At 37.8% G+C, this 41964-nt stretch carries 33 protein-coding genes and 2 pseudogenes; 26 read left to right on the forward strand and 9 right to left on the reverse strand.

Annotation, left to right across the window (positions count from 1 at the left end; all coding sequences use genetic code 11):
- Positions 1 to 260: 260 nt before the first annotated feature.
- The 4 genes from JCM9157_RS17150 (at position 261) to JCM9157_RS17165 (ending at position 4106) form a co-directional block, all read left to right on the forward strand.
- A complete protein-coding gene (locus JCM9157_RS17150; protein ID WP_035666649.1) occupies positions 261 to 797 on the forward strand; it encodes a DoxX family protein in 537 nt (178 codons plus the stop codon).
- A gap of 42 nt (positions 798 to 839) precedes the next feature.
- The gene (locus tag JCM9157_RS17155; RefSeq protein WP_035666651.1) at positions 840 to 1370 is read left to right on the forward strand and encodes a DoxX family protein; all 531 of its coding nucleotides are present in this window, start codon (positions 840 to 842) and stop codon (positions 1368 to 1370) included.
- Positions 1371 to 1516: 146 nt separating this feature from the next.
- A complete protein-coding gene (locus JCM9157_RS17160) occupies positions 1517 to 2929 on the forward strand; it encodes an MDR family MFS transporter (RefSeq protein ID WP_235715042.1) in 1413 nt (470 codons plus the stop codon).
- A 463-nt stretch (positions 2930 to 3392) separates the two neighbouring features.
- The gene (locus tag JCM9157_RS17165) at positions 3393 to 4106 is read left to right on the forward strand and encodes a hypothetical protein (protein ID WP_035666653.1); all 714 of its coding nucleotides are present in this window, start codon (positions 3393 to 3395) and stop codon (positions 4104 to 4106) included.
- A gap of 124 nt (positions 4107 to 4230) precedes the next feature.
- Here the strand turns inward: JCM9157_RS17165 and JCM9157_RS17170 are convergent, their stop codons facing one another.
- Positions 4231 to 5127: an alpha/beta hydrolase family protein gene (locus JCM9157_RS17170; protein ID WP_035666654.1), complete on the reverse strand. Its 897-nt coding sequence runs from the start codon at positions 5125 to 5127 to the stop codon at positions 4231 to 4233.
- Positions 5128 to 5479: 352 nt separating this feature from the next.
- Here JCM9157_RS17170 and amyS point away from each other — a divergent pair, with 352 nt between their 5' ends.
- Positions 5480 to 7030, forward strand: a complete 1551-nt coding sequence (amyS, locus tag JCM9157_RS17175; RefSeq protein ID WP_081734227.1) for an alpha-amylase — start codon at positions 5480 to 5482, stop codon at positions 7028 to 7030.
- A gap of 47 nt (positions 7031 to 7077) precedes the next feature.
- Complete coding sequence (locus JCM9157_RS17180) at positions 7078 to 7701, forward strand: hypothetical protein (protein WP_035666655.1); 624 nt, start codon at positions 7078 to 7080, stop codon at positions 7699 to 7701.
- Positions 7702 to 7741: 40 nt separating this feature from the next.
- Here JCM9157_RS17180 and JCM9157_RS17185 read toward each other — a convergent pair whose 3' ends face one another.
- Together JCM9157_RS17185 and JCM9157_RS17190 are read right to left on the reverse strand one after the other, a co-directional pair.
- A complete protein-coding gene (locus JCM9157_RS17185; RefSeq protein ID WP_035666656.1) occupies positions 7742 to 7966 on the reverse strand; it encodes a YdiK family protein in 225 nt (74 codons plus the stop codon).
- On the reverse strand, positions 7963 to 8688 hold the full coding sequence (locus tag JCM9157_RS17190) for a CPBP family intramembrane glutamic endopeptidase (protein WP_035666657.1): 726 nt from the start codon (positions 8686 to 8688) through the stop codon (positions 7963 to 7965). Before JCM9157_RS17190 ends, JCM9157_RS17185 begins: the two co-directional genes overlap by 4 nt.
- Before the next feature lie 394 nt (positions 8689 to 9082).
- Between JCM9157_RS17190 and groES the strand changes: the two genes are divergently transcribed.
- The 8 genes and pseudogenes from groES to betA all read left to right on the forward strand — a co-directional run bounded on the left by groES (position 9083) and on the right by betA (position 20659).
- The gene (gene groES / locus JCM9157_RS17195; protein ID WP_035666658.1) at positions 9083 to 9367 is read left to right on the forward strand and encodes a co-chaperone GroES; all 285 of its coding nucleotides are present in this window, start codon (positions 9083 to 9085) and stop codon (positions 9365 to 9367) included.
- Positions 9368 to 9423: 56 nt separating this feature from the next.
- Positions 9424 to 11061 carry a chaperonin GroEL gene (gene groL / locus JCM9157_RS17200; protein WP_035666659.1) on the forward strand — a complete coding sequence of 546 codons (1638 nt, stop codon included), beginning with the start codon at positions 9424 to 9426 and terminating at the stop codon, positions 11059 to 11061.
- A gap of 440 nt (positions 11062 to 11501) precedes the next feature.
- Positions 11502 to 12500 carry a sugar-binding protein gene (locus JCM9157_RS17210; RefSeq protein ID WP_035666661.1) on the forward strand — a complete coding sequence of 333 codons (999 nt, stop codon included), beginning with the start codon at positions 11502 to 11504 and terminating at the stop codon, positions 12498 to 12500.
- Entirely contained in the window at positions 12497 to 13918 is a 1422-nt protein-coding gene (locus tag JCM9157_RS17215; RefSeq protein WP_035666663.1) for a sensor histidine kinase, read from the forward strand. The genes JCM9157_RS17210 and JCM9157_RS17215 overlap by 4 nt, the downstream gene beginning before the upstream one ends.
- An 11-nt stretch (positions 13919 to 13929) precedes the next feature.
- Positions 13930 to 15498, forward strand: a complete 1569-nt coding sequence (locus tag JCM9157_RS17220; RefSeq protein WP_035666665.1) for a response regulator — start codon at positions 13930 to 13932, stop codon at positions 15496 to 15498.
- Positions 15499 to 15810: 312 nt separating this feature from the next.
- Positions 15811 to 17204 (forward strand): annotated as a pseudogene (gene xylE, locus JCM9157_RS17225) (D-xylose transporter XylE).
- Between the two features lie 253 nt (positions 17205 to 17457).
- On the forward strand, positions 17458 to 18438 hold the full coding sequence (locus tag JCM9157_RS17230; protein ID WP_035666668.1) for an alpha/beta fold hydrolase: 981 nt from the start codon (positions 17458 to 17460) through the stop codon (positions 18436 to 18438).
- Between the two features lie 523 nt (positions 18439 to 18961).
- Positions 18962 to 20659: a choline dehydrogenase gene (gene betA, locus JCM9157_RS17235; RefSeq protein WP_035666670.1), complete on the forward strand. Its 1698-nt coding sequence runs from the start codon at positions 18962 to 18964 to the stop codon at positions 20657 to 20659.
- Between the two features lie 183 nt (positions 20660 to 20842).
- Here the strand turns inward: betA and JCM9157_RS17240 are convergent, their stop codons facing one another.
- Together JCM9157_RS17240 and cudC are read right to left on the reverse strand one after the other, a co-directional pair.
- Complete coding sequence (locus tag JCM9157_RS17240) at positions 20843 to 21739, reverse strand: glycine betaine ABC transporter substrate-binding protein (RefSeq protein ID WP_035666672.1); 897 nt, start codon at positions 21737 to 21739, stop codon at positions 20843 to 20845.
- Between the two features lie 163 nt (positions 21740 to 21902).
- Positions 21903 to 22457, reverse strand: a complete 555-nt coding sequence (gene cudC / locus JCM9157_RS17245; protein ID WP_035666674.1) for a choline uptake/conversion transcriptional regulator CudC — start codon at positions 22455 to 22457, stop codon at positions 21903 to 21905.
- Between the two features lie 279 nt (positions 22458 to 22736).
- Between cudC and JCM9157_RS17250 the strand changes: the two genes are divergently transcribed.
- The 3 genes from JCM9157_RS17250 to JCM9157_RS17260 all read left to right on the forward strand — a co-directional run bounded on the left by JCM9157_RS17250 (position 22737) and on the right by JCM9157_RS17260 (position 27599).
- Complete coding sequence (locus JCM9157_RS17250; protein ID WP_035666675.1) at positions 22737 to 23825, forward strand: D-alanine--D-alanine ligase; 1089 nt, start codon at positions 22737 to 22739, stop codon at positions 23823 to 23825.
- A gap of 132 nt (positions 23826 to 23957) precedes the next feature.
- On the forward strand, positions 23958 to 25328 hold the full coding sequence (locus JCM9157_RS17255; protein ID WP_035666677.1) for a UDP-N-acetylmuramoyl-tripeptide--D-alanyl-D-alanine ligase: 1371 nt from the start codon (positions 23958 to 23960) through the stop codon (positions 25326 to 25328).
- Positions 25329 to 25784: 456 nt separating this feature from the next.
- Positions 25785 to 27599, forward strand: a complete 1815-nt coding sequence (locus JCM9157_RS17260; RefSeq protein WP_035666679.1) for a methyl-accepting chemotaxis protein — start codon at positions 25785 to 25787, stop codon at positions 27597 to 27599.
- A gap of 86 nt (positions 27600 to 27685) precedes the next feature.
- Here the strand turns inward: JCM9157_RS17260 and JCM9157_RS17265 are convergent, their stop codons facing one another.
- A complete protein-coding gene (locus JCM9157_RS17265) occupies positions 27686 to 28807 on the reverse strand; it encodes a S8 family peptidase (protein WP_035666680.1) in 1122 nt (373 codons plus the stop codon).
- A gap of 225 nt (positions 28808 to 29032) precedes the next feature.
- Entirely contained in the window at positions 29033 to 29914 is an 882-nt protein-coding gene (locus JCM9157_RS17270) for a helix-turn-helix domain-containing protein (protein WP_052013219.1), read from the reverse strand.
- Between the two features lie 505 nt (positions 29915 to 30419).
- On the opposite strand from JCM9157_RS17270, the gene JCM9157_RS17275 reads away from it, so the two are divergent.
- Positions 30420 to 31388: a nuclease-related domain-containing protein gene (locus JCM9157_RS17275; protein ID WP_035666681.1), complete on the forward strand. Its 969-nt coding sequence runs from the start codon at positions 30420 to 30422 to the stop codon at positions 31386 to 31388.
- Positions 31389 to 31648: 260 nt separating this feature from the next.
- Positions 31649 to 32995, forward strand: a complete 1347-nt coding sequence (locus tag JCM9157_RS17280; protein ID WP_035666683.1) for a bifunctional folylpolyglutamate synthase/dihydrofolate synthase — start codon at positions 31649 to 31651, stop codon at positions 32993 to 32995.
- 32 nt (positions 32996 to 33027) lie between these two features.
- Here JCM9157_RS17280 and JCM9157_RS17285 read toward each other — a convergent pair whose 3' ends face one another.
- Both JCM9157_RS17285 and JCM9157_RS17290 read right to left on the reverse strand, forming a co-directional pair.
- Positions 33028 to 33816, reverse strand: coding sequence for an ATP-grasp domain-containing protein (locus JCM9157_RS17285; RefSeq protein WP_148296905.1), 789 nt, complete (start codon positions 33814 to 33816; stop codon positions 33028 to 33030).
- Positions 33817 to 33832: 16 nt separating this feature from the next.
- On the reverse strand, positions 33833 to 34219 hold the full coding sequence (locus JCM9157_RS17290) for a (deoxy)nucleoside triphosphate pyrophosphohydrolase (protein ID WP_035666686.1): 387 nt from the start codon (positions 34217 to 34219) through the stop codon (positions 33833 to 33835).
- A gap of 112 nt (positions 34220 to 34331) precedes the next feature.
- Here JCM9157_RS17290 and JCM9157_RS17295 point away from each other — a divergent pair.
- The 7 genes and pseudogenes from JCM9157_RS17295 (at position 34332) to JCM9157_RS17320 (ending at position 41931) form a co-directional block, all read left to right on the forward strand.
- Positions 34332 to 36040 (forward strand): annotated as a pseudogene (locus tag JCM9157_RS17295) (ABC transporter ATP-binding protein).
- Between the two features lie 95 nt (positions 36041 to 36135).
- Positions 36136 to 36285 (forward strand): hypothetical protein, encoded by a 150-nt coding sequence (locus JCM9157_RS24710; RefSeq protein ID WP_156321503.1) that lies wholly within the window; start codon positions 36136 to 36138, stop codon positions 36283 to 36285.
- Between the two features lie 119 nt (positions 36286 to 36404).
- Positions 36405 to 38057 (forward strand): ATP-binding protein, encoded by a 1653-nt coding sequence (locus JCM9157_RS17300; protein ID WP_035666688.1) that lies wholly within the window; start codon positions 36405 to 36407, stop codon positions 38055 to 38057.
- Between the two features lies 1 nt (position 38058).
- Positions 38059 to 38763: a response regulator gene (locus tag JCM9157_RS17305; protein ID WP_035666690.1), complete on the forward strand. Its 705-nt coding sequence runs from the start codon at positions 38059 to 38061 to the stop codon at positions 38761 to 38763.
- A 209-nt stretch (positions 38764 to 38972) separates the two neighbouring features.
- Positions 38973 to 40295 carry a CitMHS family transporter gene (locus tag JCM9157_RS17310; RefSeq protein ID WP_035666692.1) on the forward strand — a complete coding sequence of 441 codons (1323 nt, stop codon included), beginning with the start codon at positions 38973 to 38975 and terminating at the stop codon, positions 40293 to 40295.
- A gap of 145 nt (positions 40296 to 40440) precedes the next feature.
- Positions 40441 to 41100 (forward strand): futalosine hydrolase, encoded by a 660-nt coding sequence (locus JCM9157_RS17315; RefSeq protein ID WP_035666695.1) that lies wholly within the window; start codon positions 40441 to 40443, stop codon positions 41098 to 41100.
- A 3-nt stretch (positions 41101 to 41103) separates the two neighbouring features.
- On the forward strand, positions 41104 to 41931 hold the full coding sequence (locus JCM9157_RS17320) for a 1,4-dihydroxy-6-naphtoate synthase (protein WP_035666697.1): 828 nt from the start codon (positions 41104 to 41106) through the stop codon (positions 41929 to 41931).
- Positions 41932 to 41964: the final 33 nt, after the last annotated feature.

The following is a 41964-nucleotide window of genomic DNA, read 5'->3' on the forward strand; positions in this document are numbered from 1 at the left end:
AGGAAACGAGAGTGATGAAAAAACGTGCATATAAGTAACCAACCTGTAATCTAAAACGGAAGAACGTAGCGGAAAACTATGATAAATATCACACTTCTATATATAAATCTTCAATGTTGAACAAAGAATGACAACACCTGAAATACAGTAGCCAACCTTAATGTTGTCGCTTATACTATGAGTATAGAAAGGTTGTGAAAACATTCACAATTAAATGTGAAATGTTGAGCAATCATTCGATCAAAAAGGAGGAATTCAAAATGATAGGTCAATTTTTCAGAGAAAATAAATATGCAGCAGCCGTTTGGATGTTCTTACGAGTGTATCTTGGATGGACTTGGTTAACCATTGGGTGGGGTAAAGTGACTGGAGATTTTCATGCAGGAGGGTATTTACAAGGATCAGTGGCTAACCCAGTGTTGAGAGGGGAAGAGTTAGTATATCCAAATTATGTAGCTTTCCTAGAGAGTTTTGCGATACCAAATGCAGATTTGTTTAGTGTTCTAGTAGCGTGGGGAGAAGTGCTAGTTGGTTTAGGGTTAATCTTAGGAGTATTCACTTCAGCGGCATCTTTTTTCGGAGTTGTAATGAACATGTCATTCTTGTTTGCCGGAACTGTTTCTACTAATCCATGGATGATCATGATCTCAATGTTTATCTTAGTCGCAGGTGCAAATGCAGGTAGATATGGTGGAGACAGATGGGTTTTGCCATATGTGAAAAACTTATTATTCAAAGCAAAACACAAAACATTTTCGAATGAGCCAAATAAAGGTGGATTAAGACGAGTATCTTAAAATCGTATGTGAAATAGTGAGCATAAAAAGGAGGAATTCAAAATGATAGGTCAATTTTTCAGAGAAAATAAATTTGCAGCAGCGGTTTGGATGTTCTTAAGAGTGTACCTTGGATGGACTTGGTTAACCATTGGATGGGGTAAAGTGACTGGTGATTTTCATGCAGGAGGGTATTTGCAAGGATCTGTTGCTAACCCAGTTATGAGAGGGGAAGAGTTAGTATATCCAAACTATGTAGCGTTTCTTGAGAGCTTCGCCATTCCAAATGCAGATTTGTTTAGTGTGGTAGTAGCCTGGGGAGAAGTACTAGTTGGCTTAGGATTAATCTTAGGAGTATTCACTTCAGCAGCGGCGTTTTTCGGAGTGGTAATGAACATGTCATTCTTGTTTGCCGGGACTGTTTCTACTAACCCGTGGATGATTATGATCTCAATGTTTATCTTAGTAGCAGGAGCTAATGCAGGTAGATATGGTGGAGACAGATGGGTGTTGCCTTATGTGAAAAATAGCTTTAAGAGACTTGTGAATAAAGATAAGATACAAGTAAATGGTAAACTGAAAGAAGCAATTTAACTAAAAAAGTATATGTAGAGGTTGACTCAAGGAGAGGGACGGGTTGGCCTCTATTTGCTGTTTTGTTTCGTTTGTTGATCTAGACTATTTCGTGCTATGATAGATTCATAATTTATTTCGGATGGCGAAATGGTGAAGGTGAGAAAATGAACGTTTCAAAAAAGTGGATGGTTGTAGTAGCGGTCCTACTGGGATCATTTACGATGATTTTAAATAACAGTATGTTAAACCCTGCGGTTCCTCAACTAATGACTGTGTTTTCTGCGGATGCAGTTGCGACCGGTTGGGTGATTACAATTTTCATGGTAACGATGGGGATGACAGTACCTGTAACGGGTTATCTTGGTGACCGGTTTGGGAAAAAGAAATTATATGTAATTGGCTTAGCAATTTTTATCATTGGTTCCATTCTAGGAACATTATCTTGGAATTTAAGTTCATTAATTGTATTTAGAGGGTTACAAGGAATTGGTGGAGGAATTATGATGCCTCTTTCGATGGCGCTTATTTTTGAAGCTTTTCCGAGAAAAGAACGAGGACTCGCAACAGGCGTTTGGGGAATCTCAGCGATGATGGCTCCGACCATTGGCCCGACTTTTGGTGGTTTTATCCTTGAAACGATGAACTGGAAATATTTATTTTTAGTCAATGTGCCGTTTGGTTTAATCGGACTTTGGTTTGCGCTTCGCTATTTACCTAAAACAGGGTCAAATACAAAAGTGACCTTTGACCGCTATGGTTTTGTGACGATTACGTTAGGAGTAGGGGCTGTGTTATACGCATTAGGACGCATGTCTGAATTGTCGCATCTAACTGAGCCACTAAATCTGCTTCTTGTCGCGTTAGGAATTGGACTAATTTATGTGTTTGTACAAATAGAACGAAAAGTAGAGCAGCCACTTCTAGATCTAACTTTGTTCCGTGTACCAGCGTATACATACAGTATGATCATTGCGAGTGTCTCGTCGATTGGTCTGTTTGCAGGAATTTTTCTTATCCCGCTTTTAATTCAGCAAGTATATAATCTTGGTCCGATTATGACAGGGCTTGTGTTTTTACCATCGGCATTGCTAACAGGAATTTTTATGAGTATAGGTGGGCGAATTCTTGATCGTAAAGGTGCAACAGGTGTGATATCAAGTGGACTTATTATCGTGACAATAGGGACTTTACCACTCGGTTTTCTAACGATTGATACGTCACTTATTTTAATCTTTATATGGATGGCTGTAAGAGGAATTGGAATGGGCTTAAGTAGTATGCCTTCGACCACAACAGGAATGAACGCAATTCCGGGTCATCTGATTTCGCGCGGATCAGCAATGAATAATGTTATAAGACAAATGAGTTCCGCTTTAGGAATTGTCTTTGTTTCTATTTATTATGAGGTTAGAAGAGGACAACTAGCGGTCACGATGAATTCATTAGAGGAAGCAAGTATTCAAGCAATAAATGAAGGGTTCCTTGTTATCACAATTTTAACTGCTTTAACGGTCCCTGCTGCATTTTATCTTGAAAAAGCATCACGTAAAGATGATAAACTAGCAGCCCAAGTGTAGAGGTGTTTTTCCTAAGTTTTAAAAAGACTGGTTAGTATTCTCTCTAAGTGAAATGGAGCGGAAGTCACTCGACTCCTGCGGGATACAGAGGTAGGGGCGTGACACCACAGGCTCAGCCGAGGAGGCTCGGCACCTCACCACGGAAAGCGAGTGACTGGAGCGCAATGGAACGAACATGTGAGTGCGGGGAAACGTAAGTCCCAAACACAACAAAAACGGTCTTTACAAGTGAACTTACTTCCAAGGTTATCTCAAAAAGTCAATTAGACTTTATGAGGTAACCTTTTTTCTTTTTATGAGACGTATCGTCAAACAAAAAGATTCATATGATGTAGGAAGAAAATGTTAGAAAAGGGGAGTTGATTGAATGACATATAAGTTACAATTATATGGAACCGTTCTTTCCGTATTTTTTCTTTTGTCGTTTGTAAGGGTGGTGTTAGTTTAAAAGGAGGATGGTAGAGTGCAACAATACCAAACAGGACTATCGCTTTTATTTTGGGGATTAATTCTTACGTTTTTCAATTTTAACCTTAATGAGATGTCAATCTTACCTAATTTCGTTGGATTCATCATCATTATTTTTGCCATTAAAAAAATGGTACCTTTGAGTCAACAGATTCAGAAACTATTACCTTGGACATATATAATGGTTGTCCTTTCGTTTTTTAACTGGTTTAGTCCACTTTTTGATTATTCAATAACTAGTCATAACAGTGAACTTTCGGGTTTCAATATTGAAACTCCTGAACTGAATTTCTTTTCATTGATTGATACTTTAGAAATTGTAATTGGTCTAATATTTACTTATTTTTTGATGAACTTTTATATTAGTTTAGCAAGAGCTTCTGTAGAAGAACGATGGAGTGAGCTATATCAACGTAGAAAAAGGTTTTATATGTGGACGCATGGGTTGATGGCCTTTTTAATCCCGTTAGCGATGTTAATGCCACAGCTTTTTGTTTTACCCATGTTAGTTATAATGATCTTAGTATTCATCGCGACGATTCGAGTGTTAATGACTTCTTATCGAATCATGAAGCTTGCTGAGGAAGATAAGATGGTTTTTGAAGACATGACTGAGATGGAACAGTTTGATTTCGAGAAGAACAAGGGCCGGGTCCTTACGGTTATTCTTTTGTATCTGTTTGTCTGGCTGTTAGTGTTTTTAGTTTAATGTTCCAACAAAAGCTGTCTGCATTGTATTTAGGATGTTAGAGCTTGAGACTATTGTACTGGACTTAAGCTTTTTATATTTGTCATTATTAGTTGAAATTGTGGTTTTCTATTCAGTCACCAAACTACAATTCTGCTCTAGTCCAATCCAAAAAATCTTTGACCATCTTGGTGAATTCTGGACTTGCTTTTGACTCAATTTCTTCCCAAGTCTGATATTTTTTCGACTTCGCAAAACTGTGATTGACCCCTGGGGCTACAATGATTTTGTAGGGAACCGTAACTTTTACTAGTAATTTACGTGCTAGTGGTTCATTTTGCTCCAACGGCACAAGGTTATCATTTTCAGCAAAAACAAAGCAAGTTGGAACTTTTATGAATGGAATGGTATTTCGCGCATCGTAATCTAGTATGTAGCTTAAGTATCCAAGTTTAATTTTTTTGGAAAGTAATTGATAGGAAGTAAAGGTAAATCTGAAAATGGGAAGCAACCATTTTATTGAATGATAATATCCTCTGATAATCATACTTGTTTTAATATTATCAATTATTTGTTCTTGAACGCTGTATGCTGGACCGGCGATACTTAAAGCAGATTTTAACAAATCAGAATAATGAGAGGCAAGTAGTTGAACGACCCATCCTCCTTGACTATGACCAATAATACTTATATGCTTTTCCAATATTTCGTGACGTTTTCCGATAGATAAAATAACATCATAGATATCCTCTGCTCTGTCATAGAAAGTCTGCGTTTTCCAATTTCCTTCCGAACGTCCGACCCCGCGCTTATTTACTAACAAAAAAGCAAATCCTTCTGATATAGAGATATTGACAAGTGTTCGGCAAAAATAGAACGATTCCTCTTGCCAATCCATCTCGTATGATAATCCACCCGAACCTGTTATGAAAATAATTATTGGATACTTGGTAAGTCCGTTTGGTTTGAATAAATGTCCACTCAATGTGATACCGTCTCTCAGTTTAAAATTTATTTGTTCGGCGTGTTCAAGTTTAACCACTATCTAAACCTCCTTTCGAATTGAAAAAGCTGGAATGTTAAATTGCTCAAACGTATCTCTAACTTAGAATACCAGCCTTTTAAATAATGGAAACAGGAGCAAAGGGCTAAAATGCATATTACTTTTATGCTAAATGAATGAAAGTATCTGTGGTTAGATTATCCTATTTTATTTTCAGAAAATAAAAAACGTTTGCACAAATATTTTTTATCATGATACGATAACGTTGTCAATTGTATGTAATATCTTTATGCAAACAATTGCGCAATAAACTGTGCAAAGGGGCGTGATAAATTTTCCACAAGATTTTTTAAGGTTCTTTTAGTAAGCGCTTACAAAAAGGAGGATAACGATGAGGAATTGGAAAAATGGATTTATGAGTTTTTTATTGGCGTTTTTATTGGTCATTACCTCAATACCTTTTAATTCAGTAAACGTAGAAGCACACCATAATGGTACGAACGGCACAATGATGCAGTACTTTGAATGGTATCTACCAAATGACGGAAACCATTGGAATAGATTAAGGTCTGATGCAAGTAACCTAAAAGATAAAGGGATCTCAGCCGTTTGGATTCCTCCTGCATGGAAGGGTGCCTCTCAAAATGATGTAGGGTATGGTGCTTATGATCTGTATGATTTAGGAGAATTCAATCAAAAAGGAACCATTCGTACAAAATATGGAACGCGCAATCAGTTACAAGCTGCAGTTAACGCCTTGAAAAGTAATGGAATTCAAGTGTACGGCGATGTTGTAATGAATCATAAAGGGGGAGCAGACGCTACCGAAATGGTTAGGGCAGTTGAAGTAAACCCGAATAATAGAAATCAAGAAGTGTCCGGTGAATATACAATTGAGGCTTGGACAAAGTTTGACTTTCCAGGACGAGGTAATACTCATTCAAACTTCAAATGGAGATGGTATCACTTTGATGGAGTAGATTGGGATCAGTCACGTAAGCTGAACAATCGAATTTATAAATTTAGAGGTGATGGAAAAGGGTGGGATTGGGAAGTCGATACAGAAAACGGTAACTATGATTACCTAATGTATGCAGATATTGACATGGATCACCCAGAGGTAGTGAATGAGCTAAGAAATTGGGGTGTTTGGTATACGAATACATTAGGCCTTGATGGTTTTAGAATAGATGCAGTAAAACATATAAAATACAGCTTTACTCGTGATTGGATCAATCATGTTAGAAGTGCAACTGGCAAAAATATGTTTGCGGTTGCGGAATTTTGGAAAAATGATTTAGGTGCTATTGAAAACTATTTAAACAAAACAAACTGGAACCATTCAGTCTTTGATGTTCCGCTGCACTATAACCTCTATAATGCTTCAAAAAGCGGAGGGAATTATGATATGAGGCAAATATTTAATGGTACAGTCGTGCAAAGACATCCAATGCATGCTGTTACATTTGTTGATAATCATGATTCGCAACCTGAAGAAGCTTTAGAGTCTTTTGTTGAAGAATGGTTCAAACCATTAGCGTATGCTTTGACATTAACACGTGAACAAGGCTACCCATCTGTATTTTATGGAGATTATTATGGCATTCCAACGCATGGTGTACCAGCGATGAAATCGAAAATTGACCCGATTCTAGAAGCGCGTCAAAAGTATGCATATGGAAGACAAAATGACTACTTAGACCATCATAATATCATCGGTTGGACACGTGAAGGGAATACAGCACACCCCAACTCCGGTTTAGCTACTATCATGTCCGATGGGGCAGGAGGAAATAAGTGGATGTTTGTTGGGCGTAATAAAGCTGGTCAAGTTTGGACCGATATCACTGGAAATCGTGCAGGTACTGTTACGATTAATGCTGATGGATGGGGTAATTTTTCTGTAAATGGAGGATCAGTTTCTATTTGGGTAAACAAATAAGAGGAAGAGACCTAAAGAGTCATTTCTTTCTCCTTAAGGAGAATTCTATGGCTACAGCAAATATTCAATTACTACATGCTGAACTACTAGACCATTCTTATCAAAAATTAGAGTTGAGTGGGAGAGTGAAGTCATCAAACTCTACATTCTCCGCAGAGGCAATGCTATTAAAGTCTGCGGCGTTCGGTCAAAGGGTTGCAGAACTGATTTTACAAAAAGATCATTTTGCAGTATGGGAATTCAAGGTGCAAATGAAAAAACACTCTGGTCTTCTTAAGGATGGTGTAGTGTTTGCTTTTGAACAAGGAGAAATACAAACATCTGAATACAAGATAGGAGGAGAGTTTGGAACGGTTATCTTAGGTGAGTCGCTTATTTTACCTTACTATCTATACAAGCAGAATATGATTTATACAGGGGCAGCAATCTGTCAGCCTGATAAAAAAATTAGTGGTGTGGAAATCGTCATCCTAGATAAACAACATAATCCCGTTTTCAGACAGAAAGCGCATTTTAAAGAAACTATGCCTTATAATAGCTTAGAAATCTGGGAGTATTCGTTTGAGTCTTTTGGGGAAACAGGTTGTTTGTTTTACTTAAAATGCTACCAATCAGGGAGTTGTTTAGTGGAGAATAATTTAGGTGAGTATTACAAGCTAAATATTAATTAATAAAACAATAAAGGCTACCGTAAACGGTAGCCTTTAATCATTAATCTTTCTTCTTTTTATTCTGATTCTGATTCTGTAACTGCTTGATCACTCGGCGTAGACGATAAAAGCGGTATGCGATCATAAAGTCAATTGCAGCAAATGAAACAATTAAATAGCTCCAAAAATTCCATCCTGAGGTACTCACATTTTGAATGGCGAAAAAGACGAGTAGTACGCCTATGGAAAAATAAAGGAGCGCCATTGTAATGGGAGATGCTCTCATAATAATCCTCCAATGATGATAATTGATGTTTGTTGAAGTTGTTCAAGTTGCTCTACCCAATCTTCAATTCTGTCGGCTAACAGGACATTGACAATTGCAACAAAAAGATTAATGGCAACATGGGCGATAATTGGAACGAGAATACGTCCTGTCTTTACATATAGGAAAGCAAATACTAATCCCATTGCGGTATAAACAAGTAAATGGGTAAAGTCCATATGAACGGCAGCAAATATAAGCGAACTTCCGATTCCGGCGATCCAAAATCCAAATCGTTTATAGAGTGCTCCAAAAATAACTAAGCGAAATACGATCTCTTCAAGAATCGGACCAATAACAGAAACAACAATGATAAAAGCAGGAAAGGCTTTAGCAAATTCAACGATTGTTTCCGTATTCTCAGAACCTGGTTCAATTCCTAGAACAAACATTTCAATTAATGCCGCTGCATACTGTGCGGCAAATACAAGAAAAACACCAATAATAGACCAGCGAACTGCTTCTCCTCTTGATGAACGATTTGCTCGAGTATGTCGGTGAACAATATCTGGTTTTAATAAGAAGAGGATGATAATTAATCCAAGCGTGAAACTAAACATGCTCCATACGCCGGGAATACGTTCGATATCAACCCCAAGAGTTAAAAGTAAAGGCATTCCTGCAATTGCAGAGAGTTGCATTAAAGCGTATGTAATTAGAATCCACCAATAACGTTTATTCAATGTACAAGCTCCTTTATAAAAGGTATTGTAAAAATTTCATCAACATATTTTAACATAACTATTAAAGAAAAGCAGAAGGAAAGGCTCAGTCTTACCACGAAGTAATGCATAGATGAAATTGTTTTGGATATGCTAAAGAAGGTTTGAGCACTTAGGACATGTTCTTACTACCTTATGTAACATGAGTAGGCTTTATGTGATTTTTTTCTTGGCAGAAGACCGTGAACGGTTCGCTTCATTTTGCTAAGTATATGTTGATTAAAGTCGAAAATTTTTTTTTGCAAAACACTTGCAAAACTATCCAGTTATTATTATTATAATAATTGTGTTAGCACTCGTTAGAGTCGAGTGCTAATAATAAAAAATGTAAAGATTCTGAAGGAGGGTGTTTTCCTTGTTAAAGCCATTAGGTGATCGTGTAGTCATTGAGTTAGTTGAATCAGAGGAAAAAACAGCAAGCGGTATTGTATTACCAGATTCTGCAAAGGAAAAGCCTCAAGAAGGTAAAGTCGTTGCCGTTGGTTCTGGTCGTGTAACAGAAAATGGTGAGCGAGTTGCTCTTGAAGTTAGCGAAGGAAATACAATTATCTTCTCGAAGTATGCAGGTACTGAAGTGAAGTTTGAAGGTAAAGAGTATTTAATTCTACGTGAAAGTGATATTCTTGCTGTAATTGGCTAAAACATTTATGAGTTTAGACTCTACATATACTGATAAAATTCTAGGAGGTAGAAATCATGGCTAAAGATATTAAATTTAGTGAAGACGCGCGCCGCTCTATGCTTCGTGGTGTAGATGCACTTGCAAACGCTGTGAAAGTAACACTTGGACCAAAAGGACGTAATGTTGTTCTAGAAAAGAAATTTGGTTCTCCATTAATTACAAATGACGGTGTTACAATTGCTAAGGAAATTGAACTAGAAGATGCATTCGAAAACATGGGTGCAAAGCTTGTTGCTGAAGTAGCAAGTAAAACAAACGACATCGCTGGTGACGGTACAACAACTGCAACGGTTCTAGCTCAAGCTATGATCCGTGAAGGTCTTAAAAACGTTACTTCTGGTGCGAACCCAATGGTTATTCGTAAAGGGATCGAAAAAGCAACAGCTGCTGCTGTTGAAGAATTAAGAAAAATTTCTAAGCCGATCGAAGGAAAAGCTTCTATCGCACAAGTTGCAGCTATTTCTTCTGCTGACAATGAAGTTGGTGAGATTATTGCAGAAGCAATGGATCGTGTTGGTAACGATGGTGTTATCACAATTGAAGAATCTAAAGGTTTCTCTACAGAGCTAGAAGTAGTAGAAGGTATGCAATTCGACCGCGGATATGCATCTCCTTATATGGTAACTGACTCTGATAAGATGGAAGCTGTTCTTGACAATCCTTATGTTCTAATCACAGACAAAAAGATTGCAAGCATTCAAGAAGTTCTTCCTGTTCTTGAGCAAGTAGTTCAACAAGGTCGTCCGATCCTAATCATCGCTGAAGATGTTGAAGGTGAAGCTCTTGCAACACTAGTTGTAAATAAATTACGTGGTACGTTCAATGCTGTTGCTGTTAAAGCTCCAGGATTTGGTGACCGTCGTAAAGTAATGCTTGAAGATATCGCAACACTTACAGGTGGTGAAGTGATCACTGAAGACCTAGGTCTTGACCTTAAGTCTGCTAACATCACTCAACTTGGCCGCGCTGGAAAAGTTGTTGTTACAAAAGAAAACACAACAATCGTTGAAGGTGCTGGAGACACAGCTCAAATCGCAGCTCGTGTTAACCAAATCAAAGCTCAACTTGAAGAAACAACTTCAGAATTTGACAAGGAAAAGCTTCAAGAGCGCCTTGCTAAATTAGCTGGTGGTGTTGCTGTTCTTAAAGTTGGTGCTGCAACTGAAACAGAATTAAAAGAGCGCAAACTACGCATTGAAGATGCTCTTAACTCAACTCGTGCTGCTGTTGAAGAAGGTATCGTAGCTGGTGGTGGTACTGCACTTGTTAACGTAATTCAAGCGGTTCAAGCTGTTCAAGCTGAAGGCGACGAAGCTACTGGTGTAAACATCGTTCTTCGTGCACTTGAAGAGCCAGTTCGTCAAATTGCTCACAACGCTGGTCTTGAAGGATCTGTTATCGTTGAGCGTCTTAAAGGCGAAGCAGTTGGCCTAGGATTCAACGCTGCAACTGGTGAGTGGGTAAACATGGTTGAAGCTGGTATCGTTGACCCAACTAAAGTTACACGTTCAGCGCTTCAACACGCTGCATCTGTATCTGCAATGTTCCTAACTACTGAAGCTGTAATCGCTGATAAGCCTGAAGAAGGCGGCGGCGGCATGCCTGATATGGGCGGCATGGGCGGTATGGGTGGAATGGGCGGCATGATGTAATCGTCCCTTAAACCCTTGGTATGACTGGGTTTATTAATAAGGCGAGAGTGAAATGCTAACATTTTGCTAACATTGAGGTTAATTAACGGAGGCTTCTCATGAGTTCACTGAACATGGGGGAAGCTTCTTTTTCATTTTTGACCTTTGTCCAGCGTAGGATTTGCAAGGTTTTCTCGATGTGTAAAAATATAAAAGAGATTGTTGAGACTGTTCTCGCAATCTCTTTTTTCTTGTTAACAGTTCCAGATACTGTTGCCTTTTCATAAATCAAAAATCAGTCCAACTCTAGAAATGGCATCTTCGCTTTCAATTATAGTTAAAGAGAATGACATTGGAGCAGGCATCTACATAATGTGAATGCAGACATTCACATTTGTTATGTTAAAATCCAATATGATAGGATCTGCTTATAGCATTACTGTTTTAGTTAGGGGGACAATATGAGACGGACGATTTTATATATGTTATTAATTTTTGCTTTTATGACGGCTTTTGGGTTCTCGCTTTATTTTTATCAACAGTCACAGATAGACGATGAAAAAATTATGGCAGCGATGACTTCTGAAGATGACGTTCCGAACTATCATTTTGCTTTAATTGGAGAAGAAATGAATCATGAATATTGGCGTTTAGTTGGACAAGGTGCGAAGACAGCAGAGGCAAACCATGATGTTTATGTTGAATATGGAGGGCCTGAGCGTTCTAATCCTGATGAGCAACTTAAGCTATTAGATATGGCGATTAAATCAAAAGTAGATGGGATTATCGTGCAAGCGCTTAACGAACAATTTACGCCGCTTATTAATCAGGCAGTGAAAAAAGGTATTCCCGTTATTACGATTGATACAGATGCTTCAGAAAGTATGCGTGATGTCTATATTGGGACGGACAATTATTTGGCAGGACAGTTAGCAGGGAAAGCATTAGCTGAGGATACAAAAGGGGAAGCGACGGTTGGAATCATTTCCGGCAGTTTTGATAATGCCCTGCATCAGCTTCGTGTAAAAGGATTTACTGACATTGTAGAGCAGTTTGAGGGAATTAATATTGTTGCTATAGAAGAATCGGATATCTCTAGAGTAGATGCAGAGGAGAAAGCATATAGAATGTTAAACGAGCATACTAACATTACAGCTTTTTATGGGACAAGTTCTTATAACGGGGTTGGGATTGTAGCCGCAGCAAAATCCCTAAAAAAAGAGAATGAGATGTATGTGATTACCTTTGATGCGATTGATGAGAATATTCTACTGTTGGAAAACGGTGACATCAACGCTATTGTTGAACAACAGCCTTTTGAGATGGGATATCGAGGCGTTGAGAAGATGTTAACAATTATTGAAAATAAGCCGTTCCAGGATTTATATCATACAGACTTATCGATTATTCGAAAATCTGACTTGCCCAATAGAAATCGTCAAGAGGGTGGGGCCTCGTGATTAAAATACGTACAAAGTTACTTATTTATTTTGCTAGTATACTTCTATTGCTAATTCTGTTGTTTCTTATTCGGGAACAGAGTAACGATCAAGTTATGGAGCTTTATAATGAGCATGTTGACTACTTTTTTCTCTTAAATGAAATGACGAAAACGACGGGTCAGACCTTTCAGTCGTTGCAAATTTATGTTCATGAACCTTTATCTGAAAACCTAGATCACTTTCAAGAAGATAAAGAGCAGTTGCTTCAGTTACATCAAATATTTAAGGAAACAGAAAAGGACGGAATCTCTAAGAAAAACGTTCTAAATATGATAACAAGTTTTATTGAAGAAACAGATCTGGTAGTAGAAGGCATAGCTAACCAAGATATACAAGAGTATTCCATTTATTTAAATGAAGCAGAGAGAACAGCTAGTTATATTCATGAGAAAACGCTTGATATCATTAATGTGGAGCTTGCAAACTATCATGAGTTATCAGTCCTTATAGATGAAAAGGTTATCAATACAAAGAAAATGGGGACTGCGATTATTATTGCAATCATTTTCCTCAGTATTTTATTCGCTATCTGGTTTTCTAATGGAATTACGAGAACAATAAGAAGGTTGACAAAGGCGGCGCAAGAAATATCATCAGGTCGTTATACTGGGAAGGATGTTACGGTTTCGCGGAAGGATGAGCTGTGGTTTTTGACGAAGACATTTAATGAAATGAAAAGGAATATCCTCGAGTCAGTTAGCGAGTTAGAAGAAAAGGCAAGGTTAGCCCAACTGTTAAAAGAGATGGAATTAAAAAGTTTGCAAAATCAGATCAATCCGCATTTTCTGTTTAACACATTAAACACGATTTCAAAAACCTCTTATATCGAAGGCGCGGAACGAACGAGTGACTTGATTTCCTCTGTTTCCACCTTACTTCGTTATAATATCGGTAATCTAGATCGGCAAACGACGCTGAAAGATGAAGTAGAAATAATAAAGGAGTATTTTTATATCCAAAAAGCTCGTTTCCGTGATCGAGTAGAGTTTATTGAAAATGTAGATCCTAGTTGTTTATCAACTCCACTTCCATGCCTAACGCTTCAGCCTATTGTTGAGAACGCTTTTATACACGGAATTGAAAGCATGGCTGGAGGAGCAAAAATTGAAGTTCATATTTACCAACAGGATGAGATGGTGTGTATAGATGTTAAAGACAATGGGGTCGGGATGGATCAAAAAACAATGAATCGTTTGTTAGGCAAAGAGGAAGAATCTGATTTTATTTCATCTCAGAACGGATCAGGACATTCCACTGGAATCGGCATGAAAAATGTGAGGGACCGGCTTTTATTATTTGATAAAGAAAGTACATTTACGATCTCTTCAAGCATTGGAGTAGGTACGAAGGTTAGCATTCGCTTAAACCGAGGATAGGGGGACATGATTTGATAAAAGTAATGTTGGTCGACGATGAACCGATTGAGCGAGAAGGTATTAGCTTAATGCTTCGTAAAAATCGATCTAATTTTGAAGTTGTTGCGGAGGCCCAGAATGGAAAGGAAGCTATGGAACGTGCCTTACTCTATAAGCCAGATTTAATCTTTATGGATATAAAAATGCCTGAATTCGATGGCATTGAGGCAATAAGGAAAATTGTGCCTGACCTTCCGAATACAAAATTTATTATGGTATCGGCATTTGATACGTTTGATTATGCGCGTGAGGCAATGAAGTTTGGGATAAAAGAGTATTTATTAAAGCCAAGTAAAGTTAGCGAGGTAGTAGAAGCCTTCGATCGCATGGTAGTAGACATCGAGAGTGAAGAACAAAGAGTGATAGAAAGAAAACAGGTCAATCGTCGTCTTGAAAGAGTCCATTCCTTAATAGAGAGAGATTTTATTGTTTCTCTTATTATGGATCACGTCCATGAGTTTGATCAGGGCGAGTGGGATGAATGGTTAGGCCTGGAACTCGAACAGAAGAAAGGGTTTGCAACCGTTTTTTCGTTTGAATCGGACAGGCTGCTTCCAGATCGTGAGGAAAAAAGCCGTTGGTATCGATTACTAAAACAGGTATTACACGAGCAAAGCCTCTCTTGTTTTATTGGTCCGTTAACCGGGTTTCAGGTTCCTGTATTAGTGTTATTTGCTGATCATGAAAAAAGTGAAATAAGACATGAGTTTGTAAGGGCGGTTCTTCATCAAGTTCAAAAGAAATTAGAGCAATGTCGTCTGTATGCTGGAGTTGGAATGGTCGTCTCAAATGTGAATCACTTTTCTAACTCTTATAAGGAAGCCATATATGCGTTGGAGTTCGTTCATAGTCATCAAAGTGCTTCTTATTTGGTTTATAACGAGCAGTTGAAGCAAAGAAGAAAAGATCTGATTCCTTTTGAAGTAGAAAAAGAGTTAGTAGAGGCTGTTAAAAAAGGTGACTTGCAAAAAGGGCTACAAATGTTTGAATCTTATTTTCAGTCGATTCAGCAATCTACTGACTTTCAGGTAAAACCCGTTCAAAAAGCGATGGAGGATTTCTTTATTGTGTTAACTCGCTCGATGAAAGAGCTTGGGTTTGACGAAGATATTCAGGTAGGATTAGGAAAATTAGAAACGACAATGCAAATCAAAGAAGTTGCTAAATCACATCTCATAACTATTAGCGAGCGTATGGGGAAATGGCGAGCAAACGGAATGCACGCTTTGCTTTTACAAGCTAAGGAATATATTGATAGCAACTATCAAAAATCAATATCTCTTGAAGAGGTTGCTGAAGAGATTGGGATTAGCTCTTATTATTTAAGTAAGTTATTTAAAGATAGGTTTCAAGTTACCTTTATGGAGTATTTGAAGAATACTCGAATCCAAAAAGCTACCGAACTACTATTGGATGGAAATAAGCCATTAAAGGAAATAGCATTCGATGTAGGCTATAAAGATCCGAATTATTTTAGTACAGCTTTTAAGAAGGAAATTGGGATGAGCCCACGTGAATATCGAAATAAGTATCATCAGTGAAACAGCAATCATGTGTTGCTGTTTTTTGCTTTTTATCAAAGGTTTTTTTGAAAAAGATAAGCTTTGACAAGAATTTAGAGGTATTTACAAGAAAGTAAAGGAGAAAGCGCTTTTTAGAATGCGTTTTCATGATAATTTTAATGTATTGAAAGTGTTTTTGCAGGTTCTATTATTAAATAATGAAAACGAAATCATTCCTATAGGAGGGAGATTTGGTTCACACTAAATTACTTTATGTAAGGGTTTTAACAAAGAGTTACTTGTTTAAGAGAGGGGAGGAAGAAAGAGAAATTCATTTCTCTTTTGCCACATATGAAGAAGAAAAATAGTACGTTATACATTGTGTTAATTACACTCGTTGCAACACTTGGTGGACTTTTATTTGGATATGACACAGCAGTTATTTCAGGCGCTGAAGGGTCACTTCAAACGTATTTTGCAGATAGTTTAGGTCTAAGTTCCCTTGTACATGGGGTTACCGTTTCAAGTGCATTAATTGGTTGTATTATCGGAGGGCTTATTTCAGGATTTTTTGCCACTCGATTTGGAAGAAAAAATACGCTAATCCTCGCTGCCTTTTTATTTTTATTGTCAGCCCTAGGATCTGCGTTTCCTGAAGTTTTATTTTTTACAAAAGGTGAGCCTTCCGTTGCGCTGTTAATTACCTTTAATATTTACCGCATCATTGGGGGAATTGGTGTTGGGTTAGCATCGGCAGTCTCACCAATGTATATTGGGGAAATTGCACCAGCTCGTATAAGAGGGACACTCGTTTCTTTAAACCAGTTTGCTATTATTTTTGGGATGTTAGTCGTTTATTTTGTTAACTGGGGAATCGGACGAGGACAAACAATGGAATGGATTAATGATGTTGGTTGGCGCTATATGTTTTTATCAGAGGCAATCCCAGCTTTGCTTTTCTTACTCCTATTGTTTACAGTGCCAGAAACACCACGATATTTAGTTTCTAAAAATCAGGATGAGAAAGCAATGGCGGTTCTGTCTCGAATTTACGATGAAACAATGGCAAAAGCAACAATGTTTGAGATTAAGAAGTCGTTTGATGTAAACAAAGCAAGGCTATTTTCTTACGGGAAAACGATTATTGTCATCGGAATTTTACTATCTGTATTCCAGCAATTTGTCGGGATAAATGTTGCGCTTTATTATGCGCCAAGAATATTTGAAAGCATGGGAGCGGCACGAGATGCATCCATGTTCCAAACGATCGTTATGGGCTTAGTTAATGTGTTATTCACGTTAATCGCTATTTTCACAGTAGATAAGTTTGGTAGAAAGCCGCTATTAATTATTGGTTCAATAGGAATGACAATTGGTATGTTTGGAGTGGCCGGTATGGCATTCTCAAACACAATCGGAATCTGGACATTAATTTTTATTATTATCTACACAGCATCATTTATGATGTCATGGGGTCCGGTGGTCTGGGTACTTATTTCTGAGATCTTCCCTAATAAAATCAGAGGGCAAGCTGTAGCCATTGCTGTAGCGGCACAATGGACAGCTAACTATTTTATTTCATCGACGTACCCAGCAATGATGGAGTTTAGCGGAGGATTAACGTATTCATTCTACGGATTGATGAGTTACTTTCAGTGATCTTCATTTGGAAGTTTATCCCTGAAACGAAAGGTAGATCATTGGAAGAGTTAGAGACTATTTTGGTTAATAAAAAGAGTGCGTAGCTGGTAATTGATTTTGCTAACAGGAGAGCTACCCATGAGTTTAACATAACTCATGGGTAGCTTTTTTCATTCATTTTATTTTCTGTTGTTCCTTTTCCTCGTTGCTAATTTTTCTAATCATTCCAGCAAAATAAGAAGCACCTATCATTGTGTAAGAGAAAGAGCAATAAAAATAATAAATTTACGAAAAAATCAAATAATTTAGTGCGCTTGCATAGTATACTGTTCACATAATATGTAAGGTGGTGCGTCCGTGCAAAATCAAGTTAATTGGAGTGTTAAAAGGAATAAGACTTTTTTTAAAAGGGGAGTTTCGGTTTTAAAATGGGGAGGAATTACTTTAAGTTTATTTATATTAATAGGTTTTGCATGTCAGCAAATTTTGACGAAGTTAACTGCGGATGATTTTCCTCCTATTGGTGAAAGGGTAGATATTGGAGATTATAAATTGCATGTATACGCCCAAGGAGAAGCGAATGATCATCCTACGATCATTCTCGAATCAGGTTTAGGTACTCCTTCTTCGTATACGGACTGGAAGCATATACAATCTGAACTATCAAGGTTTACTAGAGTTATATCCTATGACAGAGCTGGTTACGGTTGGAGTGATGTTGCTACGAACGAGAGAACGGCAGAACATATAGCCGATGATTTATATTCTCTCCTAAATCAATCCGGTGAAAAAGGTCCATATATTTTAGTTGGACACTCCTTTGGAGGATTTACATCACAGGTTTTTGCGCGAAAGCATGTAGAGGAGGTTGTTGGGCTTGTTCTTATCGATTCCTCTCATGTAGATCAGAAGGGTGGTTATTCTGCGGTTGAAAGCTATGGGATTAGAGTTCTAAAAGAAATAGGCACTGGAAGGGTGCTTGAGTGGTTGAATATGCTACCTATGTATGATTATTTCATAAATGACGATTTGTCTATCCATTTTTTTCATCAACACTTCTACAACCGAAGCCAAATAAGTGAGCTTAAATGGATGATGTCTAAATCTATAGATCAAGTTCGTACTGCACAGGCACAAGGATTTGGTGAGATTCCTATAACCGTTTTATCAGCAGAGCATGAAGAAATCCCTGAATGGTCAGATCTTCAACAACAGACTTCAACTTTGTCGGTTAACGGTAAACATATTGTAGTTAATGGTGCTAGTCATTATATTCACTTAGATCAACCAGAAGTCGTACTGAGTTCAATTTTAGAGATATTAGATTACCATCATTAATTTGGCAAATTTTAATTAATAGTGAGTTTTATAGGGGCTTCTCAAAGGTTCATAAATCTTTGAGCAAGTCTTTTTTATGTTCGCTTTGCTTCTTTCCTGCCCAGTCATTGCCCTTACTCAATGCTAAAAGGGATCGAAAATAAAGATAAGAAAATAGAGAGTCTAGATCCGTTTACAAAAAAATCACACTGTGCTATATTTATATTATTAAGAATGTTAAATAAAAATTTAACGAAATTAACGAAAGGGAGTGAATGTTCATCAATCGGAAATGAATTGAGTGCCGTTTTCGAAAAAAGTGAGGAACATTATCCATATTGTACGAAGGTCTTGGGAGAGATTGACATAAAGTGGTCGTAAGCTAGGTGAATCTCAAACGCTTAAAGCCCAAGCCAAAATTAGTTACTCAAGAGGTCAAATATAAAACTAGTAAACAATTAGCGATTTACGATTTTGAAAGCAAATTAATTATTATTTGATTTATTTATGAATCCAAATTTTCAACATCCTAGGAGGTCAAAATATGAAAGAAACATATGATATTGTAGTAGTAGGTGGAGGTAGTGCAGGTTCTGTACTAGGTGATCGTTTAAGTGCAGACGGGACTCGGAATGTTCTTGTATTAGAGGCTGGACGGAAGGATTTTTCATGGGATTTATTAATTCAAATGCCAGCAGCTTTACCATTTCCTTCAGGGAATCCGTTATATGATTGGAGATATGAATCAGACCCTGAACCTTTTATGAATGGAAGACGTATCAAACACGCTAGAGGAAAGGTGCTCGGAGGCTCAGGTTCTATCAACGGGATGATTTATCAACGAGGCAATCCAATGGATTATGAACGTTGGGGAGCAGACCCGGGTATGGAAACGTGGGATTTTGCACATTGTCTTCCGTATTTCAAGCGCTTGGAAAATGCTTTAGCTGCGGATCCAGATGATGAGTATCGTGGCCATGATGGTCCACTTAAATTGGAACGTGGACCGGCGACAGGTCCTTTATTCCAAGCCTTTTTTGAAGCGGCGGTCGAGGCTGGCTACGCGCGAATTCCTGATGTGAACGGTTTTAGACAAGAAGGATTTGCGCCGTTTGATAAGCATGTGTACAAAGGACAACGGTTTTCCCCTTCACGAGCCTATTTGCATCCAGCTATGGGGCGTGAAAACCTTACTGTAAAAACTCGTGCTTTTGTGACAAGTATTGATTTCGAGGGTACCCGTGCGAAGGGTTTAACTTATCAAAAAGACGGGAAGACTCATCAAGTTATTGCAGGTGAAGTAGTACTTGCAGGTGGTGCAATCAATACACCACAATTGCTTCAATTGTCAGGTGTAGGTAATGCTGAATACTTGCGCTCACTTGGAATTGAACCGGTTGTCGATCTTCCGGGTGTAGGTGAAAACCTTCAGGATCATCTGGAAACATACATCCAATACTCTTGTCCGCAACCTGTTTCTGAGCAACCTAACTTAAATAAAATGAAAATGCCGTGGATCGGTTTACAATGGTTGGTCGGACGTAAAGGTCCAGCTGCAACGAACCATTTCGAAGGTGGAGGTTTCGTTCGTTCAAACGAAGACGTTGAATATCCAAATTTAATGTTCCATTTCCTACCGGTAGCAGTTCGTTATGACGGACAAAAAGCCGACACGGCACACGGCTTCCAGGTACACGTAGGACCAATGTATTCTGATGCGAGAGGATCATTAAAGATTCGTTCGAAAAACCCGAAAGAGCATCCGAGTATGGTCTATAATTATCTTTCAACTGAACAGGACCGTCGTGAGTGGATTGAAGCGGTAAGAATTTCACGAGAAATCTTAAATCAGCCAGCCATGAAACCTTATAATTCAGGTGAAATTTCGCCAGGTCCTTCTGTTAGTACAGATGAGGAGATTTTAGAATGGGTGAAGAACGATGCTGAGACGGCGCTTCATCCGAGTTGTACGGCGAAGATGGGTCCAGCTTCAGATCCTATGGCTGTCGTAGATCCGCTAACGATGAAGGTTCATGGACTGGAAAATGTTCGAGTCGTTGATGCATCTGCTATGCCTTATGTCACGAATGGTAACATCCATGCACCAGTGTTGATGTTGGCCGAAAAGGCTGCTGACTTAATCCTAGGCCGTGAGCCTCTGGAACCCCTGCATCTTGATTTCTACCGTCATGGAGTGCACCACCCAGACGCAGGAACCATTAAAACACCAGTTAAATCATAAGTTATTATAAGAAGGCATCTTTCAAAATGTATTTGCTAGTTAAAAGCATACGTTTTTGAAAGAGAGCCTTCTTTTTTTGGTCAATTTTTAGATTGGTAGTTAATAAGGTCAAAAAAAGAAGTTAGTCTTTCCAACTGAAAGACTAAACTTCTTTTATTCTAGTTTAACTAGTAAGATATTCTTTTAATTTACCCATTGATCAATTAAATCTTGATTCTCTTCAATCCATTGTTTAGCTCCATCAAAAGGATTTTCTGCACTTTCAACATAGTGGATCAGTTCGCCAATTTCTTGATCATCCATCTTCCAATTTTGAAGCCATTTGCTTATTTCTGGATAATCTTCTTCAAATCCGAGTCTTGTAGCATGATGAATTTTTTCTACTCCACCGAATGTGTTTTGTGGATCTTCTAAGAATTTTAAGTCATAGTTGGAGAAAACCGAGTGTGGGCTCCAAAGTGGTGCTACGATTGCTTCTTCATTTCCTACTGCCGTTCCAATTTCAGCTAACATAGCAGGCTCAGAACTTGATAGAAGTTCAAACTCAAGGTTGTAGTCTTCAATTAGTTGTTGTGCAACTTCCATTGTTCCTGCACCAGGATCAAATCCGACAATTACTTCATTAAATAGTTCTTTATGTTGATTTAAGTCTTCTACACTATTAACATCTTCTAGATAAGTTGGAACAACAAGTCCTACTTTAGCGTTATCAAACCAAGTAGATTCTGAGAAATTAATCGTATCTTGATATGTATCTAGATAATTAGCATCTTGGACTGGTAACCAGACTTCTAAACTAACATCAAGCTCGCCACTTTCTAATGCCTTCATCGTCACACCCATGTCCAATACTGTTAGCTTCACGTTATACCCTTTTTCTTCTAAGATTGCTTTCCACATATTTGTTACGGCAATATTCTCCGCCCAGTTAATTTGACCAATTTCTAGTTCTTCATTACTTGCCGTTGCCCCTGTACCTTCTTGTTCACCCGTTACTTCACTAGTACTTCCGCATGCTGTCATTACAGCAACCATTAGTAACACTAAGATAAAACTAAGTTCTTTTTTCCATTTGATCATGTGAAATGACACTCCTCTAGTTTTTATATATAAAGTTAAAATGATTCAAAACGTTTACTGTGTTAAGAATTATTTTAACGTTTACCCTAAAACTAACTCATCTCCTAATTAAAAGAGATAAGTTTATTAATAAAGCGGGGGAGTCAAAGCGATCCCTTAAAAGTTAATCTTGTTGGTCTTTTTTTGGTATATACTCAAATATCTTTCCACTTCGTATACTTGCAACTAAGTCATCTAACCAGTAATAGTATGTTTTTGATTCTTCTAATTGATCATAGTATGCTTTCGATTCTGCTACGATTTCTGATGTACTAGTTGAATCTATCATGACATCTATTAAGTCTTTTTGTGCTTCTTTGATTGCTTCCATGTTCATTTTTACTTCGCGTTCCCACATCTGACAATAAAACACCATAAATGAACGGAAAAAATTTTTCTCTGCTATATAGGTATGTTTTCTAGAGCCGCGTGTAAATGTTTTTTTCACCATCTCAATTTCTTGGAGTTTACGGACACTAGTACTCATACTCGGTTTGCTCATTTCAAGCTCAGTACGCATTTCGTCAAGAGTCATCTGATCTTTAAAGTACATTGTCGCATATAAATTTGCAGCAGCTGGTGTTACACCGTATAAGTCCATTGTCTCAGCAATGGCGCCAATCACTTTATCTTTGGCCTTTTCTATGTTCACTCTCGATTTTTCAGTAGACTCACTCATAAAGGTCGCTCCTTCATTAAAAAGCAAAGCTTGTAAAATAGTTATTTAATATTCTTTACAAACTTAATGATACCTTGTTCAGATGAAATGTCAAATCGAAAGCGGAATTTTCAATCATAAAAAACTTTCCAATAAACATGCCCAAAGATAAAATTTCTACATACATTGGATAAGAATAGGCTAATGAATCAAGACGAAGGCGAAACTAGTCATAATTGAGTATTTAACTTAAGTGCGATAATGTTACAATAAGAGAGCAAATGAGTATGGAGGGTGAATATGAAGACGAAACTTGGATTATTATATGGTGGGAAATCTGCTGAGCATCAAGTATCATTACAAACGGCAAAAGCTGTTATTAAAGCATTAGACTTAACAAAATACGAGATCCATCCAATATATATTTCAGAAACAGGTGAGTGGGTTAGAGGGGCGCAACTTCTAGGACCGGTGGAGGATGTCAAGGAGCTTCAATTAAAAGAAGCAGGGCAAACCATCTCTCCGGTTGCTTTAAATTCAGAGTTGTTCCCGGTTCCTTCAAGCCAAAAAACGGAAGATAAAATTGATGTGGTTTTCCCACTGCTTCATGGACCGAACGGAGAAGACGGGACAGTTCAAGGCTTATTAGAATTAATGAACATCCCTTATGTTGGGAACGGAGTACTGGCATCATCAGCTGGTATGGATAAAGTTATGATGAAAAACATCTATGAGCAGGCTGGTATCAACCAAGCGAAATACGTTTGGTATCTTCGCGGTGACTGGGAGCTAGATGCGGAAAAAGCATACACAGAGGTTGAAGAAAAGCTTGGTTACCCTTGTTTTGTTAAACCAGCGAACTTAGGCTCAAGTGTTGGGATTAGCAAATGTAAAGACCGTGAAAGTTTGCAGAAAGCTTTTACTCTTGCTTTTGAATATGACCGTAAAATCATTATCGAAGAGAATATCGTTGGTCGTGAAGTGGAAATTGGCGTTTTAGGTAATGATCACCCTGAATGTTCTGTTGTAGGTGAGATTGTTCCAACAACTGATTTCTATGATTACCAAGCGAAATATGAGGATGGAAGCACAGGCCTTATTATTCCTGCTGATATCACAGAGGAAGAGTATGAGAAAATTAAAACAGTCGCGATTCAATCGTTTAAAGCTCTTGATTGCTCAGGCTTAGTCCGTGCTGACTTTTTCTTAACCAAAGACGGTGAAGTCCTCATGAACGAAGTCAATACGATGCCAGGTTTTACACCTTTCAGTATGTTTCCGATGCTCTGGCAGGAATCAGGCCTTTCATATCCACAACTAATTGAAAAATTAGTGGAGCTTGGAGTAGAGCGCCACAAAGAAAAACAAAAGATTAAACACACCTTTTAAGGTCCAATAATAGTAATGAGGTTGATTCCGTTGTGAGTCAGCCTCCTTTTACATAGAATACAATGAATGAAACAAAAGAGACGGATTTCCTTTCGGCGCGTGGTAAGCATTTGAATTAAAGGAGAGATTAAGATGATTAAAAGAACGTTTTACGATATTGCTGCGTGGGTTAGTGGCAAAGCAGTTAATCTAAGTGATAATTCAGTAAAGGTTGCGGGGGTTTCTACTGATACAAGAACGATACAGGCAGGAAACCTTTATATTCCGCTTGTAGGTGAGAATTTTAATGGACACGATTTTGTCGAAGTTGCCATTGAGAATGGAGCAGCAGGAGCTTTTTGGCAAAAAAATCAACCGAATCCACCGGTCGATCTCCCACTTATTTATGTAGAAGATACATTATTAGCCTTGCAAAACTTAGCTAAGAACTATTTGGCAAGCCTTACAGTTAAGGTTGTTGGAGTCACTGGTAGTAATGGGAAAACAACGACAAAGGATATGGTGACCTCTGTCCTTGCAACAACGTACAAGGTTCAAAAAACCGAGGGCAACTATAATAACCACATCGGTCTTCCACTTACTATTCTTAGCTTAGAGGAAGACACGGAAATGGCTGTGTTGGAAATGGGAATGAGCGGAAGGGGGGAAATTCAGCTTCTTTCTAATATTGCAAAACCTGATGCCGCAGTGATTACAAACATTGGGGAATCACATCTACAGGACTTGGGGTCACGTGAAGGGATTTCTGAGGCGAAATTTGAAATTACAGAGGGATTACGAGAAAACGGAACACTTGTCATTCATGGGGATGAGCCATTGTTAACAGCGAAGGTAGTAAACAGTTCCATTCAAACGATCACTTTTGGAAATTCTGAGAAAAATGACTTTTATCCGGTTCAAATCGAACAGAAAAGCAATGGTACTTATTTTGCGATAAATGGTGAAGATAAAACTGAATTTTTCATCCCAGTTCTCGGTAAACATAATATTAATAACGCTCTTTCTGCAATCGCAATTGCGAAACAGTTTGATGTGTCCACTCCCAATATTAAAAAAGGGTTGGAGAACATCAAGATTACGGGCATGCGAACGGAATTGATTCAAGGTAAAGCTGGAGTGGCTGTTATTAACGATGCATATAATGCTAGTCCAACATCTATGAGGGCGGCCATTGAGTTGCTACAAGACTTAAAAGACTACGAAAATAGAATCGTCGTTTTAGGAGATATGCTTGAATTAGGCAACGACGAAGAAATGTTCCACTTTGAAATTGGGAAAGGGATAGACCCTGCTAAAATCAATTATGTTTTCACATTCGGCCAACTAGGACAAAAGATTGCTGAGGGAGCAAAAGTGAACTTTCCGGACGGTAGAGTTTTCGGGTACGATGACAAGCAAGCGCTGATAGATAACTTAAAGACCGTTGTAGCAAAAGGTGATGTGGTCTTAGTGAAAGGTTCTCGTGGGATGAAGTTAGAAGAGGTTGTTCGAGCATTAACATAGGTCTAAATATGCAAATTGGATTGTAATGATCGTTTGAAAAGTTTGAAAAAAGGAATGTGCGCCTAAAAGAAGCCTTTTATATGTTCTCAGAACATGAAAGGCTTTTTGTGTATAAGCGAAATTCCGTTGTGATAGTGATAACGTAGCTAGACTTTTGAACTAAAAAATGTTGTTTAAATGATTTGTTGAACGTATAATAAACAGTAGTTACTGTAACCGTTTCCCTTTTTTTGTGTTTTGTGCATCCGTTTGCTTTTATGTCGATATTTAAGCTAAGAAGTATAAACGGTACATTGATCCAAGTTCAATTACTTTATTATTTAGATGTAGTTGTTTCAATGTACATATAAAACGGATACTAGTTAAAAGAAGTACTTAAGAACTTCTCACATTTCAAAGTGCAAACGATTGCTCAGTAAAATTGATATGTGATTTAAATAGAAGGGAAGAGATAAATTGAAATGGTCATTTAAGAAGGGGATCAAAAAGCTACTAGGGAAATATATCAAGTCAGAGGCTATAGTGCCTAAAATGAAAAAGTTTGAAAGTAGATTGGTTGATAGTAATTGGAAGAAAAAAGTTCTTGGTACGACGATGAAAAAAATGAGTTGGTTGTTGGCTATACTGTTTATTTTCTCGATATTTGCTTTCTTTTATTTGGCGACAACGAACCTTCATGTAGACCGAAGCATGAATCAAGCCAACCAATATATCCAGCTAGAAGAAGATTATCGAATTGCTATGAATGATTTAAAACGTGTTTTGTTTTTACAATATGACATGATGGTTTCTGGATATAGCCAGCATAAAAGTAATGAAATAGAAAACATTCTTAGTAAAGAAAATGAGTGGGAACGTGTGAAAGTCTATTTAACTGATGCTGGATTAGATAGATATGTAAACGTGATTGAAGAATCAAGAGCAGGGTTATCGCAACTCCAGAAAGATTATTTTCTTAGATTTCATTTTGATTGGGAAGAAATAGTCAGTAAAGAGATCGCGCCCGTTATTTCACCAATTCAATCACATTTATCCAGAGTCGATCCAATCATAAATGAGCACATCATGAAGGTTAAAGAGGCAAATAACCAGGAGGTAACTGAGACGCTACAAATAGGTACAAAGAAAACAATGATGTTACTCTTACTTCTTTTTATTATTCCTACTTTGGCATTGTATATCTTTGCAAGGGATTTATCCAAAGGGGTTTCAGAGTTAAAAATTCGGATGGCGGCATATGAAAAAGGAGATTTCTCTTTTAAAGGGATAACAAGGCGTTTTGATGAAATGGGTGACTTAAATTCCGCGTTAGAGAGAATGAGAGCTAAAATAGAGGCTAACATTAATGAGAGTAGTTTAATAAGTAAAGAAATTGTCGGAACAGCTACCATTATTGAACAAGAGAAAGAACAACTGCATTTAAAAAATGCAGATATGGAAAATATATTATCCAATCAGCAAACGCTTATTCAAGTACAGCAACAAAGTACAATGGCTATTTCAGCGATTACAGAAGAGTCGTCGGCAAGTACAATTGAAATACATCAATCATTAGAACAAATTAATAAAGGTATGAAAACCATGAATGATTTTGCTGTCAAAGGAACCTCATTCATAACCGAGACAGAGAAAAAGATTGATCATGTTACTGGTCGGATGAACTTTTTCTTAGAACAGCTTCAGAATGTGAAAGAGAATACGAACAATATTCAGCAATTTATTAAGTCTATTAATGAGATTTCCAAGCAAACTAATCTCTTAGCTTTAAATGCTTCAATCGAAGCAGCAAGAGCAGGAGAATATGGTCGCGGTTTTAAAGTTGTCGCCGAAGAAGTACAAAAATTATCGAGCCAAACCAACTCTTTTTCTAAAGAGATTTCTGATCAACTAGTAATTATTACGGAAAATGTTAAAAGTACATTAGATGGTTTTCATGAATTAGATGATTCTATTCAAGAAACGAAAAGATTATCACGTACAACATCAAATCAATTTAATGAAGTTTCGACACAAAGTAAAAGCATGCTCACCCAAGTACTTGAAATAACAAAGGCTATGGAAGAGATGTCCCAAGGAACCATTGAAATCGTAAGCTCCATTAATGATTTAGCAGAAAAATCTAATGTCAATGAAGAAAGTATGTTTGCGATAAAGGTAATTTCTGAAGCTCAAGTGCAAGCAACGGCTACACTTCATACTACCGTAAAAGATCTATCTACGTTAGCGATTAAACTACAAAAACAAGAAGAAGGTTTTGTTGAAACTCGGTAACTAGATCAATTAGAAGTGGCCGTCATAGTCCAAGAAACTACTATAGAAAAAAGCGACTAAACATAAACATTTAGTCGCTCTTTCTATTAATTCGCCGCTCTAGCAGCATGCACTAAACCATTTCCAAAGTAATATGAACTACCAAGTGGTGTGGCAGTATCTCTTAGTCTTTGTCTGATTTGGGCATTAGTCGCACTTGGATATTGAGCTTTCACCAAAGCTGCAACACCAGCAACATGTGGACTTGCCATTGATGTACCGTTTAAAGAAACATATTGATTTGAAAGGTGTGTGCTTAAAATGGATACTCCTGGTGCCATAATTTCTAATTCGTTTCCAAAAGTTGAAAATGAAGCACGATTGTTATTGGAGTCAACAGCACCTACTGCCATAACAGAGTTGTATCTAGCTGGATAGGAAATACCGGCAGAACCCGTGTTACCAGCTGCAGCGATAAGGAGAACACCTCTATTATAAGCATTATCGGCGGCACGTTGAAGCGTTGTTGAACCTGTTGGCCCACCTAAGCTCATGTTAACAATATGCATACCGTTGCTAACAGACCATTCAATTCCTTGTGCAATCGCACTGTGAGATCCACTTCCATTACGATCTAATACTTTTACTGCGTAAAGGTTAACATTAGGTGCGACACCAAGTACGCCATAACTATTATTTAACCCAGCGATGGTACCAGCTACATGAGTTCCATGGCCATTATAATCTTGATAAGAAGGCTCGCTAGTAATGAAACTTCTACCACCAGAAATTCTTAAATCTTCATGGGAAGCAACCCCTGAATCTAACACAGCGACACGAACACCGTTTCCGCGATTCCCCCAAGAATGTACGGTTGGAGCTTGAATATGATTAATTCCCCAAGGAACCGTTTGTGAAGCAGTAACCTCTTCGTCTTTTTCAACATAAGCAATATTAGGATTTTTTTCTAAAGCTTTTGCTGCTTTTTCTGGAAGTTTCACATGAAGAACAGGCATATACTGATATTCGTGAACTACTTCTCCGCTTGCTTGAGTAATGGCTTTTTTATCTACCTTTTCGTGAAACCCTATTAAATAGTCATGTCTTTCTACGCCATTGCCATTCCCGTTGCCATTAGCGCTAACCGATAGTGATAAAAACGCGAAAGAAAATACTAAAATAAACCCAAGAAGCAAACCAGTTAGTTTGTTACCTTTCAAAACTCGCATTGTAAAACCTCCTAATAGTTTAGTAGAGTACAAGCTCATTGTATGTGAAGAAGGTTAATACTTCGAGTCGCTAAATGAGCCGAAAATGGAAGTGTAAACACTGTTTATATAGTGAATACTAGTGTATTCTATCTTTAATGGAATAAAAAATTAATATAATAATAGTAAATAAATACCAAAAAGCCCGTTCGGAATTGTACGGACTTTTTGGTAGGGCTGATAGAGTTAAGATGTTTTTATGTAATGAATTTCTTCTTCTAAACTCGTAGCGAAAGCTCGGTTTGGGTGAAGTTTATTGACCCATAATGCGTCAGACAATAGCTCAAGACAATAGTCTTTGTTTGAAGCATCTTCTTGAAAAAGAGAACAACTTTTTTGAAAGAGCAAATGACCTAGAAGATATAATTGTTCTTCCTCTATACAAATTTGAATGGCTTTATTAGCATAAGAAAGCGAATCCTTATAATTTTTTCTATCATAGGCATTTCTACTAGCATTAAACAATACACGGATAAGCAGCCGTTGATTGGTGAACTTCGGCAATGCTTCAATTTTTGTATAAATAGATTTGTAAATGTGATCAGCTTCTTCAAATTGGTTAATTTTACTTAATATAACGGCTTTCGATCCGAGTATGTCGAGTTCAGTTTCCGATGGGTTTTTTTTAGAGGAATCACCTAAACTTAACGCGTAATCTAGCAAAGAGATGGCTTTAACACTATCGTGATATAGATGAAAAATACATATCCCTTCTCTCCACAATAAATATTGTTGTAAGTGTGGTTTTCTAAAAAGAGGATTTTTCTTTTCAAGTCTGACGGCGTACATAACCTCATGATAGTTTTGATTACGAATTAACTTATCAATATTCAGTTTTGCTTCTTGTACATAATGAATACCATTTCTCGATAAATCATCAAAAAAGTAATTAATGTCTACTCCGAGTCGGTTTGCAATTTGATTTAGCAAAGGAGCAGTTGGAATAGTAGTATTGCTCTCTATTTTGCTGATTTGGCCTTGGGTACATATGTCTTTAGAGAGTGCTTTTTGTGAGATATTTAAATGTTCTCTTAAATCTTTAATACGATCACCGATTAGATAGTCCATTTTTATTCACTCCCTAAGAAATATTCATATGTTAATGTCAACTCTAGTAAAATTAAGTTTTACATAATAATATATTAAATATTAGATATTTCACAGGTTTTTTGAGGAAATCATGATTTTATTTTATGTGGCATAATGATGTTAATAAAGGAGGTGATCTTTAATGAGGAAACTATTCATGACTGGTATAGCTATTGCCTTTTTAGTTACTGCACCTTTAGCAACATTTGCAATTAGTGATCACTATCCAACAGCGCCACCACCTGATTATGTACACGGATAAAATAAAAGTAATTTGAAGCACGATGATGAGCAGAACCTTACTCAATCATCGTGCTTTTTTACACTATGGTTATTAGGTATTACTATCAACATTCCTTGCGAAAAGAAACTGTTATTTTTTATTATGGTAGATTTACTTACATACATTTTTAAAAGCAAAAAAGGAAAAGATCGAATATTGGCGAATATTATCAGAAATTAACGAAAGGAGGTGGGAATTTGAGTGATTGTTAAACCCCGAGAGAAACCACTCCGCCTTAAAATCCTTCAAGCTTTACTGAAAAGAACCCCGCTTCACCACCCGAACTATCACGCAATAAAAAAGCAGTTAGCAAGAGAAACAGCAGGATTTAAAGGTGAACAAGCAGTAAATTATCCACTTAGGTACGTGTCGGATAAACATCATCTTATTCTACACGACATCCGGCTCCCGCATCAGAATTACTTCTTTCAAATGGACACACTCATCTTATCATCACAATTTTTTCTCATTTTAGAAATTAAAAATATGAAGGGAACTTTATTCTTCGACCCAGAGTTTCACCAACTGATTCAAACATATGAAGGACAAAAAGAAGTGTATCAAGACCCATGTGCTCAAGTCGACCTTCAAGTTTATCAATTTGAACAGTGGCTTAATCAATACGGCTTTATTGATATACCTTTAGTATCATTAGTTATCAGTGCGAATTCTAAAGCGATACTTAAGACGAATCCGGGGAATAGTCAAGTTGCTGAAAAGGTAATAAGAGGGGATGCTCTCCCTGTGAAATTTGCACAAATCCAAAAGAGTTTTCAACAAGAGTCTGTTACAAAAGGAGATTTAAAGAAACTGGTCAATTGTTTGCTGAATAAACATACACCTCAGAATCCTTTGCTTCTCAGTCAATTTAATGTGACTAAAGATCAGTTGATAAAAGGAGTATTTTGTCCTCATTGTGCTCATGTTCCGATTTCAAGAATTCATGGAAGTTGGTTTTGTTCTAAGTGTCGGTTAAAGAGTGTGTATGCTCATATTGGCGCGTTAAAGGATTATGCACTTTTAATTAAGTCGGAAATAACGAACAGAGAAGCAAGGGAATTTTTGCAGCTTGAAAATGCGGCGACTGTCACTAAAATACTAAAATCTCTGCAACTTCCTTATTTTGGTGTGAACAAGGGGAGGGTCCATTCGCTTATGTTTGAAGATTAAGCACCAGATCCGTCTGGTGCTTTTTGTGTTGGCTTGGTAGGGAAGGTGGTGTGGAGTGGGCTGGAGCGGTACGAATTTCGCAGCGGATTGCTTATTAGTAGATATATTCGTAAAATGGTAGATATACAGTTGGCGTTAGTAGATAAAAACAGAAATTAGTAGATAAACGTCAAAATTAGTAGATATATCAGAAATTTAGTAGATAAACCAAACCAACATTAGAAAAGTTGGTTAGACTAACAACTAAGGAGGTGCTGTGAATGCGAATTAATAGCGTGAAAGAGGCGGAGGATCTCATTTATCGCTCTTATGTCAGGGCGATTAAGCACATTACTGAAGTGCGGGATGAAAAAGTAAGGAAGCCAGAATTAACGCGACAACTTTTGGATCAAATTGGTTCTCCTGACTCAGGGCAGAGGTTTATTCTCGTGACTGGAAGTAAGGGCAAGGGTTCGACCTCACGTTTTATTTCCTCACTCTTAAGTCATCTTGGCTTTAAAGTAGGTCTTTTTACATCACCGCATTTAGTCGATTTCAATGAGCGATTTCGAGTGGACGGGAAGGCGATTCCGGATCAAGATTTCATCCGTATTGCAAATGAGATCAAGGATACAGTTCTTTCTATAGAAGCTGAACTAGCTGATGCTGAATACCAGGGCCCGGTTGGAATTGCCCTTGCCGTGGCGGTGCGTTATTTTCAAGAGATGCGTACAGATATCAATGTCATTGAATGCGGGCGTGGTGGAAAATATGATGACACGAATGTGCTTAAAAATGAGTGGGCTGTGATTACACCCATTATGGAAGAGCATGTTTTAAACCTAGGTCCATCACTTGAACAGATCGTAGAGCATAAATTGGGGATTATCAAAGCTGAAACGAAAAAAGTTTATGTGAATAAGCAATCTCAAACAGTTGAACAGTTAATGGAAATAAAAATGGAAGCTACTAAAAAATACTTCCGTTATGCTAAAGAATTCTCAATTGACTCAATTAACCTAACAGCTAACGGAACTAAGTTTGATGTGCAAACAAATAACAATTTTTACAAAGGCTTAACAGTACCCTTGCTAGGGGAATTTCAAGCGCTCAATGCAGGGATTGCTATCAAGCTAGCGGAGGATGTTCTCGGTAAGCCACTCGATGCTCAAATCGTTCAAGACTGCTTGGCGAATATACAATGGCCAGGGCGATGTGAACTTGTTCAGAGAGATCCAATTGTGATTTTAGACGGAGCAATTAATCAAGAAACAGCTGAATATGTTAAAGAGGTTATCGCCATTATTAATCAAGATGTGCAAAGAAATACTATCTCGATTGTTAGTGTGCCAGCTAACAAAGATTATGAGGGAGTAATCAAGGTGTTAAGTACAGTATCTGACCAGATCATTGTAACCGTGCCAGATATTAGTCATTTACCTTTTCCGGAGGACGATTTAGATTTAGCACAGAAGTATAAGGCAAACAGTGTAAAATGCGCGACGCTTGAACAAGCTTTTAGTTATGCAAAAGAGAAAGCGGGTTTGATTGCAATTGTTGGTACACAAACGTTTATCGGGAATGCGAAGCGTTTATTTGGACATTCGTTGCATGATATCGGGAAATAAGAAGGCCTCTATTATTTCAGAGGCCTCGTGAATCACTTCAATCTTTCTAAAATCGCTTCACGGTAAATCGCTGAAACCCGATCTTTCCTTGTCGGATCGTCTTTTATATACTCATCTAGCATCACTTGCTCGTTTACTTCTAAGACAAGAAGCCCGGTTGTCGTATCTAAAATATCAACTGAACAAAAATCTAGTTGTAAGGCATGGGCCGTTTGAGTGGCCATTTTTGATAAAGTAGGAATGAGACTCGTGGGAACATCTTTAGATCGGCTGCCACCAATTAAGTTATGCTTCCAAGAGTTTAATCGCTCTTTCGCCAATAAGAGCTTAACCTCACCCTTTAGAACAATCATTCGATATTCATAGGTAGATGTATAAAAGGGAGAGAGACAAGCGTTTAGTTGTAGGGAAAACAAATGAGATAACTGAGCTTTTAAATCTTCACTTGTTTCAATTTTAAACACATTTACTCCTTGGGAGCCATTATCTTGTTTCAATACAACCTTTTCGTTATGTTTTTGAAAAAACTTGGCGGCAAGGTCATACGCATTTCCTTTTGCAAATCTTGATTGATTATTTAGTAAAAAATGATGCTCAACAGCAGGGACTCCTGCATGGTGCAAGACAGAATAAGTTCCTGATTTACTTTGAGCGAGTTTCATACTAGAGCTATTATTTAATCCAACCTCAACATCGTGCATGATAAAAGAGTCATTTCCTCTTTGGACACGATATAAATAGTCAGGTGAAATCTCTTTAAACGACACCTGATCGGCTGAAACGGAATGTTGAATCATGGCGAGATATGGCCGAGTAGTCAATGGATCACTCCTTTAATCAGTTTGTTATGATTTCGATGGTTGGGAGATCAGCTGGAGCCCAGTTCAAATCTACTAAAGAGTCAACGGACAACCAGCGAAGCTCAGCGTGTTCTTTAGCGATAGGGTCCCTGTCAACAAGGCTACACCAATACGTATGTAGATGAACACGGGCAAAGTCATAGTCATACGTTGTTTCGGTAATTTTAGCCTCAATAGAAATGGTGCAAGCTAATTCTTCTTCGATCTCTCTTATTAATGCTTCTTGAAAATCTTCTCCGCTCTCCACTTTTCCCCCAGGAAATTCCCAGTAGTCAGCAAGAACCATATGAGAAGCACGCTGCGCACATAAAATTTGGTTGTGTTTATTTTTAATAACAGCACCAACGACGGTTACTTCTTTCATTAAATACACTCCTTTTAAAAAATGAATGGCACTAAACTATCAATCTATTGCGGTAAAATAAGAACTGACATATAATGGGTTGTTATGATCAATACATGATAGGAGTTGGACCATGTTAGCACGATTTTTCTCATATTATAAACCATATAAGTTTCTATTTATACTAGATTTCTCTTGTGCCGTGTTAGTGGGCTTACTAGAATTAGCTTTTCCACTCGCTGTTAATCAGGTTATTGACAAATTATTGCCTGTAGGAACTGGAGCGTTATTCTTTGGGCGTGTGTTGGGTTATTGTTGATCTATATGGTAAATACCGGTTTACATTATGTTGTTACGTATTGGGGGCATATGCTCGGGATCAATATAGAGACAGATATGAGACGGAAGTTATTTGAGCACATGCAAAAGCTATCATTTGGTTATTATGATAATCATAAAACAGGACATTCTATCTCGAGGCTTACAAAAGATTTAGAAGAAATTGGCGAGGTGGCTCATCACGGGCCAGAGGATGTCTTCGTTGCTGTGATGACGCTAGTTGGATCTTTTATTCTGATGCTAACAATTAACTGGAAACTAGCGATATTAGCTTTCTTAGTTATTCCGCTTTTAACTTATTTAGCTATTTATTTTAATAAAAAAATGACGATTACCTTTCGAAGAATGTTCAGTGATGTCGCTGACATTAATGCTCGTGTAGAAGATAGCATTGGTGGAATTCGAGTCGTTCAAGCCTTCGCCAATGAAAAGCACGAACAAAAGCAATTTGCCGTTAATAATGAAAACTATCGCCATACAAAGCTACGTTCTTATAAAATTATGGCTCAAAACGTCACAGCGAACTACATGCTTATGAGAATCATTACGTTGTTTACGCTTTTATTTGGAACGTTCTTTGTTTTGCGAGGAGAGTTAACGAACGGTGAATTTGTCGCCTTTATTCTTTTATCAAATATTTTGCTTGGTCCTATTCAGAAAATTAATGCGGTCATTGAAAGTTATCCGAAAGGGATTGCTGGTTTTAAACGTTATTGTGAGATTCTTGATACAGTTCCAGATATTAAAGATTCTCCAAATGCCAAAGAGATTAGCGTAAATGGAGCCATTGAATATAATCAGGTAACGTTCGGTTATGAAGGTCAGGAGAAAGTATTACAAAATATCTCCTTCCACATTCGAAAAGGTGAAACAATTGCTTTTGTAGGGCCATCTGGTTCAGGGAAAACAACATTGTGTAGCTTGTTGCCAAGATTTTATGAGTTGGAAAAAGGGAGCATCTGCATTGATGGTGTTGATATTCGTGACATTAAACTTGAATCATTAAGAAGTCAAATTGGGATTGTCCAACAAGATGTTTTTCTTTTTTCAGGTTCAATTCGAGAGAATATTGCTTACGGAAAGCTAGATGCAACTGATGATGAAATTATGGAAGCGGCTAGAAGAGCTCAACTTGATGAATTTGTTCAAACACAGCCTTTTGGTCTTGAAACGGTCATTGGTGAACGAGGCGTTAAGTTATCAGGAGGGCAAAAGCAGCGGTTAGCGATCGCAAGAATGTTCTTGAAAAATCCTCCTATCCTTATTTTAGATGAGGCCACTTCTGCATTAGATACCGAAACAGAAGTAGCAATTCAGCAATCGTTAGCGGAACTATCAAAGGGGAGGACGACACTTGTCATTGCCCATCGCTTGGCGACAATTAAAAATGCCGACCGTATTATGGTGGTGACGAAGGAAGGAATTGCTGAACAAGGTAATCATGAAGAATTAATAGAGGCTGAAGGGATTTACAGCCGTTTGCACTATGCTCAGTTTGGGTGAAAAAAATCACAATTTCTTTAATATTCTATTCATAAGTCAGGCATATTTCGACATAATTATGTCTCGAATACGGATATTAAAGGAGTGTGCCAACATTGGAAAATGAAAAATCAAGAAGAGAAGCACTCAAAGTTCTAATTAGAAAAAAGAAAAAACAAGAACAACGAGATTGGCGTCTGACGATGAAACGATTAAGGAAATTTCAAACAGGTGTGTTGAATCATAAGACGAGTAAGTTTGAATAAGGAACATGATGTGAGAAGTACCGTATTGGTGCTTCTCTTTTGTTAGATTCTATAAAATGATAGAATATTCGTGTTCTTGATGCTAACATTACTAGCAATAGTTGAAAAGGAGTAAACAGATGGATCAATTTCAGACAGTGGATAATGAAAAGCTATTAAACAAACCACATGTAAAACTCAAGTTAAAAATGAAAATGATCCTACTAATCGGCTTACTCATCATTAGTATGTTTTCTGTTATGGGTATATTTCTTCACTATTTTTTTTCAGATACACTAGAAACACAATTAGGCGAGCGGGCATTGAGCGTGGCAACAAGTGTGGCGCTTATACCAGAACTGAGAGAAGCGTTTGCTCTTGAAAATCCTTCAGACGTCATTCAACCTTTAGTTACACCAATAAAAGAAGCGACAGGTGCTGAATTTATTGTTGTTGGAAATGCGAGTGAAATTCGCTACTCTCACCCACTTCAGGAAAAAATCGGCCAGAAAATGGTCGGAGAGGACAATCAACCAGCTTTGTTGCATGGAGAGTCTTATGTATCGAAAGCGTTTGGTTCTCTCGGCTATTCCATTAGAGGGAAAGTTCCAATTTTTACAGAAGATGGTGAGATTATTGGAGTCGTTTCGGTTGGCTATCTAATTGAAGATGTGAAAAGTATGATATCAACCTATAGTAGAGAACTTTGGTTCATCCTTTTTCTTTTTATTGGTCTGGGTATGGTTGGTGCTATATTCATAGCTCGTTATATTAAGAGATTATTATTTGGATTGGAGCCTGAAGAGATCTCTCACCTCTTGCTTCAGAAAGAAACGATTTTGCAATCAACGCATGAGGGAATTATTGCTGTTAACCGTTATGGGGTTATAACCTTAATTAATACAGCGGCACAAAAGTTGCTTTTTGATCATAATGATTACGACCATTTCATAGGTAAACCAATTAAAGAAATTTTGCCCGCTTCTACGTTAACGGATGTATTACAAACAGGGGAAAGTCAGTTTGATAAAGAGGTACAAATAGGAAAGCACACGATTCTAGTTAATAGAGTCCCTATATTCTACGGAAAAACGTTAATAGGAGCAGTCTCGACATTTCGGAATAAAACAGAGATTGATCGTTTAACTAAGGAATTAACGAAGATAAAACAATATGCCGATGCACTTAGAGCTCAAACACACGAGTTTTCCAATAAGTTATATACCATTCTTGGTCTCATACAGTTGGAGAAAAAAGAGGAAGCGGTAGCCTTTATTAAAAAAGAAAACAATATGCAACAAGAGTGGATACACTTTTTGTTAGAAAAGGTTCCTGATCCCATGGTCAATGCGATTTTATTAGGAAAATTAAATCAAGCGATGGAGCAAAGAGTCGAGCTGTCGATTCATCCAGACAGTCAAATGACACAACCACTTTCTCACGAGAAAAGAGATATACTTGTAACGGTTCTTGGTAATCTGTTACAAAATGCTATAGAAGCCACCAAACTAAATGAAGAGAAGGTAAAAAAGATAACGGTGTTCTTTACCGATATCGGCAATGAAATTCTCTTTGAAATAGAAGATTCAGGTCCGGGAATTCCGGTCGAGTTAGCAGACAAAATTTTCACCCAAGGTTTCTCGACAAAAAAAGGAATTAATCGTGGAATCGGTTTAGCTTTGACGAAGCAGGCTCTTTTGGACGTCGGAGGGGATATCTTCTTAGAAGAAGGAGATTTAGACGGGGCGTGTTTTGTTTTTACAATTCCGAAAGATGAGTCTAAGGAGGGATGACATGAAACGATGCTATCAAGTTCTTATTGTAGAGGATGATTTTCGAGTTGCTGATATTACGCGTCAATATGTAGAACATGTAGAAGGTTTTGAAGTACTAAGTACTTGTAAAACAGCTACAGAAACGCTTGCATTTTTAGACAACCATCCACCACCAGACTTAATTCTTCTTGATGTCTACATACCTGACGTAGAAGGCTTAGATCTATACTGGACGCTTAGAAAAAATCACCGCGAAATAGAGATCATTATGATAACTGCGGCAAAGGAAGTTGTGACGATTGAAGAGGTCATTAGAGGTGGAACATTTGATTACATCGTAAAGCCCGTTGAGTTTTCTAGGTTTGAGCAAGCGTTAAAGAGGTTTACTACCCACCGTGAATTACTAGCTTCAAAGGTTGAAATGGATCAAGGCGAAATTGATCAACTTACAGGTTTAAATTCTAAATTAGTGGACAAGTTACCGACTCCGATGGATGCGGAACTTCTGCCAAAGGGAATTGACCGGATTACTCTTAATAAAATTAAATCAATCATTGTAGAGCAAGACCAAGGTGTCACGGCCATTGAACTCGGAAAAATGATTGGTGCAAGTCGTTCAACGGCAAGGCGGTATCTAGAATTTTTAGTTTCTACAGAAGAAGTACTAGCAGAGCTTAAATATGGCGATGTTGGCCGACCGGAACGAAGATACAGACGATCGTGAACAATATGAACAAAATAGATTTAATGATCTTTAATTAGTTTATTTCTCTTATATCGCTCTCTCTTTTTCGTTTGTGTTAAGTTTCTAGATATATCAGAAACTTCGAAAAAAGAGAGGGTTATTTTTATTGTTTGAAAGCAATCTAACTAGCTTTAAATGTATACGCTTTCAAATAGTGCCTCTGTCAACATATTAAGGGGGAGAGAAGAATGCTAAGTTTAATTGGATTTGCTACCATTTTAATTATTGTATTATTGCTTCTGAGTGGGAGAATTACACCGATCATTGGACTTGTCATTATTCCAATTGTAGGTGCCCTACTTGCGGGATTTGGTTTTCCTGAAATTGGAGTGTTCTTTGGGGAAGGAATCGACAAGGTAATTAATGTTGTCATCATGTTTATTTTTGCTATTTTGTATTTTGGTGTTATGCAAGATGCGGGTTTGTTTGATCCTATTATTAATAAAATGATAGCGATTTCCCGTGGTAATGTCATTGCAGTAGCGGTCGGAACAGTCCTAATTGGAGCGATTGCTCACTTAGATGGATCAGGAGCTTCGACGTTTCTTATTACGATTCCAGCTTTGCTGCCGTTATACAAACGATTAAAAATGAGTCCATATTTACTTTTATTACTAGTAGGTACAAGTGCGAGTATCATTAACATGGTTCCGTGGGGAGGTCCGATTGGGCGTGTGGGAGCAGTGCTTGGAGTAGATCCAACAGAATTATGGAGACCGTTAATTCCGCTTCAAATTATCGCCATTATTTTATTAATAGGGATGGCTGTTATTTTAGGAATGAGAGAGAACCGTCGAATTGCGAAGTTAACAGAAACAGATCTAGCTAATATAGAAGCGGCAGCAGCTATTGAATTAACTGATGATTCTGCAATCGAGAAAAAGGATAATTCATTAGCTCGTCCGAAATTATTATGGGTAAACCTACTTTTAACAATTGGCTTAATTGCGATGTTAGTGTGGGGGATTATTCCGGCAGGATTTATTTTTATGATTGCTCTTAGTATTGCGTTGCCTCTAAATTATCCGAATGTAAATGAGCAAATGGAGCGAATTAAGGCTCATGCTCCAAATGCACTTTTAATGGCATCAATTATTCTTGCTGCTGGTTCGTTTTTAGGAATATTAACTGGATCTGGAATGTTGGACTCTCTAGCAACAGATATTGTTAAGTTTTTACCTGCAATGTTAGTTCCTTATTTACATTTAATTATTGGCTTTCTAGGGGTACCGTTTGAATTGGTATTAAATACGGATGCGTACTATTTTGCGTTGCTACCTGTGGTAGAACAAATTGTAACAAGTTATGGTGTTGAAGCGGCATCTGCTGCTTATGCTATGACAATTGGAAACATCATTGGGACATTTATCAGTCCGTTTTCTCCAGCTCTATGGTTAGCGCTTGGTCTAGCAGGATTAGAGATGGGTAAACATATCCGTTATTCCTTTTTCTGGATGTGGGGTTTTAGTATCATCCTTATTGTGATTGCAATGTTTATCGGAATCGTTTAATAAGTTAGAGAAGGTTATCCTGAAGGCACTGCTTTCGGGGTAACCTTTTTATGTTGGAAGTATGGAATCTGTAGACGTGGTGTTAGTTTCTTTTGAATGAATAATGCTATACTAGGGTTGTACAATGACGGTTTGAAGGGATTCGATGGATGGTATGTTTAACTTTAAAAAAGTGTTAGTTGTCACATCAGTTGAAGCAGAAAAAGAGGCCTTTTTACGAGGTCTTGGTGAGAGTAAAGAGATTGAAGTAGCGGTTGTTGGAGTGGGTGTTGTTGCAGCTGCTGTGAATACCGCTCTTTTGTTAGCTACTAATCCATTTGATTTAGTAATCAATGCGGGGATTGCCGGCGGTTTTAATGGAAAAGCAGAAGTTAGCTCTATAGTTGTTTCAAATGAATTGGTTGCGGCTGATCTAGGAGCGGAAACAGCTGAGGGATTTTTAAGTTTAGCTGATCTTAATTTAGGAAGTATTTCAATAAGTGTTGATCAAACTTTGAGTGACGGTATAACGAAAGTGTTACTAGAAAGAGGGCTTGATGCTCAAGTAGGACCAATATTAACTTTGTCTACAGTGACAGGAACGGCTGAAAAAGCTGAAAACTTGCAAGCTCGTTTTCCAAGTGCGCTGGCAGAAGCGATGGAAGGATATGGCGTTGGTTTTGCAGCGAGTCAAAAGAAAGTACCCGTTCTTGAATTAAGGTCAATCTCCAACATGGTCGGCCCTCGTAATCGCAATGAATGGAAAATTAAAGAGGCGCTTATAGAATTAGAAAAGGCTGCTTCTATTCTTAAAGAGGTGTTGTAAAAAATGAAAATTGCATTTTCTCCTTGTCCGAACGATACATTTGTTTTTCATGCTTGGGTCCATGGTTTAATTACTGGAGCTCCTAAGTTAGATGTGACATATGCGGATATTGATAAAACGAATAACTGGGCGGCGGAAGGCAAGGGTCCCGAAGTTCAAAAGATTTCTTATGCTGCCTTACCTTGGGTTCTAAATGATTACACATTGATTCCATGTGGAGGAGCTCTTGGGAGAGGGTGTGGACCTTTGGTGTTAACGAAGGAGGCCTCGCCGGGTCCTGGAGCCTTATCTGGTAAACGAATTGCGGTACCGAGTGAGCGATCAACAGCTTATTTATTATTCCGCCTGTGGGCAGCTCAAAAAGTTGAAGGTGGAGTAGGCGAAATTATCGTCATGCCTTTTCATGAGATCATGCCGGCTGTTCAAGAGGGGAAAATAGATGCTGGTTTAGTTATTCATGAAGCCAGGTTTACCTATCAAAATTATGATTTAAATCTGATGGCTGATTTAGGGAACTGGTGGGAAGAGGATACAGGATTACCGATTCCGTTAGGAGCAATTATTGCTCATCGGTCTTTGGATAAAGACGCTATCACGAGATGGACTAGAGCTTCTGTTGAATATGCGTGGAAGCACCCACAAGCATCAACTCAGTATGTATTGGAGCACGCGCAGGAATTATCAAAGGATGTCGCACAATCTCATATTGATTTGTACGTAAATGAGTTTACGAAAGACTTGGGTGAAGATGGCTATGCAGCCGTAAGAGCTTTACTTGGAAGAGCTTTAAAAGAAGGGTTGGTTCCTGAATTTGATCTAGACGCTCTTTAGATGATAAGGCCTGGTTATCATGTAACCGGGCCT

It is taken from the genome of Halalkalibacter akibai JCM 9157 (genome assembly GCF_000513135.1).
GTDB lineage: Bacteria > Bacillota > Bacilli > Bacillales > Bacillaceae_D > Halalkalibacter > Halalkalibacter akibai.

Bases quoted from the DNA above. Each gene is read 5' to 3' on its own strand.
- JCM9157_RS17150 (WP_035666649.1), top strand. From the start codon at position 261: ATGATAGGTCAATTTTTCAGAGAAAATAAATATGCAGCAGCCGTTTGG.
- JCM9157_RS17155 (WP_035666651.1), top strand. From the start codon at position 840: ATGATAGGTCAATTTTTCAGAGAAAATAAATTTGCAGCAGCGGTTTGG.
- JCM9157_RS17160 (WP_235715042.1), top strand. From the start codon at position 1,517: ATGAACGTTTCAAAAAAGTGGATGGTTGTAGTAGCGGTCCTACTGGGA.
- amyS (WP_081734227.1), top strand. From the start codon at position 5,480: ATGAGGAATTGGAAAAATGGATTTATGAGTTTTTTATTGGCGTTTTTA.
- JCM9157_RS17180 (WP_035666655.1), top strand. From the start codon at position 7,078: ATGGCTACAGCAAATATTCAATTACTACATGCTGAACTACTAGACCAT.
- JCM9157_RS17185 (WP_035666656.1), bottom strand. From the start codon at position 7,966: ATGAGAGCATCTCCCATTACAATGGCGCTCCTTTATTTTTCCATAGGC.
- groL (WP_035666659.1), top strand. From the start codon at position 9,424: ATGGCTAAAGATATTAAATTTAGTGAAGACGCGCGCCGCTCTATGCTT.
- JCM9157_RS17210 (WP_035666661.1), top strand. From the start codon at position 11,502: ATGAGACGGACGATTTTATATATGTTATTAATTTTTGCTTTTATGACG.
- betA (WP_035666670.1), top strand. From the start codon at position 18,962: ATGAAAGAAACATATGATATTGTAGTAGTAGGTGGAGGTAGTGCAGGT.
- JCM9157_RS17240 (WP_035666672.1), bottom strand. From the start codon at position 21,739: ATGATCAAATGGAAAAAAGAACTTAGTTTTATCTTAGTGTTACTAATG.
- cudC (WP_035666674.1), bottom strand. From the start codon at position 22,457: ATGAGTGAGTCTACTGAAAAATCGAGAGTGAACATAGAAAAGGCCAAA.
- JCM9157_RS17250 (WP_035666675.1), top strand. From the start codon at position 22,737: ATGAAGACGAAACTTGGATTATTATATGGTGGGAAATCTGCTGAGCAT.
- JCM9157_RS17255 (WP_035666677.1), top strand. From the start codon at position 23,958: ATGATTAAAAGAACGTTTTACGATATTGCTGCGTGGGTTAGTGGCAAA.
- JCM9157_RS17265 (WP_035666680.1), bottom strand. From the start codon at position 28,807: ATGCGAGTTTTGAAAGGTAACAAACTAACTGGTTTGCTTCTTGGGTTT.
- JCM9157_RS17270 (WP_052013219.1), bottom strand. From the start codon at position 29,914: ATGGACTATCTAATCGGTGATCGTATTAAAGATTTAAGAGAACATTTA.
- JCM9157_RS17280 (WP_035666683.1), top strand. From the start codon at position 31,649: ATGCGAATTAATAGCGTGAAAGAGGCGGAGGATCTCATTTATCGCTCT.
- JCM9157_RS17290 (WP_035666686.1), bottom strand. From the start codon at position 34,219: ATGAAAGAAGTAACCGTCGTTGGTGCTGTTATTAAAAATAAACACAAC.
- JCM9157_RS17300 (WP_035666688.1), top strand. From the start codon at position 36,405: ATGGATCAATTTCAGACAGTGGATAATGAAAAGCTATTAAACAAACCA.
- JCM9157_RS17305 (WP_035666690.1), top strand. From the start codon at position 38,059: ATGAAACGATGCTATCAAGTTCTTATTGTAGAGGATGATTTTCGAGTT.
- JCM9157_RS17310 (WP_035666692.1), top strand. From the start codon at position 38,973: ATGCTAAGTTTAATTGGATTTGCTACCATTTTAATTATTGTATTATTG.
- JCM9157_RS17315 (WP_035666695.1), top strand. From the start codon at position 40,441: ATGGATGGTATGTTTAACTTTAAAAAAGTGTTAGTTGTCACATCAGTT.
- JCM9157_RS17320 (WP_035666697.1), top strand. From the start codon at position 41,104: ATGAAAATTGCATTTTCTCCTTGTCCGAACGATACATTTGTTTTTCAT.